Genomic DNA, 56497 nt, shown 5'->3' with positions numbered 1-56497 from the left:
ACCCCTGATCGGACCCGAGAACGACGTCTCCGAGTCCCCGATCGAGCGCCATTCCCGCGCACACGTCGCCGAGGAACTGCACCAGCCCCTCCCATGGGTCCTGGGCCTCGAGCGCCCGTTCGGCGGTGGCGAGCATGTCTTCGAGGCGTTGCTCGAACACGCCGTCGATCAGTTCCTCCTTGCACGAGAAACGCCGATAGACGGTGCCGACGCCCACCTTGGCGTGCGCCGCGACGTCGTCGAGCGTGATGTCGATGCCGTGTGAGGCGAACAGCTCACGAGCCGCGTCGACGATGCGACGTCGATTGCGTTCGGCATCTGCCCGTAGGGGCTTCGATGCTGCTGTGTCCGCTCTCACACTCATTCGATGTCCGTTTCACCCGATAAGCGGAGGACATTCCTCCACTTAGCTGCTACCTTGACTCTACAACCGGAGGGTACACCTCCGCATAGTCGAACCGAGGACACTATGACCACCCTTTCATCGGAGAACGTGGGCGACTCGACGTCGACCACCACGCCGGCCGACGAACGTGCGCACCGGAATCGTTGGCTGATTCTCGCGACGCTCGGGCTGGCTCAGCTCATGGTCGTGCTCGACGCGACCATCGTGAACATCGCACTCCCCGCCGCCCAGCTCGACCTGGGCTTCGACAACGCCGACCGCTCCTGGGTCGTCACCTCGTACGCACTCGCGTTCGGCAGCCTGCTGCTCCTCGGTGGACGACTCAGCGACCTCTTCGGACGACGCAACACTTTCCTCATCGGGCTCGTCGGCTTCGCGCTGATGTCGGCAGTGGGCGGTGCAGCCGTCAACTTCGGCATGCTCGTTGCGGCCCGCGCCGGTCAGGGAGTCTTCGGCGCTCTGCTCGCCCCCGCGGCCCTGTCGCTGTTGGCCACCACCTTCACCGACACCAAGGAACGGGCCAAGGCATTCGGCATCTTCGGTGCCATCGCCGGCGGCGGCGGCGCACTCGGCCTGCTACTCGGCGGCATGCTCACCGAATGGGCCAATTGGCGCTGGAGCCTCTACGTCAACCTGATCTTCGCCGCGCTCGCGTTCGTCGGCGGGTTCTTGTTCCTGGCCAAGCACAAGGTCGACGTCCGGCCCAAGCTCGACATCCCCGGCACCCTGGCAGTCTCGGCCGCACTGTTCTCGATCGTCTACGGCTTCGCACACGCCGAGTCCGACGGCTGGAGCAACGCAGTCACCCTCGGATTCCTCGCCGCAGGTGTCGTTCTGCTCGCAGTGTTCGTGACCATCCAGATGCGCGTCGAGCACCCGCTGCTGCCGCTGCGGATCGTTCTCGACCGCACCCGTGCGGGATCCTTCCTGGCCGTATTCGTCACCGGTGCAGGCATGTTCGCGGTGTTCCTGTTCCTGACCTACTACCTGCAGAACACCCTGAAGTACACACCCATCACCACCGGGTTCGCGTTCATGCCGATGATCGCATCACTGATCCTCACCGCGACGCTGTCGACGGCGCTTATTCTGCCCCGCTTCGGACCCCGCATCCTGATGACGACCGGCCTGGTCGTGGCGTCGATCGGCATGGCACTGCTGACGCAGATCGACATCGACAGCAGCTATGTCACGCACATCCTGCCCGGCCTGGTCATCATGGGCCTGGGACTCGGTGCCACGATGGCCCCGGCCATGCAGGGCGCGATCTCGGGCGTCGACCCGGACGACTCCGGCGTCGCATCGGCAACGGTGAACACGATGCAGCAGGTCGGCGGCTCGATCGGCACGGCGCTGCTGAGCACCGTGGCCGCCAACGCGGCGACCAGCTACGTCAGCTCCAACATGGCGACGGCAACCGATGCGGCTCTGCTGCAGGCCAACGCGGAGATCGCCAGCTACACCACCACGTTCTGGTGGGCGTCGGGAATCTTCCTGCTCGGCGCAGTGCTCTCGGCCACGCTTCTGAAGAACGGACCGTTGCCCTCGGCTCCCGAAGGTGCGGTAGCCGTCGGGCACTGAGCGGCTGCGCCGCATGTGAGCGGAACTTCGTAGCAGGCTACGAAGTTCCGCTCACATGCGTTCAGCCTTCGAGCAGCTTTTCCGTCGCGGCCAGCAATACACAGGTCGCGACGCCGTCCATCGACTTCTCCAGCTCATCGAGCGAGGGGAAGCTCGGGGCGAGGCGAATGTTCTTGTCTTCCGGATCTTTTCCGTACGGGAAGGCCGAGCCGGCGGCCGTCAGCGCAATTCCGGCGTCCTTGGCCAGCGCGATCGACCGCGCGGCCGTGCCCTCGAGCACGTCGAGGCTGATGAAGTAGCCGCCCTTGGGTTCGGTCCACGAGGCGATCTTCGACGCACCGAGTCGGTCCTCGAGAATCTGCTGCACCAGTGCGAACTTGGGGGCCAGGATCTCGCGATGCTTGGCCATGTGGGCCCGCACACCGGCAGCGTCACCGAAGAAGCGCAGGTGCCGCAGCTGGTTCAGCTTGTCCGGGCCGATGCTCTTCTTGCCGAGGTGCTTCTGATACCAGGCCAGGTTCTCCTCGGAACCGCCGAAGAAGCTGACACCCGCACCGGCGAACGTGACCTTCGAGGTCGACGCGAACACGAACGCACGATTGGGGAAGCCTGCCTCGGCCGCCATGCCGATGACGTCGTAGGACGGCGCGAACTCCTCGGTCAGCGGGTGCACCGCGTAGGCGTTGTCCCAGAACAGTCGGAAGTCGGGTGCAGCCGTAGGCATGGTGGCCAGCGCGCGAACGACCTCTTCGGAGTAGACGGCACCGGTGGGGTTCGAGTAGTTCGGTACGACCCACATGCCCTTGATCTGTGGATCCGACGCCACCAGGGTGGCGATCTCGTGCACGTCGGGCCCGTCGGGCCCCACCGGAACGGGGATCATCTCGATGCCGAAGCTCTCGGTGATCGCGAAGTGCCGGTCGTAGCCGGGTGCCGGGCACAGGAAGCGCACGTTCGGCTCGGCCGACCAGGCTCGTGGCGAGTCGGGCAGACCGTGCAGCAGCGCCCAGACCACCAGGTCCTGCATGATTTCGAGGCTGGCGTTGTTGCCGGCCAGCAGATTCTTCACCGGGATGCCGAGCAGTTCACCGAAGATGGCACGCAATTCCGGCAGTCCGGCAAGGCCGCCGTAGTTGCGGCAATCGGTGCCGTTGCCGTCTTTGTAATCCGCGCCCGGGAGCGTCAACAGCTCGGCAGCGAGATCCAGCTGCTCGGGTGACGGCTTGCCGCGGGTGAGGTCGAGAGCGAGATTCTCGGTCTTGAGCTGCGTGTACTTCGCGCTCTGCCGCTCGTGCTCGGAGGCAAGCTCCTCATGGTTCATCAGACCCAACTGGGTTTGCGCTGACATGCGGAGCGGCCTCTCGGTGACTGGGTTCCCCGGACAGTGTTGATGTCACTGAATAAAGGGGACCCCGCGCACCCGGCAGAGCCCATTGACCCTTGCTGCCTTCCGGCCCTGGGGGAGTTCACAGGATGCGCGCCGCGCGGGATCCGTTAGGAAGTGTAGCCGTCCCCGCGGCGGGGTCGCATCACCACCCTTCGCGCCTCCCGATTTGGGAGATGGTGGGGGTAACCGGGTAAGCTCCCCCACGGAGGATTCGCCTAGTGGCCTATGGCGCTCGCCTGGAACGCGGGTTGGGTTAACGCCCTCAGGGGTTCAAATCCCCTATCCTCCGCCAAAGAAGCCCCTGTGACCCAGTCACAGGGGCTTTTTGCTGTTCGAGGGTGTTGCCATTCGCCCGCCCGACCCGCGCACCCCGTTCGCTTCAGCCGGTCCGCGCGCCCACCCCGTTCGCGTCAATGGACCCTTGCACCGGTCAGACGTATGCAAAGGTCCATTCACTCGGCTGCCGACTCTGCGTCAATGGACTATTGCCGCGCCCAGACGTGTGCAGTGGTCCATTGACGCGGAGCGGGTGGGCGCGCGGACCTAGCGAGCCGACCAACCACCGTCCATGGTGTACGACGCTCCGGTGACCATGCCGGCGTTATCGGAGGTCAACCAGCCCACCAGTGAGGCGACTTCGGCGGGTTCGACGAGTCGCTTGATGGCGGCCTCGGTCAGCAGCACCTTTTCGAGTACTTCGTCCTCGGGGATGCCGTGTGCGATGGCTTGGTCGGCGATCTGTTTTTCGACCAGTGGCGTTCGTACGTATCCCGGGTTGACGCAGTTGCTCGTCACTCCGTGGGCGGCACCTTCGAGAGCCGTCACTTTCGACAGGCCTTCCAGCGCATGCTTGGCGGTGACGTAGGCGACCTTGAATTCCGATGCCCGCAGTCCGTGCACCGACGACAGGTTCACCACTCGACCGAAGCCGCGAGAGTACATGTGCGGCAACGCAGCTCGGATGAGCAGGAACGGAGCCTCGACCATCAGCGTCTGGATTCTGCGGAATGCGCCGGGGTCGAAGTCGACGATCGGTGCGACGGTTTGAATACCCGCATTGTTGACGAGGATGTCGACGTCCAACTTCAGGTCGTCCAGCGCGGTGGTGTCGAGCAGATCCACCGACCAGACGTCACCACCGATCTCCGACGCCAATTCCTTTGCAGCAACGTCGTTCACATCGGCGACGGTGACTCGAGCACCCCGGCCGGCCAGCTCGCGAGCGCAGGCGGCCCCGATGCCGGACGCTCCCCCGGTGACGAGGGCGGAGCGTCCGGTCAGGTCGGTCACTTCAGACCAGCCTTGGCAAGCTCGGCTTCGGTGGCCAGGTTCTTGGCGTCGGCGATGTCGATGCTCTCGAGCGCCAATCCCTTTGTCTCCCTGGCGACGACGACGGCAACCACGGTGATGGCGCAGGCACCGGCCAGGTACCAGGCGATCGGGACCGACGAGCCGTAGATGTCGAGCAACTTCACCGCGATGATCGGGGCCAGTGAACCGGCGACGATCGAGGTGACCTGGTAACCCAGGGACACACCGGAGTACCGCATTCGCGTCGGGAACATCTCGGCCATGATGGCGGGCTGCGTGGCGTACATGAAGGCGTGGAACATCAGACCGATGATGATGGCCAACATGATGACGACGTTGTGGCCGCTGTTCATCATCGGGAAGGCGAAGAAGCCCCACGTTGCCGCGGTGACGGCACCGGCGAAGTAGACCGGGCGACGACCGACGCGGTCGGCAAGCTTGCCCACCAACGGAATCGTGCAGAAGTGGATCGCGTGGGCGATCAGCATCCACCACAGGATCGTGGAGGTATCGGTGCCCACCTCTACCTTGAGGTACGTGATGGAGAAGGTGACGACGAGGTAGTACATGACGTTCTCACCGAAACGCAGACCCATCGCGGTGAACACTCCACGCGGGTAACGCTTGACGACCTCGAAGACGCCGTACGACGCGGCCTTGATGACCTCGGCCTGCTTGTGTGCCTCGAGGAAGATCGGGGCGTCGGAGACCTTGGTGCGGATGTAGTAGCCGACGAAAACGATGACGGCAGAGAGCCAGAACGCGACGCGCCAGCCCCAGCTGAGGAAGGCTTCGTCGGACAGGGTGGTCGTCAGGACCAGCAGCGCGACGGTAGCCAGCAGGTTACCTGCCGGCACGCCTGCCTGCGGCCAGCTGGCCCAGAATCCGCGGGACTTGTTCGGGCTGTGTTCTGCGACGAGGAGAACCGCGCCTCCCCATTCGCCGCCGACCGCGAATCCCTGAATGAATCGCAGGGTCACCAGTAGCGCCGGTGCCCAGTAGCCGATCGCCTCGAAGGTCGGTAGGCAGCCCATGAGGAACGTGGCTCCGCCGACGAGGACGAGGCTGAACTGCAGCAACTTCTTTCGGCCGTACTTGTCGCCGTAGTGGCCGAAGACGATGCCGCCCAACGGCCGTGCGACGAAGCCGACGGCGTAGGTGACGAAGGCCGCGAGGATGGCGTCGAGCTCACTGGTTCCGGCGGCGAAGAAGATCTTGCTGAACACCAGTGTTGCGGCGGTGCCGTAAAGAAAGAACTCGTACCACTCGACGATGGTGCCTGCCATCGATGCCCCGACGACCTTCTTCAGGCCGGTGGGCGTGGCATCGGGATCCGGTTCGGGCCGTTCTGTCAGCGGCTGATCGACGCTCATATCTTCTCCTGTGTTGCTCGGCACTGCGTGCTCGTGTTTGTGACAGACCACACATGTAGCGGGGTTGGTCTGAGTATTGGTGCAGATCATTTGCGGCGCAAGAGGCATGTGCGCAGGTCGGATCTGCAAAACTGCACACATGACACGTGGTGGCGCGAAGATCCCCAGCGCAGACGACCTGCTGGTGCTGCTCGCTGTCAGTCGGACCGGTCGCTACAGCTCCGCGGCCGACGACCTGGGCATCAACCACACGACCATTTCCCGACGCATCGCCGCACTCGAAGACACCCTCGGAGGGCGGGTCCTCACCCGCGGAGCCGGTGGCTGGGAGCTGACGCAGTTGGGCCACGGTGCGCTGGCCGCTGCCGAAGCCGTCGAGGATGCGCTGCGCACCCTCGTCTCGAGCGATGCAGGCGCGCTGGAAGGCGTCGTACGCATTTCGGCGACCGACGGATTCAGCGCCTACATCGCGGCTCCGGCCGCGGCGCGAGTGCAGCGCGCGCATCCTCGGGTGTCGGTGGAAATCGTCGCCGTCACCAGACGCGCGTCGCAGCAACGATCCGGGTTGGACATCGAGATCGTCGTCGGCCAACCGCAGGTGCATCGCGCCGAGGCCATCCGACTCGGTGATTACGTACTCGGTCTGTACGCGTCGCAGACCTACGTGAACGAGCACGGCGCTCCGCAGGTAACCGCCGACCTCGCCGCGCACCCCTTCATCTACTTCATCGACTCGATGCTGCACGTCGACGATTTGGATCTGGCCCCGAACTTCACCCCGACAATGCGTGAATCGGTCACCTCCACCAACGTGTTCGTTCACGTCGAAGCCACCCGCGCATCGGCGGGCATCGGACTGCTGCCGTGCTTCATGGCCGACCGCCACCCCGACCTCCAAAGAATCCTGCCCGACGCCATCGCAGTGAAATTGACCTACTGGCTCGTCACTCGAACCGAAACACTGCGACGGCCGGAGGTGTCGGCGGTGGTCGACGCCATCCGCGCGGTCGTCACCGAGCAGCGCTCGGCTCTGTTGGGACAGAGCTGACAGAAGGCCGCGTCATATTTGTGTCATGACTGAATTCGCAGGCGTAAAGGATCCGTAAGGATCGTCTTCGGGCCAATTTCGATGGCGTAAACATATCGATGACCGGAGGCTTATTGAGCCTCCGACCAGCGCTGATGATGCGTTGGACCGCACTATGTCGAAGAGGCTTGAACGTTCATGGCTGATTTGGGTTATCTCCTCGTCACGGCCGCGGGGTTCGGTGTGTGTGCACTGATCCTGCGGGCGTTGGCGACCACTGCCACTACGAAGGCGAAGGCGAAATGACGCTCGACGGAACCATCAACGTCGTACTCGTGGTGATCGCCGCCGCGGTGGTCATCTATCTGTTCGTCGCTCTGCTCGACCCGGAGAGGTTCTGAGAACATGACTGCAGCTCTGGCAGCATCGCTCCAGATCCTCGTGGTCGTCGTCGTTCTGGCGATCGCGTACGTGCCCCTCGGTGACTACATGGCGAAAGTCTTTGCCACCGAACATGATGTCGACACAGACGCAGGAAGCCTCGGCGCCGCGGGGAGTACAGCCACCCTGCAGCGCACCCGCGGCGGCACGACCGTGTGGGCAGATCTTCGCGTCGAAAAGCTGATCTACCGCCTCTGCCGGATCGACCCACGCTCCCAGCAGACCTGGGTCGGATACGCGCTCTCGCTACTCGGCTTCTCCGCTGCGAGCGTCCTTTTCCTCTATGTGCTGCAACGAGTTCAGGGCGTTCTGCCGCTGAACGGAGGACTGTCGGGCGTGAGCCCGTCGGTCGCGTTCAACACAGCGATCTCCTTCGTCTCCAACACCAACTGGCAGTCGTACACACCCGAGACGACGATGTCGAACCTGACGCAGCCCCTGGGCTTGGCGGTGCAGAACTTCGTCTCTACTGCTGTGGGCCTGTCGGTGGCGATCGCCGTCGTCCGGGGATTCGTACGCGTACGGACGGGCGGTGAGATCGGAAACTTCTGGGTCGACCTGGTCCGCGGCATCCTACGAATCCTGCTACCACTGTCGTTCGTCATCGCGCTGATTCTGCTGACACAAGGCGTAATTCAGTCCTTCAGCACAGGTTTCGCCTCGACGGGGCTCGACGGGTCGTCGGTCTCGAACGCATTGGCTCCTGTCGCGTCACAGGAGGCGATCAAGGAACTGGGTACCAACGGTGGCGGCATCCTCGGCGCGAATTCCGCGCACCCGTTCGAGAACCCGACCCCGTTGTCCAACGTCGTCGAGATCATCTCGATCCTGCTCATCCCGGTGGCACTGACCCGCACGTTCGGCACGATGGTCGGCGACCGTCGTCAAGGCCTGACGCTGCTCGCGGTGATGACGGCACTGTTCGCAGCACTCCTCACCGTCACGGCCGTTGCAGAATCCGGTGCGCGCGGCGTCGCCGCGCAGGCAGCAGGTTCGATGATGGAGGGCAAGGAAGTTCGATTCGGCATTCCCGGATCGACCCTCTTCGCCGTCGCGACTACGGGAACTTCGACCGGCGCAGTCAATTCCGCGCACGACAGCATGTCTCCACTAGGCGGCGGAGCCGTCCTGCTCAACATGCTCTTCGGTGAAATCGCTCCTGGTGGTGTCGGAACCGGTCTGTACGGACTGCTCGTGCTCGCGATCATCGCGGTGTTCGTGGGTGGACTACTCGTCGGCCGTACGCCCGAGTACCTCGGAAAGAAGATCGGACAGCGCCAAATCACCCTCGCCGCACTATCGGTGCTCGTGATGCCCGCCTTGGTTCTGATCGGCACGTCGATCACCGTCATCCTGTCCTCGACCACCGGCTACCAGGGCAACTCCGGTGACCCGGGTACGCCGGGATCGATTCACGGATTCACCGAGGTCCTCTACGCCTACGCCTCCGCCTCGAACAACAACGGCAGCGCATTCGGCGGGTTGACCGTCACCAGCGACTGGTTCCAGACATCCCTCGGCATCGCGATGCTGTTCGGACGCTTCCTGCCGATCATCTTCGTACTGGCACTTGCCGGTTCGCTCGCCACATCCAAACGCACCGCTCCGAATCCAGGCACTCTCCCCACCACCGGACCGCTGTTCACCGGACTGGTACTCGGAACCGCCGTTCTCGTCGCGGCGCTCACCTTCTTCCCGGCCCTGGCTCTGGGCCCGATCGCAGAGGCACTGCAATGACCGTTACCTCATCCCGGCTCATCGACGAGGAATCCGACGTCGACGACGCTCCCAGCCCGGTCCGAGCCGGATATTTCAGTCCCCGGCAGATGTGGACGTCACTACCTTCGGCGTTCGCCAAACTCGACCCACGCCATCTTGCCCGCAACCCGGTCATGTTCGTCGTGCTCATCGGCTCCGTCGTCACCACCGTGCTCGCGGTCCTCGATCCTTCTGTCTTCTCCTGGCTCGTAGCGGCATGGCTGTGGTTCACGTTGTTGTTCGCCAACCTTGCCGAGTCCGTGGCCGAGGGCCGCGGCAAGGCCCAGGCCGCGAGCCTGCGTGCGGTCAAGCGAGATACGGTCGCACGCCGTCGGACATCGAACGGGACCATCGAAGAGGTTCCGGGAACCGAATTGAAGGTCGGTGACGAGGTCGTCGTCTCCGCCGGCGAGATCATTCCGGGAGACGGCGATGTCATCGAAGGCATTGCGAGCGTGGACGAGTCGGCCATCACCGGCGAATCTGCGCCGGTCGTCCGCGAATCGGGCGGTGACCGTTCCGCAGTGACCGGCGGCACCGGAGTGCTCTCCGACGAGATCGTCGTGCGCATCACCGCTGCCCAGGGCCAGACCTTCGTGGACAGAATGATCGCCCTCGTCGAGGGTGCATCGCGCCAGAAGACCCCGAACGAGATCGCGCTGAACATCCTGTTGGCCTCGCTGACGATCATCTTCATGCTGGCCGTCGTCGCGATCGGACCGATGGGCGCATACGGCGGCGAGGAGCAAGATCCGATCAAGCTGATCGCGCTGCTGGTATGTCTGATTCCGACGACTATCGGAGCATTGTTGTCCGCCATCGGAATTGCCGGTATGGACCGACTGGTTCAGCGCAACGTTCTGGCGATGTCGGGTCGCGCCGTCGAGGCAGCGGGCGATATCGACACGCTCTTGATGGACAAGACCGGCACGATCACATTCGGCAACCGCCGCGCCACCGGGCTTCATCCTGCACCCGGCACGACGGCAGGCGAACTCGCCGCGGCAGCACGGTTGTCCTCCCTCGCCGACGGCACACCCGAAGGCCGCAGCATCGTCGATCTGTGCGGAGTCGAATACTCGTTGCCCCTGCACGCCACGGACACCGAGAAGGCCGGTGAGTTCGTTGCCTTCACCGCCCAAACCCGCATGAGCGGAATCGATCTCGACGGCACCCAGGTCCGTAAGGGTGCCTCCGATTCGGTGCTGGCATGGGTCCGCAGCAACGGCGGTCCCGCGATCGCGCTGGAGATCGACGACATCTCGAACAGCATCGCCGAAATGGGTGGGACACCACTGGTGGTCGCCACTGCGCCCCAGGGTGGTCCCGCGCGCGCATTGGGTGTCATCGAACTCTCCGATGTCGTCAAACCCCACATCGCCGAGCGATTCGCTCAGTTGCGGGCCATGGGCATCAGGACCGTCATGGTCACCGGTGACAATCCGCGGACCGCGAAAGCCATTGCAGCCGAGGCAGGTGTCGACGACTTCCTCGCCGAGGCCACACCCGAGGACAAGCTTGCGTTGATCCGCAAGGAGCAGGAAGGCGGCCGACTGGTCGCGATGACGGGCGACGGCACCAACGACGCGCCCGCTCTGGCGCAGGCCGATGTCGGTGTCGCGATGAACACCGGCACGTCGGCAGCGAAAGAGGCCGGCAACATGGTGGATCTCGATTCCGATCCGACCAAGTTGATCGAGGTCGTCGAGATCGGTAAGCAGTTGTTGATCACCCGCGGTGCGTTGACGACGTTCTCCCTCGCCAACGACCTTGCGAAGTACTTCGCGATTCTGCCGGCGATGTTCAGCGTCGTCTACCCACAACTGGACGGCCTCAACATCATGAGGCTCGCCACTCCCGAATCGGCGATCCTGTCCGCGGTCATCTTCAACGCTCTTGTGATCATCGGGCTGATTCCGCTGGCGCTCAAAGGTGTTCGTTACGTCCCGTCGAGCGCATCTACACTGCTGCGCCGCAATCTGCTGCTCTACGGAGTGGGCGGCGTCATCACCCCGTTCATCGGGATCTGGCTCATCGACCTCGTCGTTCGTTTCATCCCAGGGATAGGCTGACATGCGTTTCGTACAGAGATTTCTCGGTCAATTCGTGGCAGGACTGTCGGTGCTGCTGGCGCTGACGGTCATCGTCGGTATCGGGTACCCAGCGGCAGTGTGGGCGGTGAGCCGCATCGGATCCAGCTCCGCCGAGGGGTCGCCGTTGCGTGACGCGAACGGGTGCGTCGTCGGTAGCAGTCTGATCGGGGTCGACCCGCAGGTCGAAGAGGGAGCGCCGGATCCGTTCTTCCACAACCGAGTTACCGGATCCATCTCCGACGAGGATGCCTTTGCCGCGAGCGACCCGGCTGCGTCATTGCCCACCAACCAGGGCCCCAGTAGCGAAGCACTGGCGGCATTCATCGAGGAACGTCGAGCCGTCATCGCCGAGCGTGAAGGCGTCGACCCGGCCGCCGTGCCGGTGGACGCGGTCACCGGATCCGGTTCGGGTATCGATCCCGATATCAGCCCCGCCTACGCGGCGATTCAGATCCAACGCGTCGCGCAGGTCAACAACATGAGCGTCGACGCGGTGACGGCTCTGGTGGCCGAACACACCGACGGCAGGCAGCTCGGGTTCCTCGGCAACGAGAGCGTGAACGTGCCGGAGCTCAATGTCGCTCTGGGACTGACGGCACCGGGGTGCGGGACGAGCTGAACCTCGACGGTCAAGCGCAGCAGGTAGACGACATGGGAAAAAAGACCGGCAAGCGGGGGTCCGGCGGACTCGATCGCGGTGAACTACGCATCTATCTCGGGGCCGCGCCGGGGGTCGGTAAGACCTTCGCGATGCTCGGTGAAGCGCACCGCAGGCAAGAGCGAGGGTGCGATGTGGTCGCGGGCGTGGTGGAAACCCACGGCCGCGCCCGCACCGCCGCATTACTGGACGGCATCGAACTGGTTCCTCCGCGGATAGTCCACTACCGCGGATCGATCGCTCAGGAACTCGATGTCGCAGCGATCATCGAGCGTGAGCCCTCCCTGGTGCTCGTCGACGAACTCGCCCACACCAACACCCCGGGTAGCGCCCACGAGAAGCGCTGGCAGGACGTCGAGGAATTGCTGGCAGCGGGAATCGATGTGGTCTCGACCCTGAATGTGCAGCATCTGGAAAGCCTCAACGATGTCGTCGAGCAGATCACCGGTGTGCCGCAACGAGAAACCGTCCCGGATTCGGTGGTACGGGCAGCGGAACAGATCGAATTGGTGGACGTGGCTCCAGAAGCGCTGCGTCGCAGGCTCTCCCACGGCAATATCTACGCAGCCGAGAAGGTCGACGCAGCGCTGAGCAACTATTTCCGTCAAGGCAATCTGACTGCTCTGCGCGAACTGTCGTTGTTGTGGATCGCCGATCAGGTCGACGCTGCGTTGGCGAAATACCGGAGTACACATGACATCACCGACACGTGGGAGGCACGTGAGCGTGTTGTCGTCTCGGTGACCGGTGGACCGGAGTCCGAGACGCTGTTGCGTCGCGCAAGCCGGATCGCCTCGCGGTCCAGCGCGGAACTGATGGTGCTGCACGTGATCCGCGGTGACGGCCTCACCGGTGTCTCGGCACCGCAGATGGGAAAAGTCCGGGTACTCGCAGCGAGTCTCGGCGCAAGTATGCACAGTGTCGTCGGTGACGACGTGCCGACGACGCTGCTCGACTTCGCACGGGGGGCCAACGCAACCCAGCTCGTCATCGGCACCTCGCGGCGGTCTCGCTGGGCCCGAATACTGGACGAGGGCATCGGCGCTGCGGTCATTCAGAACTCGGGCAAGATCGACGTGCACATGGTCACCCACAACCAGATCAGTCGAGGATTTCGGCTCGGGCGGCTGATTCCGCCCAACCCGAAGCACCGACGAATTCTGTCCTGGGCGGCCGCCGTCGTCGTACCCGTCGTCTCGGCCCTGGCGATGCTCTTGGTGGATCCGTACCTCGAGCTCGGCGGCGAGAGCGCCCTGTTCTTCATGGTCGTGCTCGCCGTTGCGCTCCTGGGTGGCGTCGCGCCCGCGGCACTGTCGGCGTTGATCGCAGGATTGTTGCTGAACTACTTCTTCACCGACCCGCGGCACAGCTTCACCATCGCCGAACCCGACAACTTCGTCACCGCGGTGGTGCTGCTCATCATGGCAGTGGCAGTGGCATTTCTCGTCGACGCGGCCGCCCGACGCACCCGCGAAGCTCGGCGAGCGTCACAGGAAGCCGAGCTCCTGACACTGTTCGCCGGAACGGTGCTGCGCGGCGGCGACATTCGGACGCTGTTGGAGCGAGTCCGCGAGACGTACTCCCAACGCGCGGTCTCGATCATCAGAGGTGCTGGCGTCATCGTCGAATCTGTCGGTGATTCTCCACCCGCCGAGCCCGATGACGCCGACACCGCGATCGACACCCCCGACGGTTCCTTCACGTTGCTCCTGTCCGGTACCAAGACCGGTGCGCACGATCGACGGGTGCTCAGTGCCGTGGCCAACCAGGCAATGGGTCTGATCAGGCAGACCGAACTCGCCCAGGAGGCCAGCACCGCAGCAGGACTGAAGGAAGTCGACCGTCTCCGGCGGGCGCTGCTGTCTGCGGTCAGCCACGACCTACGAACACCGCTCGCCGCGGTCAAGGCTGCGGTGTCGAGTCTGCGCGCGACCGATGTCGAATTCTCTGCCGAGGACACCGCCGAACTGTTGGCGACCATCGAGGAATCGACCGACCAGCTGACGGGTCTGGTGGGCAACCTGCTCGATTCATCGCGGTTGGCCGCGGGGGTCATCCAGCCGAGCCGGACCATCGTGTACGTCGAGGACGCTGTGGACGCAGCGCTCGTCGGAACGCACACGGGTCGCGAGCTCGTCATCGTCGATATCGACGACGTCGCTGTCTCTGCCGACGCTGGTCTGCTCGAGCGCGTGCTGGCGAATCTGATCGACAATGCGCTACGACACGCACCCGGATCGCCGGTGCGGGTCGGGGCCGCCTACATCGGCGACCGAGCGGTGATCACCGTTGCCGACAGCGGCCCTGGGATCGCTCCCGGAAGCGAAGAGGCTGTGTTCGAGTCCTTCCAACGGTCGGGCGACCGCGACAACACCACGGGCGTCGGGCTCGGACTCTCCGTTGTGCGTGGATTCGTCGAAGCCATGGGAGGCTCGGTGACGGTGTCCGATACTGCAGGTGGCGGGGTGACCATGACCGTCGAATTGGCCCGAGCGGAATCGACTGCCAGAGGCGACTTCTCCGAGCAGACCCATGGGTGAATCCAGTTCCGCGATCAAGGTTCTGGTTGTCGACGACGAACCGCAGATCGTGCGCGCATTGCGCATCAACCTCACCGCCCGCGGTTACAACGTCGTCACCGCGGGCACAGGGACCGGCGCGCTACGCGCCATTGCGTCCGAGCACCCCGATGTCGTCATTCTCGACCTCGGACTGCCCGATATCGGCGGCCTGGACGTGCTCGCCGGTGTGCGAGGGTGGAGCGAGGTTCCGGTGATCGTGCTGTCCGCGCGCACCGACAGCGGCGACAAGATCGAAGCCCTCGACGCCGGTGCCGACGACTACATCACCAAACCGTTCGGGATGGACGAATTTCTGGCCCGGCTACGCGTCGCCGTTCGCAGACGAGCGATCAGAACGTCCCCTACGGACCCGCTCGTGACCACCTCGTCCTTCACGATCGATCTGGCCTCCAAGAGGGTGACCAGGGACGGCGAGATCGTGCATCTCACGCGCACCGAATGGGGAGTCCTCGAGATGCTGGCCCGCAATGCAGGCAAGCTGGTGGGGCAGAAAGAACTGCTCAGAACGGTGTGGGGTCCCGGGCACGATCACGGCTCGAACTATCTGCGTATCTACATGTCTCAACTTCGACGCAAGCTCGAAATCGACCCGGGCAAGCCCCGACATCTCATCACCGAGACGGGTATGGGGTATCGACTCGTGGAATGAACCGGACCGGAGCAGGCATCTCGTGGAGCAGATCCAGATGGTGGGCTTGGCCGTCGGACAGTGTCAGGACGCTCGGGCAGTCGCCGGGACCGTCGGCGATGGCGAGGACGTCACCGACCCGAACATCCTCCGGGAGCCACACTTTCGAGTCGATCACGCACCGGCGCAGAGGATCACTGCCGTCCGCGAGTACGAACAATTGCTCGCCGCCGAGGCTGTGGCGGTTGGCGATGACCGCCGCGACCGGACCGCCCTGGGCGCAACCGGTTCCACCGTCGACCACCACGACGGCTCGGCGCGAATCCGTCCGGTCGATCGAACGGACACGGCACACCGTCACCATGGACGCGTCGGTGATCGACTCCCCGGTCTCGACGGCAAGCTGCGGACGCGGAAAGCGATGCCGAATGCAACCTTCGTCGACGGCGTCTTCGACGACATCGGACAGGAGCGCAGTATCGATTCCCGTCGGAGAATCGATCCGTAGATGCAGTCGACTGCCGAGCACTCCGTGATCTCGGTAGGCCTGAGACATCACCCCGAGAGACTCGACGATCCGCGCGAACACCCCGTCGAGAGTGGACGCGCTGCATTCGACACCGTCGAATATCGTTGCAGGGCAGTCGACAACTTGAGCAATGACATTCTCCGCGTAGTCACGATTGCCATCGGTGCGTACCAGAGTCGACTGTGAGTGGGCTGCGGCGTAGTCCGCATCCGCAATCGGGTGAAGACCTGCGGCGACAACGATTCTGCCCACTCGCTCACCCGCCGGAAGTGACAGAAGGAGATCTGCAGCCTGCGCGCTCTGCGCACGGCCGACGATGTGCGAGGGATCGACACCGAGTTGCCGGGCGGACGACAACGCTGCCATCGAGTCGACGACCAGCGTCAAGCCCTGCTCCCCTATCCAGCGCGCGACAACCGGGGCCAGCACACTGCCTGGCTTGTAGAGCATCTCGGCTGTGGAAGACCCGAGCGCGATGCGATCGCACCTACCACGCAGGCTGGTTTCGTCGATCACGCACACCGGCGTCGAGAAACGATCGGCGATGTCGTCGAGGAACATTCCTGCCACCGTCACTCGCCCATGTCGATAGTGCGTCGTACTCGGCCACACGGCATGATCCAACCGCGGCGACAGAGCACTTCTGAGCGACGGCAGACAATCCAACAACGTCATCGAACACATCTCCTCGTCGATACCCGCCCGAGTGCGGGCCTCCAGTCGATCATCGTCCCGATTGGAGGCGAACAGCCCTGCCTTGACGGGAAATTGACGCTGCAGACGACGACCTTGACGCCGCGGTAACAGATGCGCCTCGACCATCTGCACCCCGTAAGAATCTCGGTAGGTCGCGTCAAAAGTCCGTCAACGAACGGTCCAAGCGGCTCGCGCGGGCGTAGACCTGAGTGCATGACACTCTCGCTCGAAGCGCCCGATCACTCGACACAACTGCACAATTCGATTCACCTCATGCGCCGGGTCATCCCAGGGGTCGGTTTCGGTGTCCGCGCGGACGCGCTCGGCGACCACGCTCTCGCGACCTGGGTACGGAACTCCGGTGTCACCGTCCTCGCGCACGATGACGACGAGCTCGATCGCGCGCAGCTCAGCGGGATTCGGCCGAACCACATAGTGTTTCGATGCGGAGCCGGCACCGACGGTATCCGCAGTGCCGTGCACCGCGGGGTGTTCCGTTTCGTCGTCGGTACGGAGCCGCAGATCGCTCGATTGACACAGTGCGCGCAACGAACCAAATATGTCTACCTCGACAACGACGCGCAGGCAGCACTCTGCGGTCACCGAGTGCAGGTGGTCGGCCTCCACAGCGACGTCAGCAACTCCGGCGACCCGGCTGAGTGGGCCTCGGCGGCTGACAGCTTGCTGCGCCGAGCATCCGAGTCCACGACGTGCGGGTCGCCGATGGCGCGCATCATTCTCAGCGGAGGATCGACCGAGGAGTGGATGAACTGTTCCGTCCCGTACCTGACGTCGGTCGTGCGCGCTGTGGATGCTGCGCTGCGTGACGGGTGCACCCGATGGAACCTGCCACGGCCTGCCGTCTCGGTGATACCGGCGCAGGCGGCGGCCCGCTGACTCTCCGGGAGGTGGCGTATACCGTCGAGTGGACAGAACTTCCGTCCAGAGAAGGAGCGTCCACTCGATGGCCGATATCGATTTCTATTTCGATCCGGTGTGCCCGTTCGCCTGGATGACCAGCAAATGGGTCCGCAAGGTCCAAGCCCAGCGCGAGTACACCGTCGACTGGCGGTTCATCTCGCTGCGCCTGCTCAATTCCCACATCGACTACGACGCGCACTTTCCACCCGAGTACGAGGCCGGCCACACCGCGGGCCTACGACTGTTGCGGGCTGCGGCCTCTGTTCGTCGTGAGCATGGGTCGGCCGCGATCGGGCCACTATACGAGGCCCTCGGAACGCACATCTTCGACACCGAGATGGTGCCCGACGACGCTGCGAGCCACGGACATCGCGGCACCGCGGCATTCCTCGGGCCGATCCTCGAAGAACTCGGGTTGCCCACACATCACACTGCAGCACTCGATGATTCGTCTCTCGACGAGGAGATCCGAGCCGAAACCGATTATGCGCTGTCGCTGACCGGCAAGGACGTCGGCACGCCCATCATTGCCTTCGAACCGCCGGACGGCGTCGCCTTCTTCGGGCCCGTGATCAGCAGGCTCCCCAGCGACGAAGAAGCAGTGCCGCTGTGGGACAACGTGATCGGACTCGCTCGATTCCCCGGCTTCGCCGAGATGAAGCGCAGCCTGCGTGAGCTCCCCCAACTGAAGGCCCTCGGCGTTCAGGAAGACGAAGCGGGCGTGCAGCAGGACTGGCACGGCGGTAGCCGACGCCAGAAGAAGTAATGTGGACGGCCGGATCAGCCGCCTCGCACGTCGTCCATGTTGCCGACGTCCGGGGTTCCGGCGTCGAGGCCGTAACGCAGGTAGACGGTGCCTTTGCCGCCGACGGCCGGTGGCTCGAGCAACGTCAGGTTGCTGGGCACGGTGCCGTCGGCAAACACTCTCTTCCCCACTCCGAGAACGATGGGATGCACCCATAGATCGAGTCGATCGAAGAGCCTCTCGCGCAACAGAGTCTGAACCAGATCGAGGCTTCCGACGACCTTGATGTGGTCGTGCCTCTCTCGGATCTCACGCACCGCATCGACAAGATCCGGTCCGAGTTGGGTCGAACCGTCCCACATCAGATCGGGTGTGCCGCGCGAGGCCACGTATTTCGGGATCGTGTTGAACAACGTTGCAAACGAATCGTGTTGGTTCGGCCAGTACGCAGCGAAGATGTCGTACGTGCGCCGCCCGAGCAGGAGCGCATCCGTGCCCTCGTATGCGGCGGCAACTTGCGCACCGGAGACCTGGTCGAGCAGAGGAGCTTGCCAGCCACCGTAGGGGAAGTCCTCGGGATCTTCTTCCGGGCTTCCGGGTGATTGTGCGACGAGGTCGAGAGTGGCGAACAGCTCCAACGTGATGAGGCCCATGATTGCTCCTGGTTCTGTAGGACGAAAGCTATTTCAACTCAATACTTTCCGTAATCTATCGGCAAATTCTGCCGGCTTTCCGGTCTGACCGAATTCGCCGCCGAGGAAGCCCGCGTGGCCGCCGGGAAAGACGATCGGCTCCGATCCGAGCAGCGCCGCAGTCGAATACGCTGCCCGAGCCGCGATGTGACCGTCCTCGGGGCCGCCGGATTCTTCACCTACTCCGATCACCACGGTGGTGGGTGCTGCACGTATCGCATCGACGTCCGGTGCGAAATCCACTCCGCCCCCACGCATATTGGACATCAGGGCATCGTCGCGGGTTCCGTCGTCCTCGGTCGGGAGACCGAACTGCGCCGGGTCCGGTGCCGGGCGAGCAAAGAACGCGTCGTCGATGGGGCCTGCGTGCATCAGCAGCGACATGAATTCGGCCATCGCCGGGCCGCGGCCGTGGGCGTCGTACGTGGCCACCATGTGTGCGCACACTGTCGCAATGTTCTCCTGGTCAGGAAGCGTGCCTCCGGCGGGTGGTTCGTGGGCCACCAACGTCCGGACGTCGGACGGGTATCTGCTGACGAGCACCAGTGCATTGACCGCACCCCCGCTCGAGGCGAACACATCGACGGGACCATGACCGACGGCGGTGAGCACTGCATGCAGGTCGTCGGCATGTTCGCCGAAGGTGACTGCGGCGGTCGTGTCGTCGCGTCGACTGCGACCGACATTTCTCGGGTCGTACGTGACGACCACCCGGTCGCGGAAGTGCGATGCCAACGTACCGAACCCGCTCGCATCCATCGGTGAGCCGATGAGCACCAAGGGCGTGACCCCGGGCTCGACCTCGCCGATCACGTCATAGGTCAGGGTCGCACCGGGCACGGAAACTGTCTTTGTCGTCATGCTCGTGTGGACCTCGGACCGAGCGAAAACTCACCGGCAAGACTCGCCTGGTCGCAACGACAGGCGTGCGTCGGTTACGAACTCGGCTCTGCTGGGCGAGAGCCGACAGTCCCGACGCGAATCTGGATGTGACCGCCGCGGGCGGCGCGAGTCGACAGATCGCGCAGCAGTGGAGTCATCGCCGTCCAGGGATGGGCCTCGATGTCCGCCCCTCCGAGTCGGCACGCGAGTTTCGCCAGCGGAGTCCATACCGCCGCGCGTCCGACGGGCCGCTGCATGTCGACGACGGCCGCCACTCCGCCCTCGCGAGTGCTCGCGATCATCGATTCGAGAGCGGCCCGCCACGGCGTCATCAGCGAGAGAGCGTAGGTGCTGATCGACGCGTCGAACGGCGCGTGCTCGCGCAGATCCGTGTGCGTGAGGGCGGTGGCGTCGGCAGCGACGAGCGTGACGTTGGTCCAGCCGGCCCGGTCGGCTCGCCGTCGGGCCTGTTCGAGCATCTGCGGGCTGGCGTCGATTCCGGTGATCGAGCCGGTCGGGCCGATCATCCGCTGCAATCCCGCGAAGTTCAGCCCCGTCCCGCACCCGAGATCCAGAACATGGCCTCCAGCAGGCAGATTCAGCAGCTCGAACGCTGCCTCCCGTCCCGCTCGATACACCGGCCATTCGAAGGAGATCACGTCGTACAGGCGCGCCGAGAAGGTGTACTTGGTCGGTCGTCTCATCTCGGGTTTCTCCAAGGCGCGGCATAGTGGGAGGTATGGGAATTCGTCGTTCGTCTTCGAGTGTGCCCGAGAACCGCGCCGACGTGGTCGTGGTGGGCGGCGGTACCGCAGGCATCGTGGCAGCGAAGACCGCGGCGGGTTTCGGCGTTCGCGTCGTATTGATCGAGCGGGACCGCACCGGCGGCGACTGCCTGTGGACCGGATGCGTGCCGTCGAAAGCACTGCTCGCGGCGGCTTCGGTGGCACAGACGGTTCGATCCGCGTCCCGGTTCGGCATCGTCACCCAGCCACCGAGCGTCGATTTCGCGCGCGTGATGCAGCACGTACACAGTTCGATAGCCGAGATCGCTCCGATCGATTCACCGGAGGCCCTGACTGAGGCCGGAGTACATGTGATCCACGGCGACGCAGTCTTCACCGGGCCGAACACCGTGAGCGTCGGTACGCGGGTACTGCATTTCGGTCAGGCGATCGTGACCACCGGCGCGCATCCCACGGTGCCGGCGATCGACGGCATCGAGCACGTGGGCTACCTGACCAGCTATACCCTGTGGGATTTGAAGGACTTGCCGGAGCGACTGCTGATCGTCGGGGCCGGATCGGTGGGTTGCGAAATGGCGCAGGCATTTTCACGTCTCGGATCGGACGTGACTCTCGTCGGACGGTCGGCCACGATTCTGCCACGCGAGGACGCGTCGGCCACCTCGATACTGACGCAGGCACTGACCGACGAGGGCGTGCGGGTGCTGACCTCCACGGCCGTCGTACGCATCGAGGACGGCGTGGCCGTGACCGATACGGGCGTAGAGATCGACTTCGATCGGGTACTCGTCGCAACCGGAAGGACTCCGCGAACCACGTCCCTCGGGTTGGAATCGGCCGGAGTGTCGTTGAACGACAACGGATTCGTTCAAGTCGACGAGCATCTGCGGACCACCAATCCCCGTATCTGGGCAGCCGGAGATCTCACCGGCCATCCGCAGTTCACGCACACTGCCGGTGTGCACGGCAGCCTGGCCGCGAGCAACGCAGTACTCGGCCTGAACCGAACAGTGAGTACGACGGGAACGCCGCGAGTGACGTTCACCGATCCCGAGATCGCCTCGGCCGGAATCGATGTGCGGACCGCGAGGCAGCGTGGGCTTCGACTGCAGATCCTGGACCACCATCACGTCGATCGCGCCGTCACCGAGAGGGCTACCAAGGGATCGACGACGCTCGTGCTCGACGCCAAGCGCCGCATCCTCGGAGCCTGCGTGGTGGGGCCGCGAGCGGGCGAGACGATCGGGGAACTGATCATCGCCATCGAGCAGGGGCTGCGTACCCGCGACCTCGCCGGAGCCACGCACCCGTATCCGACGTACAACGACGGGCCATGGAACGCAGCGATCGCGGACGTGAAGGCGCAGTTGGGTTCTCCGGTGATTTCCCGAGCAACGGCCGCACTGGCGAAGGTGCGCGGCACCTGGATCGTCAGGAAAGAGCGCGATACCCAGCGATGATCCGCTGACCGGAGCTCACCGCGACCACCGCCGCCCAGACCACGGCGACCTGCCACGAGATACCCGGCAGTAGAAGCCAGAGACCGTGCACCGCAATGGTTTCGGCACCCTCGGCCAAGCCGCCGAGGAACGACAACGAGCGGCCGTCGTCGATGGTGCGGCCGTTGCGTTCGGCGATCGAGGAGAATGCCAGAAACGCAGTGCCGTTGATGTAGTACGCCAACAGCACCAGCAGGAACGGCCACCAGGGGGCGTCGTACTGAGCCGAGGCCCCCACCGCGACACCCACCACCGTCGTGCCGTAGACCACGAAGTCGGCGGTGATGTCGAAGAATCCGCCGGCACCGGCTGTTGTCGCCCGCCTGCGCGCCAGCGGCCCGTCCAGGCCGTCGGCGATGCGGGAGACGATCCACAACGCGAACGCGAGCAGCCAGAATTGCAGCCCGGCCGCCAGTGCACTACCGAGGCCCAGCACCAGTCCGGCGGCGGTGATGCGGTCCGGCGTGATCGAGGGACGGTCGAGGGCGCGGGCACAGCGATCGAGTGGGCCTTCGAGGTGGCGGCGTAGAAAGCTGTCGATCATTCGGCTGCACCGGTGAGTCCCAGGCGGCGGGCCAACAGGGCCGAGCCGGCCGCGATGGCCAGCACGGCGAGCAATGCGATGGCGAACGGCCACGACAGCGGAGACGTTCCGTACGCACCGAGCGCGGTGTAGGCGACGGTCGCGGGCACGATCCCGATCATGGTGCCCACCACGTAGTCACGTTGCCCCACGGCACTGACTCCGGCCGCGTAGTTGACCAAGGAGAACGGCAGCGGCACCAGACGCACGAGCAGTACCGACAGCAATCCGCGGCGTCCGAGCATGGCGTCGAGCCGGCGGAGCCTGTCCCATTCCGTGCGGGCCACCTGGCCGCGGCCCAGCGCCCGCGCTCCCCAGTACCCGAGATACGCCCCCATCGTGGCGGCGAACACCACGACGGTTGCGCCCACCGCAAGACCGAACAGCAGTCCCGACGCGATGGTCAACGTGCTGGCGGGGAAGGGAGTGGCCGACAGGACGGCGTAGAGCACGACGAACAGCGCGATGCCCCAGGGCCCGGCCGACGCCACTCGGTCACGGATGAACGCCGGATCGGGCAGGTCGACGGTGCCGAGCACGATCACCACAGCGACGACGACCACGGCAGCCGCGAGCAATTTCAGGGTGGTGCCGCGGCGACTGCGCGTCGGGCGGTCCTGCGTCACGGTGTGTGCCTCTCGTCCGGCGGTCAGGATCCATTGTGCACACGACCGGTGTGCCCGCGAGTTCAGCGGTTGTCTCATTCGACCGATTACGGTGGTGAGGGCAGCGTCGACGACGGCTGCTTCGGTTGATCTGGAGGGCCCACGGTGATTCGTTCAGTACGGTGCGCAGTGACGATTGCGGCGAGCGCAGGGCTGCTGCTGACCTCCTGCGCTGCGCCGGACTCGGAAGCGCCGATCGCCGAAGCGCAGTCGTGGAGCGAGATCGAACAGCAGGCGCAGGGGCAGACCGTCTCGCTGTGGATGTACGGCGGCGACGAGCAGGGCAATGCCTATGTCGACGACGTGCTCGCCCCCGCGGCGGCCGAGGAGGGCGTCACACTGCGTCGCGTGCCGGTGGAATCGACCACCGACGCCGTCAACCGCATCCTGTCCGAGCGGCAGGCCGGGGTCACCGACGGCGAAGTGGATCTGGTGTGGGTCAACGGCGCGAACTTCGGCACCGGTAAGCAAGCCGGGGCGTGGCTGTGCGGGTGGACGCAGAATCTGCCGAACATAGAACTGACCGATCCCGAGGATCCGCTGTTGCTCGACGACTTCGGCACCCCGGTCGAGAACTGCGAATCTCCCTGGTTCAAAGCACAATTCACGTTGGTCTACAACGCGGCGGCGATCCCGAACCCGCCGACCACCTTCGAGGGCGTCCTCGACTGGGCCAAGGCAAACCCCGGCCGCTTCACCTACCCCGCTCCCCCGGACTTCACCGGATCGGTGTTCGTGCGCGAGGCCCTGGTCAACGTCTCGGGCGGCGTCGGTGAGGTTCCCGCTGCGTTCGATCAGGAGTCCTACGACCGACTCTCGCCTGCGTTGTTCGACCAGCTCAACGAGCTCGCACCGTCACTGTGGCGTGAGGGAACGACGTACCCGCAGTCATCCTCCGAGCTCGACGCCCTCTACGCCGGCGGTCAGGTGGACATGACCATGACGTACGGTCCCGCGACCCTCCCGAAGCTCGTCGCCGACGGCACCTTCCCCCCGGAGACCCGCGTCCTGACTCTCGACGAGGGAACCGTCGGGAATGCGAGTTTCCTGGCCATTCCCTCGACGTCGGGGAAGTCGGCCGCGGCACAGGTGGTTGCCAATCTCGCGTTGTCGCCCGAGCAACAACTCGCGACGTCGACGCCGGACGTGTGGGGTCAGTTCACCGTGCTCGATCTCGACAAGGTGCCTGCCGATGTTCGGGCGCGTTTCGACGGTCTGGCACCGTCGGATGTCGTCCCCTCCTATGACGAGCTGTCGGCCAATGCTCACCCCGAGCTCTCGGCCGACTGGGTGTCGCCACTCGACGAGGGTTGGCGACGAAGCGTGCTCGCCGGGCAGTGAGCGCGTCCACGAAGAGCTTTCGCGGCACGGCGGCGGTACTCCCCGCCGTCGTCTTGGTCGTTATGGTCGTCGGCGGCGGTCTGGGAACCGTGGTGCTGCAGAGCCTGGGTCTGATGCCATTGGTCGGAACCCCCGAATTGTCGGTCGACGCATACTCCGCGCTGGGCGGTGACCTGTGGCGCTCGGTAATGCTGACGCTGTCGATTGCCATCGTCTCGACCGCGTTGGCCACGGTGATCGGGCTCGCGGCGGCGTTGACGGCCTTGTCGGGTGGACGCGCCGCGTTGGTCGCTGCCGGGTTGACCGTCACGGTTCCCCACCTGATCGGTGCCGCGGCGATGGCATTGCTGTTGGCAGATTCAGGGATGCTGCCCCGCATTCTCGGCATGACCGACGGCGGCTGGCCGGAGTTGGTCGGTGGGAAGTGGTGGATCGCCGTTGTCGCCGAATACGCCTGGAAGGAATCGGCTTTCGTGGCCGTCGTCGTGGCGGGCACGCTCGCCACCCGGGTAGCCGCGTTCGACGAGACGGCCGCGACCCTTGGTGCCGGCCGGTGGGCTCGGCTGCGACTGGTCACGCTGCCGTTGGCGCGGCCCGCGCTGATTGCGTCGGCGGCCATCGCGTTCGCCTACACCGTCGGCTCGTACGAGGTGGCTCGCATTCTGGGTCGACCGTATCCGGAGCCGTTGTCGGTGATGGCGATTCGCCTGTTCACCTCGATCGATCTTCAGACGCGTCCGCAGGCCGCCGCTGCCGCGACGATTGCGACCGCGCTGACGGTAGTCGTGGCCGCGGTGGCACTGCACTATCTGCGCAGATCGGCAGCGTGGAAATGAACAAGGTGGAAGTGACTCGGGCCTTTCCAGCGTTCGGCCGGGCCGTGCTGGTCCTGTGGTTCTTGTTGCCGCTTGTTCCGGTTGTCTTGTGGGCCATCAACAATCGTTGGTCGTTCCCCGGCTCGGTTCCCCAGGAGTGGGGATTCGACGGGGTCCGGAGTGCTCTCGACGCCGGGGGCGTCGATGCGTTCGTGCGGTCTACTCTGCTCGCTCTCGCCGTCGCGATCATCGCAACACCATTGGGCGCGTTGGCGGCTCGCGCCCTGGTGAACGGTACCGTGCGTTTCCCCGCTTTGGTGGCCGGCGTTCTCTTCGCTCCGCTGGCCCTGCCCCCGTTTGCCGTGGCGTTGGGACTCGATGTTCTGGTGCTGCGCTCGCGCATTCCGAGCACGGTGGCGGTGATCGCACTGCTGACCGTTGCGGCCATTCCGTACACGACGTATCTGATGCGAGTGGCATTCGGCGCGTACGACATCGGGTACGAGGAAGAAGCGCGAACGCTCGGCGCGTCGAGGGCCATGGTGCTGCGACGGATTCGCATTCCCCTGCTGGCTCCGGCGTTGGCGGGGGCGGCGTTGCTCGCGTTCCTCGTGGCGTGGAGCGACTACGTGATCACGCTCCTGATCGGTGGAGGCAGACTGGTCACCGTGCCCATTCTCGTCGCCTCGTTCGCTGCAGGCACCGGCAACGATTCGGTGGTGGCTGCACTGTCGGTCGCTGCCGTGGTGCCGCCGTTGTTGTTGGTGCTCATGCTCGCTCGGCTACGTCGTAGGAGTGCGCGATGAGCGTCGAACTGTCCGTTCACGGACTCACCAAAGTGCATGCCGGTCAATCGGTTGCAGCTCTGGATTCGGTGGATCTCACCGTGCCGCCGGGTTCGTGTACGGCGATTCTCGGACCCTCGGGCTCGGGTAAGAGTACGGCGCTGCGGCTCATCGCGGGACTGGATTCACCCACTTCCGGCACGGTGCGCATCGATGGCCGCGAGGTGAATGGTGTTGCGGCCGAGAAGCGCGGGGTGGGCATGGTGTTCCAGCGTCCGATGCTGTTCCCGCACATGTCGGTACTGGACAACATCGGCTTCGCCTACCGCGCTGCCGGGGAGAGTCGCAAGCGGTCGCGCGAACGTGCCCGGGAGTACCTCGATCTGGTGCATCTCGGTGACATCGGCGATCGTGCGGTGTCCGAGGTATCGGGTGGGCAAGCGCAACGGGTCGCGTTGGCGCGTTCGCTTGCGGGTTCACCGCGAGTGTTGTTGTTGGACGAGCCCTTCAGTGCGCTCGATCCGGTGTTGCGCACAGAGATGCACGATCTTGTTCGCGAATTGCGCTCGTCCTTGGATCAGACGCTTCTGCTCGTCACCCACGATCAGCAGGAAGCGGCCGTGCTGGCCGATTCCGTGGCGGTGCTCATCGACGGCCGGCTCGAGCATCACTCCGATATCGCGACGGCCTACACACGTCCGAGCATGCTGGCGGTGTCGCGACTGATGGGTGGGATGAACGAAATCGAGGGTCAGTGGGACGGGGTTGGGGTGCATCGCTCCGAGCTCGGGGAGTTGGAGGTCGACGGGGTTTCTCTGCCTGCCGGGCCTGCCGTGTTGTTGCTGCGGCACGAGCTGATTCGGTTGGGGGACGGCAGTATCCGAGGTGTGGTGTCGGCACTGCGGCCGACGGGCTTTCGTAGTATCGCGGACGTGAGCGTGGAGTCGACGGTGGTGAAGGTGGAGCTGGCGGCGGGGTCCTCGTTGGCGGTGGGAGACGTTGTTGCGTTAGACGTTCCTGTTGAGGCGAAATTTGTAGTTGGACGTTGAGGTGGTGACGTTTCCCGTGCGGGACACAACGCAGCAATTATCCAGGTTGAATGAGGTCAAGCGACGTGAACCGCACGGCGAATCCCAAGACGGTGCGCAAACTACAGTTACCGCACCGTCAACATGTCTTGACGATGCGGTAGTCGAGACAACAGCACCAGCTGTTTTCCTGATGTCATTTCCGGCGGAGACGTCTACCAACTTCCGCGCGGAGTTCGCTGTTTGGATCCGCTAGCTTCGCAGTCCCGGGTTGGCGTGCGCGTGTCTCGGCTCGCCGCTCGCAGACACCGATCAGTACCTGCTACCGAGCTCGCATGATAGGGCCGACTTGTCGCAACCGGTGAGATCGGCAATGTCGTTCTGAGACAGCCCCATCGCATCGCCGATGGCGATCCTTCCTGTTCGGACCGAGCAAGGAAACGTCCGCTGGGTTCGGACTGGATCCGTTTTCCCCGCGGACGATTCCCTTCACCAGCTCAAACTGCTGTGGAAACTCCGTCTGATCACTCGCCGCGTGCGGGGATGCGGTTCCAACCCGGCGAGGCGGACTGGATCGCTGATCCGGGCGTCCAAGAGTGGACTAGAGAGCGTGTGAGCTCGCCTGGGTGAGTCGATTTACGTGTGCGGCTGTCGCGCAGCACATCTCGGCCGGTGTTCTCGATCCAGATCAGAGATTTTTGGTGAGTAGTGAGCCAGGTATCGAGCCAAGCACGTTCGATGAGTAGTTCGTTTCGTGCAGCGTTGACGGTGTGGCGCAGAACAGCCACGAGTTGGCCTGTGGCGGTGTCAGTCCAGCCGTCACGACCGTTCCAGCGGAGGTTGCCGGGGGCGGGCCCAAAAAATTCAGGGGCGGGCGCGTCGATTGAGATTGTTTCGTGGTCTCCAGTGGCGTATTCGTATTCGCCCAAGATGTGCCAGGAAGCGGGTTGAACGGTGACATTCGGCGGACGGATGGGCTCATTCATGATTGTGTGAATGTTTGCACCGTAGTGGTGTCCATAGGGAAACTCCCCGACGAATCCATACGTGATACTTCGCGGCATCGAGATGTCATGGCCACCGGTCAGGTCGTTGCCCTCAAGTTCTGCGACTGCTGCTGAAAGATCGGTCGTGGCGACAATGTGGGGATACAGGTGGGCCCACATTCCACGGGACCGTCTTCCGTGGTCACCCACGTCCTTCCACTCGTAAGTACCTGATAAGACGATGAATGGGCGCTCGCCGAAACCGGCGTTGGTGATGTCGATCGAGGGTATGTCGGAATCGTCAGCGACCCATTGTGAGTCAGTTTTTCCGGCTGCAGTTGAAAAGTCGTACGCGGGCACCCAGGGGCGTGGATTGTCGTTGGCTGGGGTGAACTCGACAACGGTCGGGTCTATTTGTCGAGAGATCGTGGTCGCCGGGCCGGGTACAGATGGTGGTGGTGGGTCCCACTTCCCGGGAGTTTTCGAAGCATGGTCGGAGAGGTGACCGATGAGTCGGTTGAGCGCAATCCATTGGTATTTCTTACCGATGCGCTCGATCCATTTTGGTTTGCCTCGCCCGCCACCGTATTTGGCGACGACATACCCATCGAACAGTCGGTGCAGTTCCGGTCGATAGCCGAGGCGGATGACCTCTGTGACGACCCACCTGGCTCCGGCGGGGACGTCGACTCCTGGCCTGCCGCTCAGTTCGTATTCGATGTAGTAGTGGCGGAAGTCGTCGTCGGTGGTTGACCGCACGAGCTTGGGGTGGTCCGCATTGTTGTACGGTTCTATGTCGGCTTCAGTGGGCCAGTCGAGTGGCCAGTGGCTTGTGTACGGCGGTCGGAACTTGTCGACGGTGACTCCGGCGGGTAGTGCACCCCGGTCTGCCGCGGCTTCGAGAATGCTGCGGGCAGCGTCGCGAACGGCCGCATTCGGTGTGAGGTCTGCTGGGCGTGCGAAAAAGCGATTCTGCACGATCTCGGCAGCGGCTTCCCACTCAGCAGTAAGTCCGTTCGCCAACAGGGCGGCGTAAGCGACCACTAGGGCTCGCTCGATCACCCACTCGTCATTGACCGTGGCAAATTGTCGCAACAATTTCGCCGCTTGGCTCGGGTGGCGAGCAAGTAGGCGTGCTGCTGCGACCGTTGCGGGTTCGCGGACGCGGCGGTCGGTGGCGCTGGTGGTCCACAACAGGGCGGTAGTCCACAGGCGGGTGGTCTCTGCGCCGACCTCGTCAAGCGGTTTCTCTTGTGCCCAACGGATCAGGCGGTCTACGGCTCCGTTAGTTGCATGGGTGACATGCAGCCAGGTGGCCAGAAAACTGTCGCGTTCACCCATGTTGAGTCGACTGAGGAAGTCATGGAGGAAGTCGGCATTCATCGGGTGCTTGGGTCGGGCAGCGAGGCGGAACAGCATTGTCAGAGCAGCCTTGAAGGTGGGCTCGCGTTCGAGAGCGTCGAGAACGATATCGATAGTTTTGCCAGTCATGCCGGTGCTGGAGCGCCATCCAATCCCCGCGACAACTGCGGCGGCGAGTGCGTCGTCATCGCTGATCTCGTCTTGAAGTTCGGTGAGTTCGATCCCGAGTCGGGCGGCCAGGACGACGGAAGTTGCTTCGAGGATGCCGAGGTCGATGGTGCCGCGGAGTCCGATGAGCTTTCCAAGACGGCCTGTAAACTGCGCCTTGACACCACCGATATCGGTGACCGTCCGCAGCGCATCGGACACGATGAGGTGGTGGCCGATGCGTTCGAATGTGATGGCGACAATGTCGGTGCCGTACGGGCTTCCGTCTGGGATCACGTCCTCCTCTACGAGACCTTGTGCGATCAACGCGTCTAGCAGTGACTTCTCAGCGCTGATGTCGGACCAGATCGAAGTCAGCATTGCCTGAGCCGCGGGGCGGGTGAGCGGATACCCGCCCGCGTCGGCAATCGCGGTCGCAAGAACATGCATGGCGCGGTTGACAACTAGGTCGGACGGGGAGGCATCTATGCGATCACTGACAACATTGTTGGCGTTACCGAGAATCATTTTCGTTAGCTCGTCGAGGCCCATATCAGCCTGGTCCAGCGACAGTCTGCTGTTGGCCTGAAGCGCCTCGCACACCAGGCGCAGATACAGAGGGTTGTCGAACTCACCGTGAATGGGCGGAGACGTAGGAGGCTCCAGGCCGTAAAACCCTGCGTACTCACTGACCGCTTCGAACTCAACGCCCTCGAACCCGGTGTGCTCGAACCGTTCCAGATGCATCCCGGACGGCAGGACTTGGGCAACGTAATGGGTGCGAGCGGTCAGAAGGAGTCGGACGTTGGGGTAACGACCGAGGATGGTGACGATTCGGTCGAGATTATCGCGCCACAAAGACCGTGGTCGGGTGTCGTTGAGTGCGTCGATGACGAGCAGGGTTGGCGCGCCTGCGGAACGGGCGCACTCGTCGAGGAGCGCGATGGTCTCCTCGCCGGTCAAGTCGCGCGGCATATGGAGGACTTCGCGTAGGTGTGCGAGCGGTTCCTGGCTGTTGAACCAGCGGCCATGCATCATGACGCTGGGCCGGCCCTTGGTGAGGCGGCGAACGACGGCATCGATAGCTAGGTAGGTCTTGCCTATTCCGGCGGGGCCGGTCATGAGAGCGACCTGCGTACCGGCGAGCTTGCCTTCGGAGCTGCCGACAAGCCGGGTCACGGCGTCGAGTTTCTGTCCGAGTTCTCGGAGTGAGTCGACGGCGGACGCGGGAAACTGCACCATATATTCGCTCTGCCATTGCCGCCAGCCTGGACTGTCCCAGTCGCCGTGCAGATCGGTCAGCGCCTCGGCCTCAATCGCTTCCTGTTCCGCGACTGCAGCCGTCGCGTCTTTGAGCAATTGTTCGACGTCGCTCGGTCCGGTTGCAGTTCGGGAGGATTGCCAAGCGGTGATTGCAGCCGTGGCTACCTGGGCTGCGCGACGGGCAACGTTCAGGTCTGCTGCCATCACGTCGTTGTCTGCGTAGTCGAGGCTCTCGGCTGCTTTGGTGATCTGCTCGGCTTGGTCGAGGACTAGCTGCCACCATTCGTCATCGGAGCAGAGCGCCGCGATGGACCGGGCGGCCGGCACGTCGATGTTCAACTCAGGCATGTACCGGGGCCGCGCGGCGCTAACCGCATCCCTTTCACGGTCTTGCCACCATTGTTCGTTGAGGACGTCGACATCGAACCAGTACCTCCGCTGGGTACCGGAGGTATCGAGTCGGTTGAGACGATCTACGATGTGGGTTTCCCAGTCGATTTCGAACGTGACTGTCCGGCCAAGAGTGGTGGCCATCTTCTGCCAACCTTCGAGCCACCCACCAGCGCGCGTGATTTTCTCCAGCAAGGACTTCCCGCGGCCGCCGGTGGGGCCGGTCGGGTCCGTTGGAATTGCGATGGAGTACTTCGCCAGTTTTGGATGCTGGTTCAGCGCTGACTTCACGGACTTGTCGAGCTGGGCCTTGTCGACCTCTTTATGGTTCGTCCAGTACTTCGCCTGCCACCCGTGCTCATCACCATTGGGGAGAGTCCAGTAGCATTCGACGCCACCGTCACCACCGTGACCATGAAGCGACACGAACTTCGCATCGATCGCCGGCGACTCTTGCGCAACCTGCTGACAGATGAACTGCTCGAACCCGCCCCTCTGCCCGGCGGGCCCTGTCGACCGGATGTACGAGAAGTCGATATCGGGAATGTTCAAGTCTTATCCTTCAGCAGTGTGCACCCGAAAGGGTCCGTACGGGGAACCGTCTATCTGACTATGGAGAACAACAGACAACTCGTCGAGCCCCGGCCCATCTCAGAGACCGCGATGACAATCAGTATTTTCGAGAGGGCCGATTCAAGATCTCACGACGATTGCCTGGTCCACCCATCGCGCCAACAGACTGAACGCTGCCAGCTGCTCCAGCGCCAACTGCTCTTGCCCACCCTCGCTCGGCGAGTGCATTCCGGGGTTCCGGATCGCCGCGTACAGCCCTTCCGCGAACGACCGCGCTCCGCGATGCAAGTTCTCGTAGGTTTTGCTGTTGTCGTTCTGCATCAGGCGTAGCCGAGGCACCTCGGGTTTTGCTTCGTTGAGCGAAAACGCTTCATTGAACAGTGCGGTCTCGGAAACCTCCATGCGCCCCAACTTGGCTTGCGTCTCGGCGTTGATACGGATGGCTGCCTGCATCACTGCCTGGTGAAAGTGGCCTGTGTTCCAAAAACTCCTGCCGTTATCCCACGCCCAGGGATGAAGGTTCGCTGCATCCATATCTGGGGCGTTGTCACCAAGCTTTTCGGCCAACTCGGTAGACCTTAGGAGAGCTGTTTTGGCGCGCGATGCTTGGTCCCGAAGCCACCGGTAGCTCTCATCGGTCGCAGGACGATTCTTGCGCCATCCTGGCAAGACGCGGTCTATTATTTGCTCGACCACGTGGGCGCGTGCCGAAGCGTCGGTCTCGGTTCCTCGCATGACCAATCCCAGGAAAAAGACCCCTCCTGGGCTGGTATTCGGAGATATCTGATCCGTGACGTGTAAGAACTCGTCTATTTCGCCAATTGCCCAATCCGGATCCAGCTTAGCCATGTTCTCATTCTGCTGGCTCAGAGACGGCACCGCCAGCGGCCGCGCCGGACTTGTTCTCAAACATGGTCAACGACGCGACGTCCGATGGAAACTTAGGCAATGAACCGACCAGGCCGCCAGCCGTAGAGAGCAAATCCAAGTACAGGTCGACCCTCCTACCAGCGCACTGCCAGGAAGAACAAGGCTCGGCAGTCCATATCGAGGAGACAACCAAATCATGTCGGCAAATCTCGCGCCCTGTTCGCGGCAGCGTGCTTTTAGACAATTTCACTTCAGAAGTTCCGTTTCGCGAGGACGAAAACGCGCGTGTCCAGGGACTGCAGCGGTGGACAGCAAGACCTACTCCGTCTCTGGTCCGAGCAATGCCGGGTTGAACAAGGGCCAGGGGCCGGTGTCCAAACTCGTGCCGACGGGAGCGGTCCGTACCGTAACGGCCTGCTTTCGTTCTGTTTCAGCAAGGACAACTCGGCTGGTGAAAACCCGATCCTGAATAGCCAGGACGCCTTGCTCGTAGAGGAAAGTGACAAGCTGCAAGAAGTAATCAACGACGGAACAAATCCGCGACACCACTTCGCAACCAGCTCGAAATCGGTCCTCGAAGGAGATCTCGTCGAAGGCAGGCTCGATCGGATCGGCGTGAACCAAGTCGCTGTACAACCAGCGATCTGCCAGTCGCCTGTCCGTTACGAGGGTTCCATCAGATAGCTGCAAAGCCCATCCCTGCGGATCGCCCGTCCTGCTTGCTACGTGGTCCCAACGGTCTCGCCACCACTGCACGTCGCGGTCACTGTGTTCTGCGTGGGCGTTCGCAATCAGTTCGGGCTGAACGAGCTCGCTTAGCGCGTCAAGCACCCGCGGAAAGTGCACTGGCTCCCGTTCGAGCAACAGAGGCCGGACCCTGGCTGCGAGCGAATCCATCAATTCCTCGGGCGGAAAGCTGACGGATTGCTCGGCGCTTATTACAGCTCCTGTGGTCTTGTCCACGTTCACGACCAGTTTGAGCTCGCCTTTGTAAAGCGATTCCATCAGATCCCGGTGGTGCAATACCAATGGGTGCTCGGTAATTCTGCGCGCGCGTAGGACAAACATCTCTAGTCGACGTTCCGGCTTAATCGGATCGTCCTGTTTACGGTTTGCCACTCCGATATCCTTTCATTCCTGGCTGTTCCGACATTCGTTGGAGTCGGCCATTGGATCTTCTGCACTGTGGCGAGCTGGGCTGTTGGCCCCGGAGCAAGATAGCCGGCACCTCTCACCGCATCTAGTTCATTGGCGAACACCGCACATCAACACCAAGCGCTAGTCGCGGCTCAGATCGATCAAAGTCCGACGTAAGAGCTCGACTTCTTGACGGGTTCACCGGCCGTCGAAGGCAAGTCCCTCAACTTCTGCGCTACAACCCGATGTCAGTCACGGCGTTACCAACAAGCGGTGCGTGTTCTCGGCGGTACACCTCCACGGAGTCGAGGCTTGCGTGCCCGGTCTGCCGGGCGATGGCGGATCCGTCGGCGCCGTTGCGGGTGCCTTGAGTGACGAACCCTGCGCGGAGCGAGTGTCCGCCGAGCTTGGCGAGAGCGGTGGGGTCGAAGCCTGCGTGTTCGGCGCGGCGGCGGATGGTCTGGTGGATCGCGGCACCGGACAGTGCGGTGGCACCGAGGTTGCCGTTCTTCGCGACGGCCCGGAACAACGGTGCTCGTGCGGCGGTGCGCGGCACTCCCCCGCGGCACACGTGGTCGGTGAATGGATCCCGCTTCCGCAGTAGGCGGATTACAGATGAGCGGCCGCCGACGTCGAATGCCGCGACGACTTGTACCCAGCGGACGTAGGCGCACGGCGAGCAGGTCTCGTTGGATTCTGTGTATGGCAGGGCTTTCACAGCTCCCCTGCCCTGTTGGTCGGTCTTCGACTTACGTAGGCGAACGTGGAGTCCGTCGCGCCGATGCACGCTGACGTCCCCGCACAGCAGGTCGGAGAGTTCGCTGCGGCGGAATGCGCCGGCGAACCCGAGCAGCAGAATTGCCGAATCCCGGCGTTCGAGGACTTCGTCGGCCCAACCCCGGCCCCGCTGCCGTGCCGTCTCGACTAGAAGTTTGATGTCGTCGACCAGCAGCGGATCGCGCGGGGTGCGGGGCCTATCCCCTGCAGCGGCATACTCCCGCCGAATCCCGGACAGCGTCGCGGCCACCAGTTCGTGCGCTGACGGCGACAGTTGCCCGGTGGTGCGGTGCTGGTGGTTGATCGCCGCGATCCAGGTACCGAAGGTAGCAACGGCGTAGGCCCGCTCCCCCGATTCGGTTCGGGTGTCGGCGGCGTCAACCAGATAGGCGGCAACGGTGATCGGGTGCGCCGGAAGCGTCACGTGACCATTCGACTCGCACCAGCTGGTGAAGCGTCTCCACGCGGCCGCATACGTCTTCCGGGTTCCCTCCGAGCGTGAGGACTGCACGGCGGCCGCGATGCGCATCGCGACGGCGGGCGGGATCTCCGGCTCGACAGCGGCCGGTCTGCCCGCGTCGGCAATGCCCGCAGCGGTGGCTCTCGCAGGTGCGCGGCCTGGTCGGAAGTCCATATGGGCAGCCTAGCGCAGCTCACCGACACGTCTGCGGAGCAAAAATGTTCTGAACTGGCGTTTTGGCAGTGACGGTGCGGAAAATGCAATTTACGACGCCGAGAACCGACGAACACCGCTGTGCATGGCGGCCCTTTCGCCGCTACCGAACAGTCCGCACACCCAACGGTGCTTCGGCCAATCCGCCTTGTTCTCGAATTTGCTGCGTCGCAGCTTAATTCAGCTCGTTGCCCGAACCCGCGCCGCCGATCGTGCAGTGAAGGCGACCGAAGCGGTCACCACCGCCAAGATGAGAATCAGCGACGCGATGTCCGGCGATTGGCCCGCTGCCAACTGCGTCAACCACGTCAGTCCGGGCAACAGTGCGATGGTCGCGATTGCCGGTAAGGGCTCTGCGCGTTGAACTCCGACCTGCAGCAAGAACAGCGGGATGACGACGGCGAGAATGCCGAACACGAACAGCATCGCCACTTCCACCGCGTCGGGCATTCGAGCACCGCTGAACAACAACGTCATTCCTGCTGCAACGTAGGTGAGATGGAATCGGTGGGCGGTGACCCACACTGGACTGATTCGCTTCCTGCCGAGGTTCTTCGACAGCAACACGACCACCGCCATGCCGATGCCCGCGGTGGCAGCCAGAAGCAGTCCGGCGACGGTCTCTGCGGAGCCGACGCTGGGGTCGGACACCTGCCAAGTCCGGCCAGCGAGAAGCATGCCGATGACCATCATGGCTGCGACCAAGAGAAGCTCGAAATTTCCACGCCATTCCCGGCGCCGAAGTACCGCCAGTGCAATCACTATCAACGCGGCCGGCCCCACCGCCGATTCGATAGAACTCGTCGTCGAGGCGGGAATGAGACTGATAGAAACGTAGAAGCTGAGAAAGGTCACTGCGGTAGCAACATTCATCCAGATCATCGACAGCCGCACCTCACGGGACACAGGTGCGCGATCGCTCACTCGCAGCCTGTCGATGAGCCCGAACACTGCGGCAGCGGTTGCGAACGCCAGGGTCGAAAAGACCACGCTGCCAGAAGTATTGACACTCTCGGTCATCACGCCCTGGACAAAGGCCTGCATGACCACGGCCACCACGATCAGTAGAAGGGGTCGTCTGTTCCCCATCGAGAGCCGTCGCCTGAAGCGCTCAATCCACATGTCGTGCAACGGAACAACCTCCCCATCAATTGCAGTGCCATGAACCGGCCGTCGTCGGCAAAGCATCGGCAACCACTGGACCGCAACCCGATGGACACGCTGCGCGTCTTGACACGTCATGAAACCACGCTATGGTCGTTCTGTAAACAGAACGATAGGACATCATGGACGACGGCATCGGGAAACGTCTACGGGCTCTACGGGTCGAGCGAGACTGTTCGCTGTCCGAACTCGCTCGTCGGAGCGGAGTCGGCAAGGGGACGATCTCCGAACTCGAGAACGGCCGTCGCGGAGCACGTTTGGACACCCTGTTCGCACTCACCCGCGCACTGGAGGCCCCGCTGGGTGCAGTCCTGCCCGGCCGCACAGGCAAGGCCTCGGAACTTCACGGCGACTCAGTCCACGCAATTCTGTTGGATAGATTCGAGGCAGGCCTGCACCTGACAGAGGTCTACCGAGCGACGATCGGCGAAACCGTCCAGCATTCGGACCCCCACGCGATCGGCGTCGAAGAGACAGTGACCGTCGTCGACGGCCGGGTGATGGTCGGTGACGGAATCAGGGAAATTGCTGCAGGTGAAAGCCACTCTTACCCAGGCGATCGCCCTCACCTGTTCCGGGCGGTCGGAGACACTGCCACCGTCCTGATTCTGATGCATTACCCGCTGCCTCGACCGAACCGGAAGGAAGAAGGGAACCACCCGTGAGCGAAACTCCATTGCCCGAGCGCAGTCGTATCGTCGAGCAACATCTAGCGGCAGCCGAGATAGCAACGTCGATCCACGTGCTGCCTGCCTCGGCGCGGACGGCAGCCGAGGCGGCAGACGCACTGGAATGCGAGGTGGGAGCCATCGCGAGCAGTCTGCTGTTCTTCGCCGACGACGAACCCGTTCTCGTAATGACCAGTGGCCGACACCGCGTCGATACAGGGATTCTCGGTGCGACGCTTGGGGTCGAGCACCTACGGCTTGCATCGGCGAAGCAGGTTCGCTCACTGACAGGCCAGGCGATCGGCGGTGTCGCCCCGACGGGGCACCCCGAACCGATCCGAACCGTGATCGACCAAGCACTGCAACAGCATCCGAGGATCTGGGCCGCGGCTGGAACTCCTCACACCGTCATGTCACTGACGTTCGCCGACTTGATGGCCCTGACGAACGGCAGATGCGTCGTCGTTTCGAGCGACTGAGACAACACGAATCTCGACAGAAGAGAGAATACGTTGAACGATGACCGCAGGCCCCGAGTTGCGGACGACAACGTCCGTAACGTCGACAGTGCACTCTCCACAGTGTCCGAACATTGGCAGCCACACCGGCTCACGTCCGTCAACGATTACGACGTCAAGGTGGTCAAGCTACAGGGCGAGTTCGTCTGGCACACACACCCCGACACCGACGAACTCTTCATGGTCGTTCACGGCGAGCTGACAATCCAACTCCGCGATCGAGACGTCGTCCTCCGCTCCAACGACGTCTTCGTTGTCCCGAAAGGTGTCGAGCACTGCCCGAAATCCGACGGTGAGGTACACGCGATTCTGTTCGAGCGACAAGGGACCGCAAACACCGGCGACGCGGGTGGCAACCGCACCGCGCAACTATACGAGCTCGACCACTAGGCGGCGATTGCCGTCAACTCTATGGCGCTACAAGGCAAATCGGCCCCAGCGGCGTTGCGGGGTTCACTGTCACTGTTGTGATGGGCCCGCCGGCCGAAGTCTGGTATGCCATGAGTGAGTGCTCCCCTGCGGTGAGGGGAGTCCACAGCGTGATCTTGTGACCGAGAACGGCCGGGATACTGAAGTACGGGTCGAACTGCCACGCGAATTCCTCGATCGGCATGATCGAGTCGTACCCGATTGCCGCGATGTCCGTCCGGGGTTCGTTCAGGCCGTCGGTCCGCGCGACCGCTACATACGTGCATCCGACGCCGTACGGCGTGGTCGGCCCGAAGCTGAGCCCAGGCAGAATGTCGAGTTCGACAACGTCGGCCGACGCTGTGGGCGCGGCGACCAATGCTAGGCCGATGCAGTTGGCGGCAACGGCAGAGAAGTAAGCGAGCCGATCGAGTTTCATGCCACTTCGTCGGCTGCGCGGCCCAGCGCGTTACAGACGGTGCCACGATACTGTCCCGTCGAACGAGTATTTGCTACGCACAACGCTTCTCGTATCCGTCGTTTTCAAAGCGCCCGATTTACCTGGCCTGTAAAGTCCACGCTCATGATCAGAAGAGCCATAACGAGATCGATGGTCATCGCTGGGGCGGCCGTTGCGGCGACCGTAAGCGCGCCGGCCGCGGCTCACGCGCATCACGCCGAGTTCACTCCACTTCCAGTGGCTTATTCACTGGGAGAGAACTTTTCGGTTCCGTGCAGCGGACAGCTGACGGGTGCCGTCCTCACGCCGCATGACAATCCAGGACGCGTCACGGTCAGAGTCTCCTGGCTGCCGTTCTTCACCGGTGAATGCCACAATGCGATATTCGTGAACTACTGGTCTGCCGCCGGAGCGAACGGCGAGGGCGGCTCACGATTGATCCTGCTCCCCTTCGCCTCGCGTGCTTTCGAGCCCTTGAACGGGGAAATCACGTTCCCGATGGCATCGGGCGGAGGCTCGATGACTGTCGCTACCAATGCCGTGAGCACGACGTACCTCGACCCCCTGGCGAATACGGTGAGATTCGTCGTTCCCTGAGCGATGCCAGCGGCGTTCCAGCTGGGCGACATCGACGAGAAGCGAAGCGATCGTCCGCGACATCGACGAGAAGCGAAGCGATCGTCCGCGACATCGACGAGAAGCGAAGCGATCGTCCGCGACATCGACGCCAACCGGCACGGACCGATTCCTGGAAGGACGCACGATTGACTCGATCGTCGTTCGATGAGGCATCATTGAGCCGATGAGCGATCTCGAGTATCTCGGCACCCTGCTCGGCAAATTGGACGCCGAGCTGCAGCGACTGACCGATGCCGAGCCCGGTTCCGATGAGCAGAATTCTGCTGTCGATGCCGCAGCGGACGCGGTGTTCCGGCTTCGAGAAAAGGTCAAAGCCGGCCACACCAGCAAGAAGGCCTATTACCTCGGGGCCTCTACTGATCCCCTGGGCATTCGGGTCGAGGGCATTTCTGCACTGCACGGCAAGCGCATCCACGAGTTGGTACGCAACCAGGGTTGGATGCACGTGGACGACACCGCCGTCCTCGCCGCCCTGGACGACGATCAGCTCAGCCGCTACCGCGCCGTGGCCGGACGCGGGGTGGCGAGCACGCTACGAGATGCCCGCGAATACCTCGCTACAGCAACAGGTCTCGCCTAGCTCAGGAGGCTCGCCGTTGACGCTGCCATACTCACCCGATGCACGATCTCCGAATCCAGTTTTTCATCAATCTTGAGTCTCGCGTCTGGGACGCGCTGGCCAACGGCGACGCAGACGCCGATCTCGAACTACTGTCTGCCGACTTCGTCGGGGTGTATCCCACCGGTTTCGCCAATAGGGCAGACCACGCACACCAACTGGCCGACGGGCCCAGCATCGCGTCCTACTCGATCTCGGAAGCGAAACTATTCGAAGTTTCTGGGGATGCGGTGATGCTCTGCTATCGCGCCGACTACCAGCGGCCCCATCGCAGCGTGGGCGAGGCGATGTTCATCAGCTCGCTCTGGCTCCAACGAGATGGCCGTTGGCAGAACAAGTTCAGTCAAGACTCACCTGTCAACTCCTGACTGCGCTGCCTAGCTAACTGGTGCGGGCGTCACCTACAGCACCCGGTGGTCCTCGAACCCGTCACGAGTAGCGGAAGCAGCTTTCGCAGTTCCTGATTCTCCCCGGATCCAGACCCGTGTGCTGCACACAGTCCGGTACCAGTTCCCCGGTCTCCGGATGCGCCATCGAATACGTACACGCCGCCAATCTCTCCTGCGCTTCGAGCAGCACCGGCTCCGTTGCCGTCTCACCGGACTGCATCATCGTCCACGCAGGTAGTACATTTTCGGCATCCATGAACCGGTGAACGACGAACGTCATCGGGCGGACCTGACGGCGAGCGAACGCGACCGCCAGCTCCCGGACGCCACCGCATCGATTCACCACACTGCGTGCCCACCGCACGGCCATGAGCACACCCCGCGGATGTCCGATGAGTACTCGGCGCCGGCCAAGGAGACATCGGCGCGCGGGGTCAGCTGCGCCGTGCTCCCATTCCCCGCGCCACCAGGTCGTCGACGAACCGGCGGGTCAGTGCGTCTGTCTGCGTTCCGACCATCACGACGACCGATCGTTGCAGCGGTGGCCGCAGCGGGGTGACGATGCCGGCGAACCGCGCGGGCAGTGCGGTGGTCGGAACGAGGGCGATTCCGAGGCCTGCGTGGGCGAGTTGAGCTGCCGTGGTGGCGTTTCGGGTACGGGTGACAGCATCGAGCTCGACGCCGTGGGCTGTCGCGACGGAGTCGAACCACCCGCGTAGACCGTTCGACGGGTGGTAGTGCACGATCGGTCTGCCTGCGAGATCGGTCCATCGGATAGCAGGCTTGTCGGCGAGATCGAGCCCCTCCGGGATCACCGCGACGACGTCTTCCGTTCCGATCTCGTGGGTCACGCCGGTGAACTGCGTCGAGGCCGGACCGACTGCGAGGTCGATGTCGCCGTTGGAGAGTGCGTCCGCCATCGCGTCCGCACTGGTGAACTCGGTCAGGTCCAGTCCGATGTGGGGGTACTTTCTCGTCCATTTTCGTAGCGTGGGCGCGAGGAGTGGGACGGTCATGCTTTCGGCGCACGCCAGTCGCAGTCGGCCTTGACGTCCCTCCGCCAACGCTCGTCCGGTCTGCACGATGCGGTCGGCAGCCGACAGTGTGGCTCGCGCATCGTCGAGCAACGCGCGACCGGTCGGGGTCGGCCGCACCCCGCGCGGGAGCCGTTCCAGCAGCGGGGTGCCGATTTCGGTTTCCAACGACGCCAGCTGGTGAGACAATGCGGGTTGCGAGAGATGCAACTGCGCTGCCCCCGCGGTGACGGAACCGGCGTCCACGACGGCGACGAAGCATTCGAGGGCTCGCAGGGTCGGCATCGGTCGAGAGTATGTGACGTCGAGAGTTCGGCGCGCCTCTAGCTGGAATCCCTCTTCAGGTAGCGGCTTGTCGTCTGCACGAGCACTGTGCTGAAGAAGATGCCGATCAGCGTGAGGATCACGCCGGACCGGATGTCTCCGTCGATGAAGTTCGTGGCGGCGACGACGTACGAGATCGCAGCCATGACGATGCCTGCAGTCATTCTGATCCTCGGGTCGATGTTCATGTGTCAATTCCTTTCGCGAGAAATGTTGTGCGACGGTGGCGGGCTCGATTCGGTCAGCCGACCGCGACAAGTTCGGCTTGTTGGAGGAAGGTGAGGTTGTCTTCGAGGTGCCAGTCCGCGTCGATGCGAGCATCGCCCACGTGCTGGATGTCGATCGCACCGAAGTCGATCGTTTGTCCGGTTCCGGTGCGGCCGTCGTACGTGCCGGTGAAATGACCCCGGAAGATCAACCGTGCGGTGAAGGTGTCGCCGGTGACGTACAGATCGGCGAGCTCGCACGTCAGGTCGGGAACCGCATCGCGGAACGTGTCCGACGCCGCGACGGGTCCGGCCGGGCCCTGCGGGCGTCCCGGCGGCAGAGTGTTGTCGACGAAGCCGGGGTCCACTGCTCGGTCGAGGTACGCGGTGTCGCCGGTGTTCCAGAACGTGTACAGCGTCTGCGCGATACGAACGACCTCGCGGGTTCGGTCGGTAACCGGTGCGTCGCCGACGTTCACCGTGCCCGGCGCGACCAGGTCGGCCGCAGAATCCACCAGCGGCTGATCGGTGGTCATGGTGCCGGTGGAACACGCCACCAGTGGCAGCGTCACGAACACCAGTGCAGCCATTGCCGTGAGGAGTTTCATGCCAACCGCCCTCCCCCGTCGACGTGCAGGGTGACGCCGGTGACGAAGGTGTTCGTCAGCAAAGACACTGCAGCGGCGGCGATGTCGGACGGTCGACCGACTCTGCGGGCGGGGTTGGTGCGCGCCGTATTCGCGAACAGTGCGTCCTTCTCCTGTCCCATCGAGTCCCAGGCCCCCGAATCCACGATCCCGGGTGACAGGGCGTTGACGCGGACGGGTGCAAGTTCGACCGCGAGCGCCTCGGTCAGGAACGCCACCGCGCCGTTCGTCGTCGCCATCACCGACAGGCCGGGTGCTGGTTTCCAGGCGGCGACGCCGGAGAAGAACAGGAACGAACCTCCCTCGCGAACCTGCGGCGAGAAGTGCTTGGCCAATAGGATCGGCCCGATCACTTTGGCGTCGAATGCATTTCGTATGGCACCCGCGTCCAGTTCCGTGATGGGCCCGTTCGCGTGATCTGCTGCGAGACTGACGACGTGGTCCACCGCGCCGACCGACGTGGCAGCTAGCGCAATGGATGACTCGTCCCCGAGATCGATTGTCACCGCACTCGCCCCCGGACCCAGCTCCGAGACTGCAGCATCGAGTGAATCACTGTGTCGCCCAGCGAGGATGACCTCGCCGCCGCGATCGAGAACAGCCGACGCGATCGACCGTCCGATTCCCGAGGCTCCACTGACCAGAAGTACGCGCATTGGGTGATCCTTTCGTTGGGTGTGCGTTTCAATTCAGTGAAGCAAGAAATTGACCGTCGAACAATCGATGCTTTCACTCGCTGCTATCGGAAATATCGATACCGATCATTTTTGCCGGGTCGACGATCCGGTCGAATTCGTCGCCGTCGACGAATCCGATGGCCAGGGCCGCGTCGCGTAGTGTGCTGTCGTCGGCCAGAGCCCGGTGCGCTATCGCCGCCGCCTTCTCGTACCCGATCACGGGCGAGAGTGCGGTGACGAGCATCAGCGACCGGTCGACGTACCCCGCGATGGTGTCGCGGTTCAATTCGATTCCACTGACGCAATATTCGGCAAACTTCGCGCACATGTCGCCGAGAATCGTGGCCGAATGGAGCACGTTGTCGATGATCATCGGGCGCATCGCGTTGAGCTCGAAGTTGCCTTGCGAACCGGCGAACGCCACGGCGGTGTCGTCGGCGATCACCTGAATGCACACCATCACCATTGCCTCGCACTGAGTGGGGTTCACCTTGCCGGGCATGATGGAACTGCCGGGCTCGTTGGCGGGCAAGATCAGTTCGCCGAGTCCGGCTCGCGGCCCCGAGGCCGACCACCGGATGTCATTGGCGATCTTCATCAGCACCACGGCCAACGAGCGCAGTGCCGCGCTCGCTGCGACCATTGCGTCGAGCCCGCCGAGAGCGGCGAACTTGTTGTCCGCCGACACATACGGGCGACCGGTCTGCGCGGCGATCTGCGCGGCGACATCCGCGCCGAACCCGTCGGGTGCGTTCATCCCGGTTCCGACTGCGGTGCCGCCAATCGCGAGGGGATACAGTCCCCTCACGCCGGCGTCCACGCGGTCGAGTGCCTGTTGCAGTTGCGCTGCGTACCCGGACCACTCCTGGCCGACTGTGAGCGGGACGGCGTCCTCGAGGTGCGTTCGTCCGATCTTGATCACCCCGCGCCACGCATTCGCCTTCTCTTGCAACGCCCGGAGCAACGAATTCGCCGCCGGCAGCAGGCGATCGGTGATGATCGCGACGGTCGCGATATGCATCGCGGTGGGGAATGTGTCATTACTGGACTGCCCCATGTTGACGTGGTCGTTGGGGTGAATCGGCGTCTTCGATCCCAGTTCCCCGCCGGTGAGCTGAATGCACCTGTTGCCGATGACCTCGTTGACGTTCATGTTCGATTGGGTGCCCGAACCGGTCTGCCACACGAACAGCGGAAAATGTTCGTCGAGGCGGCCGTCGATCACCTCGTCGGTCACACTCACGATAAGGTCGCGTCGCCACGTCTCCAACCGGCCGGCTTCTCCGTTGACAATCGCTGCCGCCTTCTTGACGTGCCCGTACGCGTGATAGACCGCCTTCGGCATGCGGTCGTCTCCGATAGAGAAATGCTGCAACGACCGTTGCGTCTGAGCACCCCAATACTTGTCGGCAGGCACCTCGATACTGCCCATCGAATCGCTCTCGCTGCGCGTACCGGTTGCATCGATCCCGATGGGCACATCCGACATCGTGGGAATCGACGGCTCACCGTGGTTGCTCACCGGCCGGCCTCGCGGTAGTTCTCGACATCGAACGGTCCGTACTCGGGAATCCACATCGCCTCGTGCACAGCAGCGTCGACGTCGTGGTGGGTCTTCGTCGCCACGCCCTCCTCGGCTGCGGCGCGGGCCACAGCGGCAGCGACGATCGCCGACGACGCGCGCAGGTCCTCGACCGGCGGGAGCAGCGAGGCACCTGCCGCACTGACATCGACCTGTCCGGCCACGGCGTTCGCGGCCGCGAGGAGCATTGCGTCGGTGACCCGCGACGCACCGGAGACGATGATGCCCAAGCCGAGTCCGGGATAGAGCAGGGCGTTGTTGCCCTGCCCGATCTGGTAGGTGACGCCGCCGTGTTCCACCGGATCGGCCGGAATCCCGGTCGCCACCAGCGCAGCACCGTCGGACCACACGACGGCATCGCGCGGCGACACCTCGATGCGACTCGTCGGGTTGGACAGAGGGAGCAGGATTGGGCGCTTCACCCCCGCGCACAGGGCACGGACCATCTCCTCGGTAAACGCCCCTGCGACGGTGGAGGTTCCGATAAGGATGGTGGGGCGCACCGCTTCGACGACGGACAACAGGTCCATCGCGGCGCCGCTGTCGGACATCTCCCCGGCCGGCCTCGCATAGGGCTGCTGGTAGTCGGGAAGCGCGGTCATGTCGTCGGTGATCAGCCCGTTGATGTCGATCAACCACACCCGTGATCGCGCCTGCTCGGGCCTCAGGCCGTCGGCGACCATGGCCGCCGAAATCTGATCGGCCATACCCGTTCCCGCGGTACCCGCGCCGAACACGACGAGCCGTTGGTCGGCGAAATTCTGGCCGGTGACCTTCATGCCGGACATCACGGCGGCCATGACAATGGCACCGGTGCCCTGCATGTCGTCGTTGAAGATCCGGTACTTCTCACCGTGCTCGGTCAGGATCCGCCGGGCATTCGACGGTCCGAAATCCTCGAAATGCAGCAAGGCGTTCGGGAACAACTCGCTTGCGACGTCGAGGTACGTCTCGATCAGCTCGTCGTACTTCTTGCCGCGGACTCGTTCGTGCAGGTTGCCGAGGTAGGCGGGGTCGTCCAGCAACGCTCGGTTGTCCGTTCCCACATCGAGATTGACGGCAATGACACGGGCGGGATCGATGCCCGCAGCGGCGGTGTAGATGGCGAGTTTGCCGACCGCGATATCGGTGCCGTTGACGCCCCAGTCGCCGATACCCAAGATCTCCTCGGCGTCGGAACACACGATGAGGTCGACATCGTCTGGGCCCAGGCCCAGTGTCTGGAACGACGCGCGGACGTCGTCGATGCGGTCGATGGAAAGATACAGCGCACGCGATCTCCGGTACTCGTGGCTCCACTGTTCGATGGCGTCGCCGATGGTCGGGTCGTAGACCACGGGCAGCAATTCGGCGAGGTGGTCCGTGAGAAGGCGGAAGTACACGATCTCGTTCCGATCGTGTAATGCATTGAGGTACACATACTTTGCTAGATCGTCCGGTTGGGATGTCAGTTGCCGGTACGAGCGTGCGGCCTGCTCGTCGATAGTTTCGACGGATGCGGGGAGCCGACCGGTCAACCCAAGCGCGCGGCGTTGTTCGGTGGTGAATGCGGTGCCCCGGTTGCGGTAGGCATCGTGCAGGACGCGTTGTCCGTTGTCCATGTGGGAAGTCCTTGCTGTCGGTGGTCAGTGGCTGCGGCCGGGGAGCCCGCTGATCGGTGCCGGATCGCGGTCGACCCAGGTCGCGGTGTCCGGGTGATCGAGCGTCCACTGCGCGATCTGGTCCTTGCGTGCCCACCAGACGTCGCCGCGCTCGCGAAGACGAGTGAAGACTCGGTCGAGTACCCGCACGCGCGAGGCGTGGCCCGAGAGTCGGTCGTGGAGGCCGATGACCATCATCGTGCGCCGTTGCGCGCCTTCGTCGTAAAGCTGGTCGAACTCGTCGATCAGTTGCTGCTCGTAGTCGACAGGGGAAAAGCCGGGGAAGTCGAAGCTGGCGATGTCGTTGAGGTGCACCGAGTACGGCACCGTGGCGAAGGGCTCGCCGTTGATCCGTTGCAGGAACGGCTGGTCCGCGGACAGATCATCGATGTGATAGTGAAAACCTTGCTCCTGCAGTATCTCCAACGTGTTGACGCCGGGGCGGATCCAGTAGTTGTTGTACCCGGTGGGCCGGGTTCCGGTGACCTCTTCGATAGCGGTGACGCTGTCCGCGATCCATGCAGCTTCGTCGGCGCGGGAAAGTTGATACTGCCGCTCCCATCGCCGCCCGTGTGCGCCCGCCTCGTGCCCGCGGGCCACGATCTCGGCCGCGATCTTCGGGTGGCGCCGCACCGCATCGCCGATCATGAACGACGTCATCGGTATCGAGTGCTTGTCCAGCAGGTCCAGGATTCTGGGCACGCCTTCGCGGGCACCGTATTCGTAGAAGCTGTTCTGACCCAGGTCGGGGTATCCGGACAGTATCGGCTCGGTGATGGGTCCGCCGGCCCCGCTGATCGGTTGTCCACCTGCCTCGAACTGCATCGAGACGGTGACCGCCATTCGAGCGCCATCGGGCCAAAGATGTGTCGTCATAATCATGTCCTGTTCTCGCAATGTGCGGGTGCGTTGTTCGACGATCGGTACAGCTCTGAGCATCCCGATAAAAATCCCATCGCGGCATCGATCTTTCGGTCCACCGACATTCGGACTTTCGATGGCCGCCGCGCGGCTGATGGTGTCTGCTTACGAACCCGTCGCTTTTCCTTGTGTCTCCATCGAACCTACGAATCGCAGTCCAGGTGGGTCTGGTCGCGGACTGCCGTCCGCCGACGCAGCGGTGGGCCTCGAGTCTGTGCTGGTGAGGGGCGGTGTGGCGCGACTCGACGGCGTGTTTCCCGCCCCCGTCAGTGCACAGACCGCACCTCCCGGGGAGCAGTCACCGCCCACTGTCGACCGGTCGCACTTGTCGAACACGTTGCGGTACAACAAAAGAGGACGAACGACACCACAGCCTCCACACGACGATAAGGAACCCATGACATCCGCCGACACGACCTCGATAACCGACCTGTTGGATCGCGCCACACGGGGGTCTGTGTGGGGTCCAGGTTCCGCGGAATACGACGGCGAGGTGGCCGGATTCAATGTCGCCGTGTCTCATTCACCGGCCGCAGTGGTCGTCGCCGACGATGCCGACGATGTTGCTGCGTCGGTTCGAGTCGCAGCAGCCGCCGGTTACGGGGTGGCCGTCAAAGCCACCGGCCACGGTGCCCGCGCGACGCACAACACGTCGATCATGATCTCCACCCGACGGTTGAGCGCCATACACATCGATGCCGGTGCACGCACTGCGGCCGTCGGCGCCGGTGTCCGGTGGCAGCAAGTACTCGACGCCGCCGCGGTGTTCGATCTCGGCGCACCGTCCGGGTCATCCACCGGTGCGGGAGCTGTCGGGTACACCCTCGGCGGTGGGCTGAGCCCGCTGGGTCGAACCATCGGATTCGCCGCCGACCTGGTGCGCTCGTTCCAGATCGTCACTGCCGACGGTCGTGTGACCATGATCGACGAGCACACGGACGGAGAGTTGTTCTGGGCGCTGCGGGGCGGGGGCGGCGGCGGGTTCGGCATCGTGACCGAAATGGTGATCGATCTGCTGCCGATGCACACCGTGTTCGGCGGTGGCATGTTCTTCGATCTCGAGGACGCGCCCACCGTTCTTCACGCATGGCGGACCTGGGTACAGGCTGTGCCGGAATCCGTCTCGACATCGATCGCGCTCCTGCACTTGCCGCCGGACCCCGCCCTCGCGGTAGAGCTTCGTGGCCGCACCGTCCTACACCTGCGGTACGCCCACGTCGGATCCGCCGAACGCGGCAAGGAACTGCTCGCGCCGATGCGCTCGATCGCCGAACCCATCATCGACACGGTGGCCACCATGCCGATGACCGCGTTGGCCTCGATTCACATGGACCCTGTCGAACCGTTGCCGGTGATCGAGCGCGGATTGCTGTTGTCGACGATGACCGAAAAAACAATCGACGCGGTCCTGTCTGCCGCCGACCTGCCCGTCGCCACAGTGGAATTGCGATTGATGGGCGGGGCCTTGGATCGGTCGCCGCGGTCCCCCGGCTCGGTGGGCGGACGTTCGGCCGCGTTCTGCCTGTATCTGATCGGGGTTGCTGAGCCGGCTATTGCAGCGGACCTACCAGGCGTGCTCGACGAACTCCTCTCGCGTTTCACGGCTGATTCCGCCGACCGCGCATTTCTCAATCTCGCAGGCACAGGGTCGATGGATCTGGTGCGGGCAGGATGGAGCACAACCGAATCGGAGCGACTGGAGGCGGCCCGACACGCGGTCGACCCGGCCGGTGTGTTCGCTCCATCCGCACGTTGGTAGCTGCGACGATTCGACGCCGCCGACCCGAAGATCGGTGACCCTGGCAGGGCGCGCCCGAGTGTCCTTACGAACATCTACTCGTGCTGGCACGGGACGCCGACACCATCAGCCGCAGCCTCCGCGGCAAGGTTGCAGCGGTAGGCTTCGAACTGGTTCCCGGTCCGTTCGATCTGCTGGCCGGGCCACCGCCGTGGCGTCGGGGTACGTCATCGGAGCCGAAGGCGAACTCCGAAGGGGACGTCTTCCGCTCCCGGTCCGACTCTACGAACGCCTAAAGCGCGGTATATCCCGCGGGTATCAGCCGCGGGGTATACGAGCCGAGTGCATTGCTGCACAAGCGTTTCGATCAGCTCTGTGCGCGTGCTGCCAGTTTGCCCGCGATTCCCGAGAGGATTTCGGTCGGCCGCTGCTGCTCGCCCTGCTGTGCGCCCAGAACCACGAGGGTTCCGGTGAGGATCGGCAGAGCCCACTGCAGGTACTGCAGCTGCTTCTGGGCTGCGGCGGCCTCCGGAGGTGTCACTGCGGTCGGCTCGGTTGCCGATTTGATCGAATGACCCTGCGCTTGTGTGGTTTTCGTGCCCAGCACGCCGCTGTACGCGGTCGCGGCAAGCGCGGCACCGGTGACGGCGATCTTGATGGCGGTGTTGGCGGTGACGCCCTGCTGATGACGAGCGCGACCACGGTTGGCCAGGAGAATTCCCGCGCCACCGATGAGGTGTGCGCCAATGGCACCGGCGTTGACCGGAGCCCATTTCGCCCAGCCTGCGGCGGCAACTCGTGCCCGGTCACGCGGATCCTGTACTGCAGAGGACGCCCCGTTGACGCCGACGGCACCCATGAGAGTGCCACCGAACCAGGCAGCGGCACCGAGATCGTGCAGTGATTGGATGACGGTATTCTGTTGGACATCGATGTCCCTTAGGGTTGATTGCACGCAGTCGGCAGCGACATGCGCGGTGTACGAAAGGAATTGGCGCTTCCTTCGCCGGCTTCCCTGATACTCGGGTACCCGTGCAGGATGTTCCCACACGCGGGCCCCGGGGCGGCGTTGTTCTACTGTCCGACGAGGGGCCGTACCGCACTGCTACGTAGTTGAGTATGCAGCTGTAGGTGCGCTCGCGTCGCTTCGTCGAGGACGGTGCGGGGAGTGCATTCGAGCGCTGCGTGAAGTCGCCGACGGTAGCCGGCGGAATCGAGACCGAAGGCAATCCAGATTTCTTCGTCACCTGCGCCGCCGTAGGGAATCCAGCGAACGGCGAAGTCGATCAGTTCGTGGGCGTGGAACTCGTTCATGGGTGGGCCTTGCCCCTGCGAGCGGCGAAACCTGAATCGTCGATACGAATGTCGATTCAGACATTGCCGTCGAGGAAATACCGGGGTGTGCGAAGCTTCGCAACTATTCTCGTGGGCCGGGCGACGAAAGCTCTTGCGACACCGTGACCCTACTGAGGGCGAAGGCGTCGATCCCGGATCGGCTGGTGGTCTCAGCACCACTAGTCGACACCCGTCGATAGGTGTTGTCAACCGGGGGGAACACTTCTCGGTAATTCAGCCGTCTCACCGGCTGTCCTCGAAGGCCCGCTAAACTGAAAACTGGCAATTCTCCACGCGATAGACGTACATCAGACCGATTCGAGGTTCCACATGGCACTGGATCATGCCGACGACGGAAACACCTCCACCGAGGCCGCCGAGGCAGAAGAAGTCGACGATCTTCGAGACAGCTTGACCTCACTCTCGCAACTGGCCATGAACAGCCTGTCACTACCGCAGATGCTCACTCACATTGCCGAATTCGCAGTGAAAGCAATTCCGGGTGCCATTGGTGCCGGATTGACTCTCGAGCACGGTGACCGGCGAGACACTATCGTGGCAACGGATGATTTCGTTGTCGAAGTCGACACGATCCAGTACGCGCTCGGTGAGGGCCCGTGCATCACGGCCGCCGCGGAGGGGCGCACCGTACGTTCGGGCTCGCTGGGCGGCGATGTTCACTGGCCGCGCTTCGGTCCCAGGGCCGGACGCCTCGGAGTGCACAGTGCGCTCTCCTTGCCTTTGTCGGCAGGCAACGGAACCCTGGGCGCGATCAATGTGTACGCCCACGCAAAAAATGCCTTCGACGACCGTGCGGTGCGCCTCGGCGAGCTGTTCGCTGTACCTGCTGCGGTATCAGTGGAGAACGCGCGAACACTGGCCAACGCCCTGCTGCTCACACATCAACTCGAAACGGCGCTGACCAATCGCAAGGTGATCGACCACGCGATCGGCATCATCGTCAGCCGCATTGGGTGTACCAGCACCGAGGCGTTCGCGCGGCTGCGTGCCATGAGTCAGCGGGACGGGATCAAACTGACCGCGGTTGCGCACTCGATCTTCGACGACGCACAGCGACGTGCGCAGGCCAGGCGCACCGGTCCGTAGGTTTGCAACGGCGGGAGTACACCGCAGGCGTCACAGCGTGAACGTGTGGCGGAAGCGCGGGATGACGCGGCTCATCAGTGAACGGGCCGCGGCGACGACGATTCGTCTGTCGTGGGTGCGCCGTAACTCGAATCGCCGTGTGTCGTCGGCTCCGACGTTACCGGGGTTGCGGGTGATCACTGCCGCAAAATAGCGCTGGCCCACAACGGCAATGGTCCAGCGGACGGACCGAATGCGGATCGGCGAGGATCGCGTCGATACTCGGTTGATTCACCCCGGGAGCCGGAGAACGATTCCTCTCCGCTGCGCGCGTACCCAAGTCCGCCCGGAGTCGAAACAACAACGCACACAATGCGTTCTCGTCACGGTTTGTCGCCTCGGATTTCGGCGACGTTCGCGAGTACCGTCCGAGCATCCAACTTTCGGTGCACGAGGGCGTCGGTCACTTGAGAGAGTGGCACAGAGTGTTCGCGGGCGTAGCGCCGAAGCACGCTGAACGCCTGATCCATGTCGAGTGCACCCACGTGAGAGAGCAAGCCCTTTGCCTGCTCGAGGCTGGCGCGATTGCGCAAGGTCGACGACAACCGTGCGCCGATCGCTGCCGAGTCCGGCAGCGCGGACCCGTGCACCAGTGCGATGCTGGCTACGTGGGCCAGGGCCTGAGCGAGTTCGAGATCGTCGTCAGCGAGAGCGCCCGGACGCGATCCGAACAAGCCGAGGGTGCCGAGGATATTCGACTGCAATCGCATGGGAACGGCGTGAACCGACGCAAAACCCGCCGAGGTAGCGACCTCGACGAATTGCGGCCACGTCGACCGCCGCTCCTCGAGGCTGGAGACGCTGACGGGTTGTCCGCTGCGAAAGCAGTCCAAGCATGGGCCCTGTTCGCGTTGGAGCTGAAACACTTCCAACAGTCGAGTCGCCTCCGAGGACGCTGCCACCACATGGAGAACGCCACGTTCGTCGGCCAGGAGCAGTCCCGCCGATGCGATGTCGAGTAGCTCCGCACATTCGGTGGTCAGTCCACTGAGCAGCTCGATCACGTCGAACTCACCCACCAGACCGTTGGCCAGTCTCACGAAGGCTTCGGTGACTCCGTGCTCGCGGTCGATGCTCATCAGTTGCTTCCCGCGTCGTACCCAGTGGTGGGTTTGTCGTCGGAATCGAGCACGAGCCGACGTTCGATAATGTCCCATGCGACTTCGCTTGCCGTCTGTCCGCTCGTGTAGGCGTGCGCGCGCAGTCGGGCGAGGGCTTCGCCGGAGTCGAGATCGAGCTGCCCCATCAGAATGCCTGTCGCCTGATACACCTCGACGCGTTCGAGCGAGGCAAGTTGGTCCCAGCCGTCGCCGCCTTCGCCTGCCGCTTCCCAATCGAGATCCGAGTTCATCAGGTCCAACAAGGGGAGAGCGGCAAGCTCAGCGGCCCACATGCCCGCGCTCAATGCAGTGGCCGACAAGGGCCCCGGCGTCGTGCAGAAGAGATCGAGGACGCCGATGTGCACTGCGGCAATTGCGGTGGGCAGAGCGAAGACTGCGTGAACGCCTGCGTCGAGAACGGCAGGAGTGAACGCCGGCCAACGTCGCTCGGCGGGATCCGCCAGATCCTGCACCAGAACGGGTGCGCCGATGGACACCGCGTCCAGGCACGGTCCTTCGCCGAACGTGAACTGGAATTCGTCGAGCCGCCTGCTGAATTCGCCACTGGATCCGAAGGTCCCGCGGCTCACGCCATCGTGAATCACCGAGATCGCCGCACCGTCGACCGGGAGGAGCTCGACACACGCGACACACAGGCGATCAGCGGCCGACAGTCCGCCTCCGACGCCTGCCATTGCCGACGCCAATTCCTCGCGCAGACGCGATTGCGCCGTCACAACCTAGCCGTGGGGAAACTGCAACACTCTCTCATGAAGCCCAAGCCTAGTCCTCTACAAGGTCTCGTGCCCTCGTCTCGAGGGATCGCTACCGGTGCCCTTCAAATGGGCTGTCACCCCTCGAAAACATCTGTGATCATGACGCCGTGAAGATCCTATCGATCAATGCCTGGGGCGGCGCGATGTACGACGAGCTTTCGGCCTGGCTCAAAACAGTTGATGCCAAGGTCTTTTGCCTCCAAGAGGTCACTCGCACCCCGCATCGACCGGGCTGGGCCGGTTCGTCCATTCCCGGTTCGTCGACCACGGTCTGGGACGTGGACGACCGTCCGAGAGCGCTCTGAGGGTCAATGTCCGCGATCGGGTCGCAGGCAGGTTCGCCTCCGCCGTTCAGCTACACGGACTACGCGACCCAGTGGGCAAGGGTAACAGTCTTTTTCGTCTCGAGCAGGCACGAAAGCTCGTAGACATCGTGGAGCACGTCCGCTCGACGATCATGATTGATCGTACGGATCTTCACGGCTGGACTTTTTCTCGGTGGGACCGAGCCGATCGCGCGAGCTGGACTGCATAGACCAGGGCGCTGACTGCGAACATGACAGCAACCAACACGAGCCATCGGTGCAGGAACGGTTGCTGAGTTTGGCCGGTGGCCGCGAGATACGTCTCGGAGCCGCCGCTGGTGATGCCGGGGAAGAACATCAGAAACGTCAACCCGGTTCCCAGCAGTGGGAGGCGGAGGTAATTGAGGATCGGCACTGTGGATGCGTGACCAGTTCGGTTGCGACGCAGCGCTTGCAGCCCAGTAGCGAGCGCGCGGTCCCCCAGTGAATAGAGCGGGAAGAGCACGAGGTCGTGGACGACTGCGGCACCGACGAACCAGACTGCGATCGACTGCCACCACTGTTGCTGGTTCCACAGTGCGGTCAACCCGGCGACGCTGAGGATGTAACCGAGGAGCGCGAATGCGAGCACCATCGCCACCAGATGCAGCGGCGGGGCTCCGTAGACCTTGGCGAATCGTGTCATGTTCCGTCCCTGACGAATTCGATGGAAGAGACCCATTTGGTGTTGTGGACACCCGGTAGCGCCGGAACGATGATGCGCGCAGGATATCCGTGGTCGAGGGACAGATCCACACCGTTGACCTGCAACGCGAGCAGCGAATCCTCATGGGCAAGTTGATTTCCTGCCAAGATCGCCTGCTTGAAGGCTCCGGATTGTTCGAGGGAGACCACGACGGCGGAGTTCGGGTCGGCGACGGATGCTGCTGCAGCGAGGTCACGCAGGCGCACACCCGTCCATGTCTGCACGGTCGACCAGCCCTCCACACACGCGATCGGTGACCGGGCAGAGTGTTGGGGCATCGCTGCAAGGTCTGACCGGGTCAGGGCGACGGGTACGGTCCCGCCGAGCAGCTGCAATCGCCAATCGTCGCCGCTTTGCTCCGGGGTGATCTGCGCAGCGACGGCGGTGCGGTTGATCTGGAAGTCGTTGGGACCGTCACCGTAGGTCCGGCCGCGGGGAAGGAGTAGAGCCGCGTTGCGCAGAATTCCTCCGGTGCTCTGCCCGACCGTCAACACCGCGACCAGCAGCGCCCCGCCGCCGACCAGTGCGAGAGCGCCGCGCCGACTCACCGTGGCCGCGTCGGGGTCGTCGCTCACCAGGCCTGTCTCGTCGGCCGCGTCGGGTTCGGTGTCGGCTGCTCGGGTGCGTAAGACCTCGATCAAGGATCGGTTCCGCAGCGTTCGAATCATCACCGGGACTTTCAGTGCAGCGTGTGAGAGGAAGCCCGCGATGAACACCCACGCGCCCCAGTAATGGGCGGTGTAGAAGTCGAATCCGAAGATGTAGTCGTACTGGATGTTGAGGACGCCGGTGACTATTTCGAAGAGGATGCCGCCGACGAGGGCGATGAGCGAGAGTCGTTCCAGGGCTTGGGCGATCGACCGGACGGGCGGCATCGCGAAGAATTTCGGGATCACCGACCACAGTTTGGCGAGCACGATCGGAACGAGTATCAGGCCGACACCGACATGGAGACCTTGAGTGAATCGGTAGAGCCACGACGGGCGGGTGGGCCACTGAAAATACGGCAGATGCAGCCAGCCGACATCGGCGGGGAACGCTTGGCCGAACTGCGGTCCGTAAGCGATGAAGGACAGCAGCCCGGTGACGATGACGATCGGTAGCCCGATCAGCAGGACCGCCCCGAACACCGAAGTCAGCCACGGGCCCCGCAGTGGACTGCGGAACCGCGGTCCGCTGCGACGTCGATTCGATCCCCCTGATTCGTCGATGTCGGTGTCGGTGTCGCCGATGTTGTCCGTCATCGAACGTTCCGGATGCGGGCCGAACCCTCGGCCCCGACGGCAGAATCTGCGCTTGGCGCAAGGGTGGTCATTGTCGTTCCAGAACGGCGATGAACCGTCCGGAAATGGCATCGACGTGGACCATGCGCAGCCCGACCGGTTCTGCCAGTGCAGCCAATGCTGTGGATCCTATTGTCGTCCATGGGAACCAGGCACTCGCGGCGGCGTCGGTTTCGAATCGGAGGAACTGCGTCCGCTGTGGCGCGGCGGGTGGGCCCGCTTCGACGACGAGGGTTCCGCCGGGTTCGAGGAGCTGCGCAGTGCGGTGCAGTAGCGCGAGCGGGTCGCCGCCGATGCCGATGTTGCCGTCCGCAAGCAGTGCGTGCCGCCAGCGGCCGGTGCGGGGCAACGGCGCGAACAGGTCCTGGTGCCTGGCGGGGCCGCCGCGCGCCCTGCACAATGCGACGGCCGCTGCACTGTCGTCGACCCCCAACGCGGTGATTCCCCGTGCAATCAGGGCAGCGGTCAATCGACCCGGCCCGCATCCGAGGTCGAGGGTCGAACCGGTGCACAATGCGAGGATTGCCTCGTCGACGCGTCGATCATCGAAACTGGCAGTGTCTCCTCCCATCCACCGCTGCAGCGGAAGGCGACGGCGGCGGCGGTCGCGTTCACGGATCCAGCATGGAAGCCCGGCTGCGGCTCGGGTGAACATTTCATCCACACTCATGGCGGTCCGGGCGGGCCTCAGCGCACCGGCGACCGCATGCGTAGTTGGCCGGGGAGTCACCGGGGCACATCGACTTAGCCTGAATGCACCGATCGGGTCGTGAACGTGATCGAGTCGTAGAAGCGAAATGCCCTGTCGTGGTGAAAGAATCAA

The 56497-nt window shown here is 63.7% G+C and carries 56 protein-coding genes, 1 tRNA gene and 1 other RNA gene (1 of these 58 cut by a window edge); 25 read left to right on the top strand and 33 right to left on the bottom strand.

The genetic code is table 11. The features are described from left to right. On the bottom strand, nt 1-364 hold the 5' portion of the coding sequence (locus R4P57_RS24135) for a TetR/AcrR family transcriptional regulator (RefSeq protein ID WP_317805404.1). It extends 308 nt beyond the left edge of the window; the window shows 364 of its 672 coding nt (coding positions 1-364); the start codon lies at nt 362-364; its stop codon lies off the left edge, out of view. Between the two features lie 105 nt (nt 365-469). Here R4P57_RS24135 and R4P57_RS24130 point away from each other — a divergent pair, with 105 nt between their 5' ends. Then, on the top strand, nt 470-1987 hold the full coding sequence (locus tag R4P57_RS24130) for a DHA2 family efflux MFS transporter permease subunit (RefSeq protein ID WP_317805403.1): 1518 nt from the start codon (nt 470-472) through the stop codon (nt 1985-1987). A 61-nt stretch (nt 1988-2048) separates the two neighbouring features. On the opposite strand, the gene R4P57_RS24125 is transcribed toward R4P57_RS24130, so the two are convergent. Beyond that, complete coding sequence (locus tag R4P57_RS24125) at nt 2049-3335, bottom strand: aminotransferase class I/II-fold pyridoxal phosphate-dependent enzyme (RefSeq protein ID WP_317805402.1); 1287 nt, start codon at nt 3333-3335, stop codon at nt 2049-2051. Nucleotides 3336-3388: 53 nt separating this feature from the next. After that, nucleotides 3389-3483: signal recognition particle sRNA small type (ffs, locus tag R4P57_RS24120), an RNA gene on the bottom strand. Between the two features lie 95 nt (nt 3484-3578). On the opposite strand from ffs, the gene R4P57_RS24115 reads away from it, so the two are divergent. Next, nucleotides 3579-3666 (top strand) — tRNA-Ser (locus R4P57_RS24115). Nucleotides 3667-3917: 251 nt separating this feature from the next. Here the strand turns inward: R4P57_RS24115 and R4P57_RS24110 are convergent. Both R4P57_RS24110 and R4P57_RS24105 read right to left on the bottom strand, forming a co-directional pair. Next, nucleotides 3918-4664 (bottom strand): 3-hydroxybutyrate dehydrogenase, encoded by a 747-nt coding sequence (locus R4P57_RS24110; RefSeq protein WP_317805401.1) that lies wholly within the window; start codon nt 4662-4664, stop codon nt 3918-3920. Next, on the bottom strand, nt 4661-6058 hold the full coding sequence (locus tag R4P57_RS24105; RefSeq protein ID WP_317805400.1) for an MFS transporter: 1398 nt from the start codon (nt 6056-6058) through the stop codon (nt 4661-4663). The genes R4P57_RS24110 and R4P57_RS24105 overlap by 4 nt, the downstream gene beginning before the upstream one ends. Before the next feature lie 139 nt (nt 6059-6197). Between R4P57_RS24105 and R4P57_RS24100 the strand changes: the two genes are divergently transcribed. From R4P57_RS24100 to R4P57_RS24070, 7 genes are all read left to right on the top strand, one after another. Further along, nucleotides 6198-7106, top strand: coding sequence for a LysR family transcriptional regulator (locus R4P57_RS24100; RefSeq protein ID WP_317805399.1), 909 nt, complete (start codon nt 6198-6200; stop codon nt 7104-7106). A gap of 281 nt (nt 7107-7387) precedes the next feature. Next, complete coding sequence (gene kdpF, locus R4P57_RS24095; protein WP_080734555.1) at nt 7388-7486, top strand: K(+)-transporting ATPase subunit F; 99 nt, start codon at nt 7388-7390, stop codon at nt 7484-7486. A 4-nt stretch (nt 7487-7490) separates the two neighbouring features. Further along, nucleotides 7491-9263, top strand: coding sequence for a potassium-transporting ATPase subunit KdpA (kdpA, locus tag R4P57_RS24090; RefSeq protein ID WP_317805398.1), 1773 nt, complete (start codon nt 7491-7493; stop codon nt 9261-9263). Then, nucleotides 9260-11356 (top strand): potassium-transporting ATPase subunit KdpB, encoded by a 2097-nt coding sequence (gene kdpB / locus R4P57_RS24085; protein ID WP_317805397.1) that lies wholly within the window; start codon nt 9260-9262, stop codon nt 11354-11356. The genes kdpA and kdpB overlap by 4 nt, the downstream gene beginning before the upstream one ends. A gap of 1 nt (nt 11357) precedes the next feature. Further along, on the top strand, nt 11358-11996 hold the full coding sequence (locus R4P57_RS24080) for a potassium-transporting ATPase subunit C (RefSeq protein ID WP_317805396.1): 639 nt from the start codon (nt 11358-11360) through the stop codon (nt 11994-11996). A 32-nt stretch (nt 11997-12028) separates the two neighbouring features. Further along, nucleotides 12029-14575 carry a sensor histidine kinase KdpD gene (locus R4P57_RS24075; RefSeq protein ID WP_317805395.1) on the top strand — a complete coding sequence of 849 codons (2547 nt, stop codon included), beginning with the start codon at nt 12029-12031 and terminating at the stop codon, nt 14573-14575. Beyond that, the gene (locus tag R4P57_RS24070; RefSeq protein ID WP_317805394.1) at nt 14568-15266 is read left to right on the top strand and encodes a response regulator; all 699 of its coding nucleotides are present in this window, start codon (nt 14568-14570) and stop codon (nt 15264-15266) included. Before R4P57_RS24075 ends, R4P57_RS24070 begins: the two co-directional genes overlap by 8 nt. Here the strand turns inward: R4P57_RS24070 and R4P57_RS24065 are convergent. After that, nucleotides 15229-16602, bottom strand: coding sequence for a diaminopimelate decarboxylase (locus R4P57_RS24065; RefSeq protein ID WP_317805393.1), 1374 nt, complete (start codon nt 16600-16602; stop codon nt 15229-15231). The genes R4P57_RS24070 and R4P57_RS24065 overlap by 38 nt on opposite strands. Nucleotides 16603-16683: 81 nt before the next feature. On the opposite strand from R4P57_RS24065, the gene R4P57_RS24060 reads away from it, so the two are divergent. Both R4P57_RS24060 and R4P57_RS24055 read left to right on the top strand, forming a co-directional pair. Beyond that, entirely contained in the window at nt 16684-17367 is a 684-nt protein-coding gene (locus tag R4P57_RS24060; protein ID WP_317805392.1) for a hypothetical protein, read from the top strand. A 67-nt stretch (nt 17368-17434) separates the two neighbouring features. Then, a complete protein-coding gene (locus tag R4P57_RS24055) occupies nt 17435-18157 on the top strand; it encodes a hypothetical protein (protein ID WP_317805391.1) in 723 nt (240 codons plus the stop codon). A gap of 14 nt (nt 18158-18171) precedes the next feature. Here R4P57_RS24055 and R4P57_RS24050 read toward each other — a convergent pair whose 3' ends face one another. The 3 genes from R4P57_RS24050 to R4P57_RS24040 form a co-directional block, all read right to left on the bottom strand. Further along, entirely contained in the window at nt 18172-18789 is a 618-nt protein-coding gene (locus R4P57_RS24050) for a dihydrofolate reductase family protein (protein WP_317805390.1), read from the bottom strand. Between the two features lie 33 nt (nt 18790-18822). Then, a complete protein-coding gene (locus R4P57_RS24045) occupies nt 18823-19689 on the bottom strand; it encodes an alpha/beta hydrolase (RefSeq protein ID WP_317805389.1) in 867 nt (288 codons plus the stop codon). Between the two features lie 74 nt (nt 19690-19763). Next, the gene (locus R4P57_RS24040) at nt 19764-20414 is read right to left on the bottom strand and encodes a class I SAM-dependent methyltransferase (protein WP_317805388.1); all 651 of its coding nucleotides are present in this window, start codon (nt 20412-20414) and stop codon (nt 19764-19766) included. 35 nt (nt 20415-20449) lie between these two features. On the opposite strand from R4P57_RS24040, the gene R4P57_RS24035 reads away from it, so the two are divergent. Next, on the top strand, nt 20450-21916 hold the full coding sequence (locus R4P57_RS24035) for a dihydrolipoyl dehydrogenase family protein (RefSeq protein WP_317805387.1): 1467 nt from the start codon (nt 20450-20452) through the stop codon (nt 21914-21916). Here the strand turns inward: R4P57_RS24035 and R4P57_RS24030 are convergent. Both R4P57_RS24030 and R4P57_RS24025 read right to left on the bottom strand, forming a co-directional pair. Next, nucleotides 21888-22499 (bottom strand): CDP-alcohol phosphatidyltransferase family protein, encoded by a 612-nt coding sequence (locus R4P57_RS24030; RefSeq protein ID WP_317805386.1) that lies wholly within the window; start codon nt 22497-22499, stop codon nt 21888-21890. The two genes, R4P57_RS24035 and R4P57_RS24030, sit on opposite strands and share 29 nt — an antisense overlap. Beyond that, complete coding sequence (locus R4P57_RS24025) at nt 22496-23164, bottom strand: TVP38/TMEM64 family protein (RefSeq protein ID WP_317805385.1); 669 nt, start codon at nt 23162-23164, stop codon at nt 22496-22498. The genes R4P57_RS24030 and R4P57_RS24025 overlap by 4 nt, the downstream gene beginning before the upstream one ends. A 168-nt stretch (nt 23165-23332) precedes the next feature. On the opposite strand from R4P57_RS24025, the gene R4P57_RS24020 reads away from it, so the two are divergent. The 4 genes from R4P57_RS24020 to R4P57_RS24005 are packed head-to-tail and all read left to right on the top strand — an operon-like array spanning nt 23333 to nt 27193. Further along, nucleotides 23333-24544 (top strand): ABC transporter substrate-binding protein, encoded by a 1212-nt coding sequence (locus R4P57_RS24020; RefSeq protein ID WP_317805384.1) that lies wholly within the window; start codon nt 23333-23335, stop codon nt 24542-24544. Continuing rightward, nucleotides 24541-25380, top strand: a complete 840-nt coding sequence (locus R4P57_RS24015) for an ABC transporter permease (protein ID WP_317805383.1) — start codon at nt 24541-24543, stop codon at nt 25378-25380. The genes R4P57_RS24020 and R4P57_RS24015 overlap by 4 nt, the downstream gene beginning before the upstream one ends. Then, nucleotides 25377-26165, top strand: coding sequence for an ABC transporter permease (locus tag R4P57_RS24010; RefSeq protein WP_317805382.1), 789 nt, complete (start codon nt 25377-25379; stop codon nt 26163-26165). Before R4P57_RS24015 ends, R4P57_RS24010 begins: the two co-directional genes overlap by 4 nt. Continuing rightward, nucleotides 26162-27193 carry an ABC transporter ATP-binding protein gene (locus tag R4P57_RS24005; RefSeq protein WP_317805380.1) on the top strand — a complete coding sequence of 344 codons (1032 nt, stop codon included), beginning with the start codon at nt 26162-26164 and terminating at the stop codon, nt 27191-27193. Before R4P57_RS24010 ends, R4P57_RS24005 begins: the two co-directional genes overlap by 4 nt. Nucleotides 27194-27696: 503 nt before the next feature. Here R4P57_RS24005 and R4P57_RS24000 read toward each other — a convergent pair. The 5 genes from R4P57_RS24000 to R4P57_RS23980 all read right to left on the bottom strand — a co-directional run bounded on the left by R4P57_RS24000 (nt 27697) and on the right by R4P57_RS23980 (nt 36439). Further along, nucleotides 27697-31872, bottom strand: coding sequence for an ATP-binding protein (locus tag R4P57_RS24000; RefSeq protein ID WP_317805379.1), 4176 nt, complete (start codon nt 31870-31872; stop codon nt 27697-27699). 141 nt (nt 31873-32013) lie between these two features. Further along, a complete protein-coding gene (locus tag R4P57_RS23995) occupies nt 32014-32742 on the bottom strand; it encodes a TIGR02391 family protein (protein ID WP_317805378.1) in 729 nt (242 codons plus the stop codon). Nucleotides 32743-33081: 339 nt separating this feature from the next. Next, nucleotides 33082-33882: a hypothetical protein gene (locus R4P57_RS23990; protein WP_317805377.1), complete on the bottom strand. Its 801-nt coding sequence runs from the start codon at nt 33880-33882 to the stop codon at nt 33082-33084. 253 nt (nt 33883-34135) lie between these two features. Further along, nucleotides 34136-35311 carry a tyrosine-type recombinase/integrase gene (locus R4P57_RS23985; protein ID WP_317805376.1) on the bottom strand — a complete coding sequence of 392 codons (1176 nt, stop codon included), beginning with the start codon at nt 35309-35311 and terminating at the stop codon, nt 34136-34138. Between the two features lie 219 nt (nt 35312-35530). Beyond that, nucleotides 35531-36439 (bottom strand): hypothetical protein, encoded by a 909-nt coding sequence (locus R4P57_RS23980; protein WP_317805374.1) that lies wholly within the window; start codon nt 36437-36439, stop codon nt 35531-35533. Nucleotides 36440-36636: 197 nt separating this feature from the next. On the opposite strand from R4P57_RS23980, the gene R4P57_RS23975 reads away from it, so the two are divergent. From R4P57_RS23975 to R4P57_RS23965, 3 genes are read left to right on the top strand one after another with little or no spacing between them, the layout of a single operon-like run. After that, nucleotides 36637-37179 (top strand): XRE family transcriptional regulator, encoded by a 543-nt coding sequence (locus tag R4P57_RS23975; protein WP_317805373.1) that lies wholly within the window; start codon nt 36637-36639, stop codon nt 37177-37179. Beyond that, nucleotides 37176-37661, top strand: coding sequence for a YbaK/EbsC family protein (locus R4P57_RS23970; protein WP_317805372.1), 486 nt, complete (start codon nt 37176-37178; stop codon nt 37659-37661). The genes R4P57_RS23975 and R4P57_RS23970 overlap by 4 nt, the downstream gene beginning before the upstream one ends. A 33-nt stretch (nt 37662-37694) precedes the next feature. Then, on the top strand, nt 37695-38090 hold the full coding sequence (locus tag R4P57_RS23965; protein ID WP_411742431.1) for a cupin domain-containing protein: 396 nt from the start codon (nt 37695-37697) through the stop codon (nt 38088-38090). Nucleotides 38091-38109: 19 nt separating this feature from the next. Here the strand turns inward: R4P57_RS23965 and R4P57_RS23960 are convergent, their stop codons facing one another. Further along, nucleotides 38110-38547 (bottom strand): hypothetical protein, encoded by a 438-nt coding sequence (locus tag R4P57_RS23960; protein WP_317805370.1) that lies wholly within the window; start codon nt 38545-38547, stop codon nt 38110-38112. A gap of 144 nt (nt 38548-38691) precedes the next feature. Here R4P57_RS23960 and R4P57_RS23955 point away from each other — a divergent pair, with 144 nt between their 5' ends. The 3 genes from R4P57_RS23955 to R4P57_RS23945 all read left to right on the top strand — a co-directional run bounded on the left by R4P57_RS23955 (nt 38692) and on the right by R4P57_RS23945 (nt 40194). Then, the gene (locus tag R4P57_RS23955; protein WP_317805369.1) at nt 38692-39165 is read left to right on the top strand and encodes a hypothetical protein; all 474 of its coding nucleotides are present in this window, start codon (nt 38692-38694) and stop codon (nt 39163-39165) included. 205 nt (nt 39166-39370) lie between these two features. Next, complete coding sequence (locus tag R4P57_RS23950) at nt 39371-39787, top strand: phosphate acetyltransferase (protein WP_317805368.1); 417 nt, start codon at nt 39371-39373, stop codon at nt 39785-39787. A gap of 38 nt (nt 39788-39825) precedes the next feature. After that, a complete protein-coding gene (locus R4P57_RS23945) occupies nt 39826-40194 on the top strand; it encodes a nuclear transport factor 2 family protein (RefSeq protein ID WP_317805367.1) in 369 nt (122 codons plus the stop codon). A 61-nt stretch (nt 40195-40255) separates the two neighbouring features. Here R4P57_RS23945 and R4P57_RS23940 read toward each other — a convergent pair whose 3' ends face one another. The 8 genes from R4P57_RS23940 to R4P57_RS23905 form a co-directional block, all read right to left on the bottom strand. Further along, nucleotides 40256-40585: a hypothetical protein gene (locus tag R4P57_RS23940; protein WP_317805366.1), complete on the bottom strand. Its 330-nt coding sequence runs from the start codon at nt 40583-40585 to the stop codon at nt 40256-40258. 64 nt (nt 40586-40649) lie between these two features. Beyond that, on the bottom strand, nt 40650-41534 hold the full coding sequence (locus R4P57_RS23935; protein ID WP_317805365.1) for a LysR family transcriptional regulator: 885 nt from the start codon (nt 41532-41534) through the stop codon (nt 40650-40652). A 38-nt stretch (nt 41535-41572) separates the two neighbouring features. Beyond that, nucleotides 41573-41761 carry a hypothetical protein gene (locus tag R4P57_RS23930; protein ID WP_317805364.1) on the bottom strand — a complete coding sequence of 63 codons (189 nt, stop codon included), beginning with the start codon at nt 41759-41761 and terminating at the stop codon, nt 41573-41575. 53 nt (nt 41762-41814) lie between these two features. Continuing rightward, nucleotides 41815-42387 carry an ester cyclase gene (locus tag R4P57_RS23925; RefSeq protein WP_317805363.1) on the bottom strand — a complete coding sequence of 191 codons (573 nt, stop codon included), beginning with the start codon at nt 42385-42387 and terminating at the stop codon, nt 41815-41817. After that, complete coding sequence (locus tag R4P57_RS23920) at nt 42384-43082, bottom strand: SDR family oxidoreductase (RefSeq protein ID WP_317805362.1); 699 nt, start codon at nt 43080-43082, stop codon at nt 42384-42386. Before R4P57_RS23920 ends, R4P57_RS23925 begins: the two co-directional genes overlap by 4 nt. Nucleotides 43083-43155: 73 nt before the next feature. Continuing rightward, on the bottom strand, nt 43156-44625 hold the full coding sequence (fumC, locus tag R4P57_RS23915) for a class II fumarate hydratase (RefSeq protein WP_317805361.1): 1470 nt from the start codon (nt 44623-44625) through the stop codon (nt 43156-43158). Beyond that, nucleotides 44622-46286, bottom strand: coding sequence for an NAD-dependent malic enzyme (locus R4P57_RS23910; protein WP_317805360.1), 1665 nt, complete (start codon nt 46284-46286; stop codon nt 44622-44624). The genes fumC and R4P57_RS23910 overlap by 4 nt, the downstream gene beginning before the upstream one ends. Nucleotides 46287-46310: 24 nt before the next feature. Beyond that, nucleotides 46311-47201 carry a polysaccharide deacetylase family protein gene (locus tag R4P57_RS23905; RefSeq protein WP_317805359.1) on the bottom strand — a complete coding sequence of 297 codons (891 nt, stop codon included), beginning with the start codon at nt 47199-47201 and terminating at the stop codon, nt 46311-46313. Nucleotides 47202-47643: 442 nt separating this feature from the next. Here R4P57_RS23905 and R4P57_RS23900 point away from each other — a divergent pair, with 442 nt between their 5' ends. Next, entirely contained in the window at nt 47644-49005 is a 1362-nt protein-coding gene (locus R4P57_RS23900) for an FAD-binding protein (protein ID WP_317805358.1), read from the top strand. Between the two features lie 346 nt (nt 49006-49351). On the opposite strand, the gene R4P57_RS23895 is transcribed toward R4P57_RS23900, so the two are convergent. Further along, nucleotides 49352-49939, bottom strand: a complete 588-nt coding sequence (locus R4P57_RS23895; protein ID WP_317805357.1) for a hypothetical protein — start codon at nt 49937-49939, stop codon at nt 49352-49354. 119 nt (nt 49940-50058) lie between these two features. Next, nucleotides 50059-50298 carry a hypothetical protein gene (locus tag R4P57_RS23890; RefSeq protein WP_317805356.1) on the bottom strand — a complete coding sequence of 80 codons (240 nt, stop codon included), beginning with the start codon at nt 50296-50298 and terminating at the stop codon, nt 50059-50061. 351 nt (nt 50299-50649) lie between these two features. Here R4P57_RS23890 and R4P57_RS23885 point away from each other — a divergent pair, with 351 nt between their 5' ends. Then, nucleotides 50650-51426 carry a GAF and ANTAR domain-containing protein gene (locus R4P57_RS23885; protein ID WP_317805355.1) on the top strand — a complete coding sequence of 259 codons (777 nt, stop codon included), beginning with the start codon at nt 50650-50652 and terminating at the stop codon, nt 51424-51426. 30 nt (nt 51427-51456) lie between these two features. Here the strand turns inward: R4P57_RS23885 and R4P57_RS23880 are convergent, their stop codons facing one another. The 3 genes from R4P57_RS23880 to R4P57_RS23870 form a co-directional block, all read right to left on the bottom strand. Further along, a complete protein-coding gene (locus tag R4P57_RS23880) occupies nt 51457-51630 on the bottom strand; it encodes a hypothetical protein (protein WP_317805353.1) in 174 nt (57 codons plus the stop codon). Between the two features lie 158 nt (nt 51631-51788). Beyond that, on the bottom strand, nt 51789-52544 hold the full coding sequence (locus tag R4P57_RS23875; RefSeq protein WP_317805352.1) for a GAF and ANTAR domain-containing protein: 756 nt from the start codon (nt 52542-52544) through the stop codon (nt 51789-51791). Then, on the bottom strand, nt 52544-53302 hold the full coding sequence (locus R4P57_RS23870; protein WP_317805351.1) for a GAF and ANTAR domain-containing protein: 759 nt from the start codon (nt 53300-53302) through the stop codon (nt 52544-52546). Before R4P57_RS23870 ends, R4P57_RS23875 begins: the two co-directional genes overlap by 1 nt. Before the next feature lie 146 nt (nt 53303-53448). Between R4P57_RS23870 and R4P57_RS23865 the strand changes: the two genes are divergently transcribed. After that, nucleotides 53449-53646: a hypothetical protein gene (locus R4P57_RS23865; protein ID WP_317805350.1), complete on the top strand. Its 198-nt coding sequence runs from the start codon at nt 53449-53451 to the stop codon at nt 53644-53646. Between the two features lie 172 nt (nt 53647-53818). On the opposite strand, the gene R4P57_RS23860 is transcribed toward R4P57_RS23865, so the two are convergent. From R4P57_RS23860 to R4P57_RS23850, 3 genes are all read right to left on the bottom strand, one after another. Beyond that, nucleotides 53819-54331, bottom strand: coding sequence for a hypothetical protein (locus R4P57_RS23860; protein WP_317805349.1), 513 nt, complete (start codon nt 54329-54331; stop codon nt 53819-53821). Further along, nucleotides 54328-55635, bottom strand: coding sequence for a molybdopterin-dependent oxidoreductase (locus R4P57_RS23855; RefSeq protein WP_317805348.1), 1308 nt, complete (start codon nt 55633-55635; stop codon nt 54328-54330). Before R4P57_RS23855 ends, R4P57_RS23860 begins: the two co-directional genes overlap by 4 nt. A gap of 67 nt (nt 55636-55702) precedes the next feature. Then, complete coding sequence (locus R4P57_RS23850) at nt 55703-56344, bottom strand: class I SAM-dependent methyltransferase (RefSeq protein WP_317805347.1); 642 nt, start codon at nt 56342-56344, stop codon at nt 55703-55705. Nucleotides 56345-56497 lie beyond the last annotated feature (153 nt).

Source organism: Rhodococcus sp. IEGM 1330, assembly GCF_033142445.1.
Classification (GTDB): Bacteria; Actinomycetota; Actinomycetes; order Mycobacteriales; family Mycobacteriaceae; genus Rhodococcoides.
The sequence above is the reverse complement of the archived record's forward strand: the minus strand, read 5'-3'. Positions and strand labels throughout refer to the sequence as shown.

What these genes read in the sequence shown, in the direction of transcription:
- R4P57_RS24130 (WP_317805403.1), top strand. Translation starts at nt 470, where the DNA reads ATGACCACCCTTTCATCGGAGAACGTGGGCGACTCGACGTCGACCACC.
- R4P57_RS24125 (WP_317805402.1), bottom strand. Translation starts at nt 3,335, where the DNA reads ATGTCAGCGCAAACCCAGTTGGGTCTGATGAACCATGAGGAGCTTGCC.
- R4P57_RS24105 (WP_317805400.1), bottom strand. Translation starts at nt 6,058, where the DNA reads ATGAGCGTCGATCAGCCGCTGACAGAACGGCCCGAACCGGATCCCGAT.
- R4P57_RS24100 (WP_317805399.1), top strand. Translation starts at nt 6,198, where the DNA reads ATGACACGTGGTGGCGCGAAGATCCCCAGCGCAGACGACCTGCTGGTG.
- kdpF (WP_080734555.1), top strand. Translation starts at nt 7,388, where the DNA reads ATGACGCTCGACGGAACCATCAACGTCGTACTCGTGGTGATCGCCGCC.
- kdpA (WP_317805398.1), top strand. Translation starts at nt 7,491, where the DNA reads ATGACTGCAGCTCTGGCAGCATCGCTCCAGATCCTCGTGGTCGTCGTC.
- kdpB (WP_317805397.1), top strand. Translation starts at nt 9,260, where the DNA reads ATGACCGTTACCTCATCCCGGCTCATCGACGAGGAATCCGACGTCGAC.
- R4P57_RS24080 (WP_317805396.1), top strand. Translation starts at nt 11,358, where the DNA reads ATGCGTTTCGTACAGAGATTTCTCGGTCAATTCGTGGCAGGACTGTCG.
- R4P57_RS24075 (WP_317805395.1), top strand. Translation starts at nt 12,029, where the DNA reads ATGGGAAAAAAGACCGGCAAGCGGGGGTCCGGCGGACTCGATCGCGGT.
- R4P57_RS24070 (WP_317805394.1), top strand. Translation starts at nt 14,568, where the DNA reads ATGGGTGAATCCAGTTCCGCGATCAAGGTTCTGGTTGTCGACGACGAA.
- R4P57_RS24060 (WP_317805392.1), top strand. Translation starts at nt 16,684, where the DNA reads ATGACACTCTCGCTCGAAGCGCCCGATCACTCGACACAACTGCACAAT.
- R4P57_RS24055 (WP_317805391.1), top strand. Translation starts at nt 17,435, where the DNA reads ATGGCCGATATCGATTTCTATTTCGATCCGGTGTGCCCGTTCGCCTGG.
- R4P57_RS24050 (WP_317805390.1), bottom strand. Translation starts at nt 18,789, where the DNA reads ATGGGCCTCATCACGTTGGAGCTGTTCGCCACTCTCGACCTCGTCGCA.
- R4P57_RS24045 (WP_317805389.1), bottom strand. Translation starts at nt 19,689, where the DNA reads ATGACGACAAAGACAGTTTCCGTGCCCGGTGCGACCCTGACCTATGAC.
- R4P57_RS24040 (WP_317805388.1), bottom strand. Translation starts at nt 20,414, where the DNA reads ATGAGACGACCGACCAAGTACACCTTCTCGGCGCGCCTGTACGACGTG.
- R4P57_RS24035 (WP_317805387.1), top strand. Translation starts at nt 20,450, where the DNA reads ATGGGAATTCGTCGTTCGTCTTCGAGTGTGCCCGAGAACCGCGCCGAC.
- R4P57_RS24030 (WP_317805386.1), bottom strand. Translation starts at nt 22,499, where the DNA reads ATGATCGACAGCTTTCTACGCCGCCACCTCGAAGGCCCACTCGATCGC.
- R4P57_RS24010 (WP_317805382.1), top strand. Translation starts at nt 25,377, where the DNA reads ATGAACAAGGTGGAAGTGACTCGGGCCTTTCCAGCGTTCGGCCGGGCC.
- R4P57_RS24005 (WP_317805380.1), top strand. Translation starts at nt 26,162, where the DNA reads ATGAGCGTCGAACTGTCCGTTCACGGACTCACCAAAGTGCATGCCGGT.
- R4P57_RS23995 (WP_317805378.1), bottom strand. Translation starts at nt 32,742, where the DNA reads ATGGCTAAGCTGGATCCGGATTGGGCAATTGGCGAAATAGACGAGTTC.
- R4P57_RS23985 (WP_317805376.1), bottom strand. Translation starts at nt 35,311, where the DNA reads ATGGACTTCCGACCAGGCCGCGCACCTGCGAGAGCCACCGCTGCGGGC.
- R4P57_RS23980 (WP_317805374.1), bottom strand. Translation starts at nt 36,439, where the DNA reads ATGGGGAACAGACGACCCCTTCTACTGATCGTGGTGGCCGTGGTCATG.
- R4P57_RS23975 (WP_317805373.1), top strand. Translation starts at nt 36,637, where the DNA reads ATGGACGACGGCATCGGGAAACGTCTACGGGCTCTACGGGTCGAGCGA.
- R4P57_RS23960 (WP_317805370.1), bottom strand. Translation starts at nt 38,547, where the DNA reads ATGAAACTCGATCGGCTCGCTTACTTCTCTGCCGTTGCCGCCAACTGC.
- R4P57_RS23955 (WP_317805369.1), top strand. Translation starts at nt 38,692, where the DNA reads ATGATCAGAAGAGCCATAACGAGATCGATGGTCATCGCTGGGGCGGCC.
- R4P57_RS23950 (WP_317805368.1), top strand. Translation starts at nt 39,371, where the DNA reads ATGAGCGATCTCGAGTATCTCGGCACCCTGCTCGGCAAATTGGACGCC.
- R4P57_RS23945 (WP_317805367.1), top strand. Translation starts at nt 39,826, where the DNA reads ATGCACGATCTCCGAATCCAGTTTTTCATCAATCTTGAGTCTCGCGTC.
- R4P57_RS23940 (WP_317805366.1), bottom strand. Translation starts at nt 40,585, where the DNA reads ATGGCCGTGCGGTGGGCACGCAGTGTGGTGAATCGATGCGGTGGCGTC.
- R4P57_RS23935 (WP_317805365.1), bottom strand. Translation starts at nt 41,534, where the DNA reads ATGCCGACCCTGCGAGCCCTCGAATGCTTCGTCGCCGTCGTGGACGCC.
- R4P57_RS23930 (WP_317805364.1), bottom strand. Translation starts at nt 41,761, where the DNA reads ATGAACATCGACCCGAGGATCAGAATGACTGCAGGCATCGTCATGGCT.
- R4P57_RS23925 (WP_317805363.1), bottom strand. Translation starts at nt 42,387, where the DNA reads ATGAAACTCCTCACGGCAATGGCTGCACTGGTGTTCGTGACGCTGCCA.
- R4P57_RS23920 (WP_317805362.1), bottom strand. Translation starts at nt 43,082, where the DNA reads ATGCGCGTACTTCTGGTCAGTGGAGCCTCGGGAATCGGACGGTCGATC.
- R4P57_RS23910 (WP_317805360.1), bottom strand. Translation starts at nt 46,286, where the DNA reads ATGGACAACGGACAACGCGTCCTGCACGATGCCTACCGCAACCGGGGC.
- R4P57_RS23905 (WP_317805359.1), bottom strand. Translation starts at nt 47,201, where the DNA reads ATGACGACACATCTTTGGCCCGATGGCGCTCGAATGGCGGTCACCGTC.
- R4P57_RS23900 (WP_317805358.1), top strand. Translation starts at nt 47,644, where the DNA reads ATGACATCCGCCGACACGACCTCGATAACCGACCTGTTGGATCGCGCC.
- R4P57_RS23890 (WP_317805356.1), bottom strand. Translation starts at nt 50,298, where the DNA reads ATGAACGAGTTCCACGCCCACGAACTGATCGACTTCGCCGTTCGCTGG.
- R4P57_RS23885 (WP_317805355.1), top strand. Translation starts at nt 50,650, where the DNA reads ATGGCACTGGATCATGCCGACGACGGAAACACCTCCACCGAGGCCGCC.
- R4P57_RS23875 (WP_317805352.1), bottom strand. Translation starts at nt 52,544, where the DNA reads ATGAGCATCGACCGCGAGCACGGAGTCACCGAAGCCTTCGTGAGACTG.
- R4P57_RS23860 (WP_317805349.1), bottom strand. Translation starts at nt 54,331, where the DNA reads ATGACACGATTCGCCAAGGTCTACGGAGCCCCGCCGCTGCATCTGGTG.
- R4P57_RS23855 (WP_317805348.1), bottom strand. Translation starts at nt 55,635, where the DNA reads ATGACGGACAACATCGGCGACACCGACACCGACATCGACGAATCAGGG.
- R4P57_RS23850 (WP_317805347.1), bottom strand. Translation starts at nt 56,344, where the DNA reads ATGAGTGTGGATGAAATGTTCACCCGAGCCGCAGCCGGGCTTCCATGC.